Source organism: Leifsonia sp. A12D58 (genome assembly GCF_047530025.1).
Lineage (GTDB): Bacteria > Actinomycetota > Actinomycetes > Actinomycetales > Microbacteriaceae > Cryobacterium.
Genome location: NZ_JBLJAT010000002.1, coordinates 115,344 through 173,014 on the forward strand (window position 1 = coordinate 115,344; position 57,671 = coordinate 173,014).

The 57,671-nt window shown below is 63.2% G+C and carries 52 protein-coding genes and 2 tRNA genes (2 of these 54 cut by a window edge); 12 read left to right on the plus strand and 42 right to left on the minus strand.

The window, feature by feature from the left end; translation table 11 throughout:
• On the plus strand, positions 1–384 hold the 3' portion of the coding sequence (locus ACMT3I_RS06395; RefSeq protein ID WP_414803633.1) for a hypothetical protein. Its footprint begins 9 nt before the window's first position; 384 of the gene's 393 nt are visible here — the last part of the coding sequence; its start codon lies beyond the left edge, outside the window; the stop codon is at positions 382–384.
• A 129-nt stretch (positions 385–513) separates the two neighbouring features.
• Complete coding sequence (locus tag ACMT3I_RS06400) at positions 514–1,281, plus strand: metal-dependent hydrolase (protein ID WP_414803634.1); 768 nt, start codon at positions 514–516, stop codon at positions 1,279–1,281.
• Positions 1,282–1,289: 8 nt separating this feature from the next.
• Here the strand turns inward: ACMT3I_RS06400 and ACMT3I_RS06405 are convergent, their stop codons facing one another.
• The 11 genes from ACMT3I_RS06405 to ACMT3I_RS06455 all read right to left on the minus strand — a co-directional run bounded on the left by ACMT3I_RS06405 (position 1,290) and on the right by ACMT3I_RS06455 (position 11,542).
• Complete coding sequence (locus tag ACMT3I_RS06405) at positions 1,290–2,081, minus strand: anti-sigma factor (RefSeq protein ID WP_414803635.1); 792 nt, start codon at positions 2,079–2,081, stop codon at positions 1,290–1,292.
• Positions 2,065–2,613 (minus strand): RNA polymerase sigma factor, encoded by a 549-nt coding sequence (locus tag ACMT3I_RS06410; protein ID WP_414803636.1) that lies wholly within the window; start codon positions 2,611–2,613, stop codon positions 2,065–2,067. The genes ACMT3I_RS06405 and ACMT3I_RS06410 overlap by 17 nt, the downstream gene beginning before the upstream one ends.
• A 109-nt stretch (positions 2,614–2,722) precedes the next feature.
• Positions 2,723–3,268, minus strand: coding sequence for a class F sortase (locus ACMT3I_RS06415; protein WP_414803637.1), 546 nt, complete (start codon positions 3,266–3,268; stop codon positions 2,723–2,725).
• 122 nt (positions 3,269–3,390) lie between these two features.
• A complete protein-coding gene (locus ACMT3I_RS06420) occupies positions 3,391–4,218 on the minus strand; it encodes a DUF4397 domain-containing protein (protein ID WP_414803638.1) in 828 nt (275 codons plus the stop codon).
• Between the two features lie 218 nt (positions 4,219–4,436).
• A complete protein-coding gene (locus tag ACMT3I_RS06425; protein ID WP_414803639.1) occupies positions 4,437–4,961 on the minus strand; it encodes a hypothetical protein in 525 nt (174 codons plus the stop codon).
• A 102-nt stretch (positions 4,962–5,063) separates the two neighbouring features.
• Positions 5,064–5,825: a hypothetical protein gene (locus tag ACMT3I_RS06430; protein ID WP_414803640.1), complete on the minus strand. Its 762-nt coding sequence runs from the start codon at positions 5,823–5,825 to the stop codon at positions 5,064–5,066.
• Positions 5,822–6,328, minus strand: coding sequence for a sigma-70 family RNA polymerase sigma factor (locus ACMT3I_RS06435; RefSeq protein ID WP_414803641.1), 507 nt, complete (start codon positions 6,326–6,328; stop codon positions 5,822–5,824). The genes ACMT3I_RS06430 and ACMT3I_RS06435 overlap by 4 nt, the downstream gene beginning before the upstream one ends.
• Positions 6,329–6,600: 272 nt before the next feature.
• The gene (locus ACMT3I_RS06440) at positions 6,601–6,936 is read right to left on the minus strand and encodes an SHOCT domain-containing protein (protein ID WP_414803642.1); all 336 of its coding nucleotides are present in this window, start codon (positions 6,934–6,936) and stop codon (positions 6,601–6,603) included.
• Positions 6,937–6,955: 19 nt separating this feature from the next.
• Positions 6,956–7,381, minus strand: a complete 426-nt coding sequence (locus ACMT3I_RS06445) for a DUF6325 family protein (protein ID WP_414803643.1) — start codon at positions 7,379–7,381, stop codon at positions 6,956–6,958.
• Positions 7,382–7,526: 145 nt separating this feature from the next.
• The gene (locus ACMT3I_RS06450) at positions 7,527–9,143 is read right to left on the minus strand and encodes a SulP family inorganic anion transporter (protein WP_414803644.1); all 1,617 of its coding nucleotides are present in this window, start codon (positions 9,141–9,143) and stop codon (positions 7,527–7,529) included.
• A 35-nt stretch (positions 9,144–9,178) separates the two neighbouring features.
• On the minus strand, positions 9,179–11,542 hold the full coding sequence (locus ACMT3I_RS06455; RefSeq protein WP_414803645.1) for an arylsulfatase: 2,364 nt from the start codon (positions 11,540–11,542) through the stop codon (positions 9,179–9,181).
• A gap of 125 nt (positions 11,543–11,667) precedes the next feature.
• Between ACMT3I_RS06455 and ACMT3I_RS06460 the strand changes: the two genes are divergently transcribed.
• Together ACMT3I_RS06460 and ACMT3I_RS06465 are read left to right on the plus strand one after the other, a co-directional pair.
• Entirely contained in the window at positions 11,668–13,323 is a 1,656-nt protein-coding gene (locus ACMT3I_RS06460; RefSeq protein WP_414803646.1) for a SulP family inorganic anion transporter, read from the plus strand.
• A 2-nt stretch (positions 13,324–13,325) separates the two neighbouring features.
• Positions 13,326–13,997, plus strand: coding sequence for a GAP family protein (locus tag ACMT3I_RS06465; protein ID WP_414803647.1), 672 nt, complete (start codon positions 13,326–13,328; stop codon positions 13,995–13,997).
• A 10-nt stretch (positions 13,998–14,007) separates the two neighbouring features.
• On the opposite strand, the gene ACMT3I_RS06470 is transcribed toward ACMT3I_RS06465, so the two are convergent.
• Positions 14,008–14,664 (minus strand): TetR/AcrR family transcriptional regulator, encoded by a 657-nt coding sequence (locus tag ACMT3I_RS06470; RefSeq protein ID WP_414803648.1) that lies wholly within the window; start codon positions 14,662–14,664, stop codon positions 14,008–14,010.
• A 349-nt stretch (positions 14,665–15,013) separates the two neighbouring features.
• Between ACMT3I_RS06470 and ACMT3I_RS06475 the strand changes: the two genes are divergently transcribed.
• The 3 genes from ACMT3I_RS06475 (at position 15,014) to ACMT3I_RS06485 (ending at position 17,826) form a co-directional block, all read left to right on the plus strand.
• Entirely contained in the window at positions 15,014–16,234 is a 1,221-nt protein-coding gene (locus ACMT3I_RS06475; RefSeq protein ID WP_414803649.1) for an acyl-CoA dehydrogenase family protein, read from the plus strand.
• Between the two features lie 70 nt (positions 16,235–16,304).
• Positions 16,305–17,495, plus strand: coding sequence for an acetyl-CoA C-acetyltransferase (locus tag ACMT3I_RS06480; protein WP_414803650.1), 1,191 nt, complete (start codon positions 16,305–16,307; stop codon positions 17,493–17,495).
• Between the two features lie 145 nt (positions 17,496–17,640).
• Complete coding sequence (locus ACMT3I_RS06485; protein WP_414803651.1) at positions 17,641–17,826, plus strand: hypothetical protein; 186 nt, start codon at positions 17,641–17,643, stop codon at positions 17,824–17,826.
• Between the two features lie 188 nt (positions 17,827–18,014).
• Here the strand turns inward: ACMT3I_RS06485 and ACMT3I_RS06490 are convergent, their stop codons facing one another.
• The gene (locus tag ACMT3I_RS06490) at positions 18,015–18,863 is read right to left on the minus strand and encodes a helix-turn-helix transcriptional regulator (protein WP_414803652.1); all 849 of its coding nucleotides are present in this window, start codon (positions 18,861–18,863) and stop codon (positions 18,015–18,017) included.
• A gap of 220 nt (positions 18,864–19,083) precedes the next feature.
• Here ACMT3I_RS06490 and ACMT3I_RS06495 point away from each other — a divergent pair, with 220 nt between their 5' ends.
• Positions 19,084–19,944, plus strand: a complete 861-nt coding sequence (locus ACMT3I_RS06495; protein WP_414803653.1) for an SDR family oxidoreductase — start codon at positions 19,084–19,086, stop codon at positions 19,942–19,944.
• Positions 19,945–20,230: 286 nt separating this feature from the next.
• Here the strand turns inward: ACMT3I_RS06495 and ACMT3I_RS06500 are convergent, their stop codons facing one another.
• From ACMT3I_RS06500 to ACMT3I_RS06520, 5 genes are all read right to left on the minus strand, one after another.
• Positions 20,231–22,717: an excinuclease ABC subunit UvrA gene (locus ACMT3I_RS06500; RefSeq protein ID WP_414803654.1), complete on the minus strand. Its 2,487-nt coding sequence runs from the start codon at positions 22,715–22,717 to the stop codon at positions 20,231–20,233.
• 556 nt (positions 22,718–23,273) lie between these two features.
• On the minus strand, positions 23,274–24,620 hold the full coding sequence (locus tag ACMT3I_RS06505) for a chloride channel protein (RefSeq protein WP_414803655.1): 1,347 nt from the start codon (positions 24,618–24,620) through the stop codon (positions 23,274–23,276).
• A 456-nt stretch (positions 24,621–25,076) separates the two neighbouring features.
• Positions 25,077–25,150 (minus strand) — tRNA-Ile (locus ACMT3I_RS06510).
• A 9-nt stretch (positions 25,151–25,159) separates the two neighbouring features.
• Positions 25,160–26,416, minus strand: a complete 1,257-nt coding sequence (locus ACMT3I_RS06515) for a glycosyltransferase (RefSeq protein WP_414803656.1) — start codon at positions 26,414–26,416, stop codon at positions 25,160–25,162.
• Positions 26,417–26,584: 168 nt separating this feature from the next.
• A complete protein-coding gene (locus ACMT3I_RS06520) occupies positions 26,585–27,499 on the minus strand; it encodes a DMT family transporter (RefSeq protein ID WP_414803657.1) in 915 nt (304 codons plus the stop codon).
• A 40-nt stretch (positions 27,500–27,539) separates the two neighbouring features.
• Between ACMT3I_RS06520 and def the strand changes: the two genes are divergently transcribed.
• Positions 27,540–28,106: a peptide deformylase gene (def, locus tag ACMT3I_RS06525; protein ID WP_414803658.1), complete on the plus strand. Its 567-nt coding sequence runs from the start codon at positions 27,540–27,542 to the stop codon at positions 28,104–28,106.
• Between the two features lie 146 nt (positions 28,107–28,252).
• Here the strand turns inward: def and ACMT3I_RS06530 are convergent, their stop codons facing one another.
• From ACMT3I_RS06530 to dusB, 13 genes are all read right to left on the minus strand, one after another.
• The gene (locus ACMT3I_RS06530) at positions 28,253–28,558 is read right to left on the minus strand and encodes an AzlD domain-containing protein (RefSeq protein ID WP_414803659.1); all 306 of its coding nucleotides are present in this window, start codon (positions 28,556–28,558) and stop codon (positions 28,253–28,255) included.
• The gene (locus tag ACMT3I_RS06535) at positions 28,555–29,304 is read right to left on the minus strand and encodes an AzlC family ABC transporter permease (RefSeq protein ID WP_414803660.1); all 750 of its coding nucleotides are present in this window, start codon (positions 29,302–29,304) and stop codon (positions 28,555–28,557) included. Before ACMT3I_RS06535 ends, ACMT3I_RS06530 begins: the two co-directional genes overlap by 4 nt.
• Positions 29,301–30,179 carry a sensor histidine kinase gene (locus ACMT3I_RS06540; protein WP_414803661.1) on the minus strand — a complete coding sequence of 293 codons (879 nt, stop codon included), beginning with the start codon at positions 30,177–30,179 and terminating at the stop codon, positions 29,301–29,303. Before ACMT3I_RS06540 ends, ACMT3I_RS06535 begins: the two co-directional genes overlap by 4 nt.
• 890 nt (positions 30,180–31,069) lie before the next feature.
• Positions 31,070–31,142 (minus strand) — tRNA-Asn (locus tag ACMT3I_RS06545).
• A gap of 77 nt (positions 31,143–31,219) precedes the next feature.
• A complete protein-coding gene (locus tag ACMT3I_RS06550) occupies positions 31,220–32,215 on the minus strand; it encodes a D-isomer specific 2-hydroxyacid dehydrogenase family protein (protein WP_414803662.1) in 996 nt (331 codons plus the stop codon).
• Positions 32,208–33,116 carry an ATP-binding cassette domain-containing protein gene (locus ACMT3I_RS06555; RefSeq protein WP_414803663.1) on the minus strand — a complete coding sequence of 303 codons (909 nt, stop codon included), beginning with the start codon at positions 33,114–33,116 and terminating at the stop codon, positions 32,208–32,210. The genes ACMT3I_RS06550 and ACMT3I_RS06555 overlap by 8 nt, the downstream gene beginning before the upstream one ends.
• A gap of 5 nt (positions 33,117–33,121) precedes the next feature.
• Positions 33,122–34,810, minus strand: a complete 1,689-nt coding sequence (locus ACMT3I_RS06560; RefSeq protein WP_414803664.1) for an ABC transporter ATP-binding protein — start codon at positions 34,808–34,810, stop codon at positions 33,122–33,124.
• Complete coding sequence (locus tag ACMT3I_RS06565) at positions 34,807–35,946, minus strand: ABC transporter permease (protein ID WP_414803665.1); 1,140 nt, start codon at positions 35,944–35,946, stop codon at positions 34,807–34,809. Before ACMT3I_RS06565 ends, ACMT3I_RS06560 begins: the two co-directional genes overlap by 4 nt.
• Before the next feature lie 2 nt (positions 35,947–35,948).
• A complete protein-coding gene (locus ACMT3I_RS06570) occupies positions 35,949–37,037 on the minus strand; it encodes an ABC transporter permease (protein WP_414803666.1) in 1,089 nt (362 codons plus the stop codon).
• 134 nt (positions 37,038–37,171) lie between these two features.
• Positions 37,172–38,797 (minus strand): ABC transporter substrate-binding protein, encoded by a 1,626-nt coding sequence (locus ACMT3I_RS06575; protein ID WP_414803667.1) that lies wholly within the window; start codon positions 38,795–38,797, stop codon positions 37,172–37,174.
• Between the two features lie 145 nt (positions 38,798–38,942).
• Positions 38,943–40,808 carry a DNA primase gene (gene dnaG, locus ACMT3I_RS06580; protein ID WP_414803668.1) on the minus strand — a complete coding sequence of 622 codons (1,866 nt, stop codon included), beginning with the start codon at positions 40,806–40,808 and terminating at the stop codon, positions 38,943–38,945.
• Positions 40,809–40,826: 18 nt separating this feature from the next.
• Positions 40,827–42,077 carry a deoxyguanosinetriphosphate triphosphohydrolase gene (locus ACMT3I_RS06585; protein WP_414803669.1) on the minus strand — a complete coding sequence of 417 codons (1,251 nt, stop codon included), beginning with the start codon at positions 42,075–42,077 and terminating at the stop codon, positions 40,827–40,829.
• Positions 42,070–43,242 carry a tRNA dihydrouridine synthase DusB gene (gene dusB / locus ACMT3I_RS06590; RefSeq protein ID WP_414803670.1) on the minus strand — a complete coding sequence of 391 codons (1,173 nt, stop codon included), beginning with the start codon at positions 43,240–43,242 and terminating at the stop codon, positions 42,070–42,072. Before dusB ends, ACMT3I_RS06585 begins: the two co-directional genes overlap by 8 nt.
• Before the next feature lie 34 nt (positions 43,243–43,276).
• Here dusB and ACMT3I_RS06595 point away from each other — a divergent pair, with 34 nt between their 5' ends.
• Positions 43,277–43,771, plus strand: coding sequence for an aminoacyl-tRNA deacylase (locus tag ACMT3I_RS06595; protein ID WP_414803671.1), 495 nt, complete (start codon positions 43,277–43,279; stop codon positions 43,769–43,771).
• A 157-nt stretch (positions 43,772–43,928) separates the two neighbouring features.
• Here ACMT3I_RS06595 and ACMT3I_RS06600 read toward each other — a convergent pair whose 3' ends face one another.
• The 5 genes from ACMT3I_RS06600 to recO all read right to left on the minus strand — a co-directional run bounded on the left by ACMT3I_RS06600 (position 43,929) and on the right by recO (position 46,903).
• Positions 43,929–44,051, minus strand: coding sequence for a hypothetical protein (locus ACMT3I_RS06600; protein ID WP_414803672.1), 123 nt, complete (start codon positions 44,049–44,051; stop codon positions 43,929–43,931).
• A gap of 3 nt (positions 44,052–44,054) precedes the next feature.
• On the minus strand, positions 44,055–44,738 hold the full coding sequence (locus ACMT3I_RS06605) for a DsbA family oxidoreductase (protein WP_414803673.1): 684 nt from the start codon (positions 44,736–44,738) through the stop codon (positions 44,055–44,057).
• 122 nt (positions 44,739–44,860) lie between these two features.
• Entirely contained in the window at positions 44,861–45,250 is a 390-nt protein-coding gene (locus ACMT3I_RS06610; protein ID WP_414803674.1) for a RidA family protein, read from the minus strand.
• A gap of 72 nt (positions 45,251–45,322) precedes the next feature.
• Complete coding sequence (locus ACMT3I_RS06615; protein ID WP_414803675.1) at positions 45,323–46,138, minus strand: isoprenyl transferase; 816 nt, start codon at positions 46,136–46,138, stop codon at positions 45,323–45,325.
• A gap of 42 nt (positions 46,139–46,180) precedes the next feature.
• Positions 46,181–46,903, minus strand: coding sequence for a DNA repair protein RecO (gene recO / locus ACMT3I_RS06620; RefSeq protein WP_414803676.1), 723 nt, complete (start codon positions 46,901–46,903; stop codon positions 46,181–46,183).
• Between the two features lie 76 nt (positions 46,904–46,979).
• Between recO and ACMT3I_RS06625 the strand changes: the two genes are divergently transcribed.
• Together ACMT3I_RS06625 and ACMT3I_RS06630 are read left to right on the plus strand one after the other, a co-directional pair.
• On the plus strand, positions 46,980–47,729 hold the full coding sequence (locus ACMT3I_RS06625) for an SDR family oxidoreductase (RefSeq protein WP_414803677.1): 750 nt from the start codon (positions 46,980–46,982) through the stop codon (positions 47,727–47,729).
• A 43-nt stretch (positions 47,730–47,772) separates the two neighbouring features.
• Positions 47,773–48,462, plus strand: a complete 690-nt coding sequence (locus tag ACMT3I_RS06630) for a trimeric intracellular cation channel family protein (RefSeq protein ID WP_414803678.1) — start codon at positions 47,773–47,775, stop codon at positions 48,460–48,462.
• Positions 48,463–49,370: 908 nt separating this feature from the next.
• Here ACMT3I_RS06630 and leuA read toward each other — a convergent pair.
• The 6 genes from leuA to ACMT3I_RS06660 form a co-directional block, all read right to left on the minus strand.
• Positions 49,371–51,137 carry a 2-isopropylmalate synthase gene (gene leuA, locus ACMT3I_RS06635; protein WP_414803679.1) on the minus strand — a complete coding sequence of 589 codons (1,767 nt, stop codon included), beginning with the start codon at positions 51,135–51,137 and terminating at the stop codon, positions 49,371–49,373.
• Positions 51,138–51,316: 179 nt separating this feature from the next.
• Positions 51,317–53,929, minus strand: coding sequence for a phosphatidylglycerol lysyltransferase domain-containing protein (locus ACMT3I_RS06640; protein WP_414803680.1), 2,613 nt, complete (start codon positions 53,927–53,929; stop codon positions 51,317–51,319).
• 5 nt (positions 53,930–53,934) lie between these two features.
• Positions 53,935–55,224 carry an alpha/beta hydrolase gene (locus ACMT3I_RS06645; RefSeq protein ID WP_414803681.1) on the minus strand — a complete coding sequence of 430 codons (1,290 nt, stop codon included), beginning with the start codon at positions 55,222–55,224 and terminating at the stop codon, positions 53,935–53,937.
• Between the two features lie 123 nt (positions 55,225–55,347).
• A complete protein-coding gene (locus ACMT3I_RS06650) occupies positions 55,348–55,500 on the minus strand; it encodes a hypothetical protein (RefSeq protein WP_414803682.1) in 153 nt (50 codons plus the stop codon).
• Positions 55,501–55,649: 149 nt separating this feature from the next.
• Complete coding sequence (locus ACMT3I_RS06655) at positions 55,650–56,297, minus strand: response regulator (protein ID WP_414804026.1); 648 nt, start codon at positions 56,295–56,297, stop codon at positions 55,650–55,652.
• Between the two features lie 131 nt (positions 56,298–56,428).
• Positions 56,429–57,671, minus strand: partial view of a sensor histidine kinase gene (locus ACMT3I_RS06660; RefSeq protein ID WP_414803683.1) — the 3' portion only. 569 nt of this gene lie beyond the right edge of the window; the window shows 1,243 of its 1,812 coding nt (coding positions 570–1,812); the start codon falls outside the window, past its right edge; it ends in the stop codon at positions 56,429–56,431.

Here is a 57,671-nt window from a genome sequence, read left to right on the forward strand (position 1 = left end):
GCGCGACTAGTGATGGAGCCGGCGGATGAGTATTCAGCCGATCAATTGGCGATTCTGGCGCAGCTCCAGTTCTCAGACCCTGAGTACGTGATCATCTTCGTCGTGCCTGAGTCGTACGGTGAACGCCCCAACTGGCGAGGCCTCGAACGCCTCGTGATGACCGTCGCCGGCCGTGGCGGCGACCGCTGCGCCCGGCTACCGTTCTCTGAGTGGATCGCCATCCGCAAATGTCACCTCGGCACCGTCGCCGGAATTTTTCTCGACATGAACCTCGTCGAGCGAATCAGGGTCAAGCGGTTACCGACGGACGCCGCCGTCACCGCTGCACTCAGAACCCTGGAGTCAACACTCAGCCGCAACGGCTCGGCGAGTTCGACCGTCTGAAGCACCATCCGCCCACTGCGCCTGCCTTGAGTCGTGCCGGTCGGGCGCTGTAACGGTCAGAGACCGGCCCTCATCTCTGCGAAGCTTGAACTTTCGTCTTCTCCCATTGCAGAAAGTACAAGCACCACCATGATGGGCACGCACCACGCGATTTCAGGGGCGGCGGCCTGGGTCGCAATTACCTCAACCGCCGCATCTCTTCCAACTCTCTCCCTCTATCCGCTGGGTTCGGTGGGCATCGCTCTGGGAGCGGTGGTGTGCGCGGGGGCCGCGCTCCTTCCCGACGCCGATCATCACAGCGCCACCATTGCGCAGTCGTTGCCTGGCGTTGGACGACTTGCAACGTCAGTCGTCTCCCGTGTCACCGGTGGACATCGCAACGGCACCCACTCGGCGCTCGCCGCATTCGCCGTACTCTACGGCGCGATCTGGCTCTCTCGCATCGGTTGGTCGACGGCGGTGTACGGCAGTTCGGCGAGCGTCGCCTCAGCGTTCGTTGTCGCGGCGCTGCTGGCCTTTTCGCTCAAAGTGCTGAACGCTGTCAAGCGGTGGAGCACGGCATGGACTCTTGGGGCTGTCGTCTCAATCGTGGTGAGCTGGCTCGCGCCTACCCAGTGGGAGTGGCTGCCGCTGTGCATAGCCGTGGGGTGGATCACGCATTTGGCCGGCGACTTCCTGACCACGGGCGGGCTGCCGCTGCTCTGGCCGTTGAAGCCGAAAGCGCCTCGGATACTGGGTAACGTTCCCGTGCTCAATTCGCTGTGGTCACGCGGTGGCAATTTCGCACTGCCGATCCTCGGAAACACCGGCTCTTGGCGGGAGTGGTTCGTGATGGTGCCGCTGGCGCTCTACGCTGCTGCCGGAGTGGTCGTAGCGATCTACAGCCTGCTCCACTAGGGCGACCGCTACACCGCGGACAACTGGCCGCGCACGATCGAGTCGCCGGAGTGGGCCGGATTTCCGTCATCCGGTTCCTCCGACACGTCGACAACCGAGTACCGGCTCAGATCGATATTTGACGGGATCGAGAACGTCCCGCTGGCACCGGAGAGCAGGCCGATGCTCACCAAGCCGGATGTCTCCGGATCGATCAGCCACACCTCGCGAAGCCCACCGCCAGGAGCGGAGAGTTCCACGACGACGTCGCGTGCGCCTGATGCGTCCTCTTCCACGCGTGCCGATCCGCTGGCCGACCAATTCGGGAACGGTTCGAGCACGGCCGCTGCGAGCACGGTCTGCGTGCTGGACGGCGCGAGCAGCGACGATCCGACGGCTCCGGCCACCACGCCGACCACGAGAGCGGCGGCGACCATCGACCAGCGCGTAACCGTCATTCGTATGCGGCGAATCGGCGTCACCGTCGCGCGAGGCTCCTCGGCCGAATCCACGACCGGAGCCACCGTCAGCGCTGGCTTCTCGGGCGCGGCAGGAACACGAGCGACCGAGGTTTCTTCGCCAGGAACCTCGGCGACAGCGTCCGACAGTCCGAGTTCGGCGTGGATGCGATTCCACACGCTGGCGGGCGGCGGCAGCACCTCGACGTCGCGGGAGGCCCGGCCCACACCGACAAGTCGACTGAGGGAGGACAGTTCGGCATCACAGCGCGCACAGTGCTCCATGTGCTGCCTCTGTTCCTCGTCGGGAACAGCCTCGCCCATTGCGAAAAGTGCCATGCTCTCGTCATCGAGATGCGTCATCATCCACCTCCAATCGTGTTCGTAATCTGCCGAGACTTCGCCTGATATGACTCTTCACCGTTCCGAGTGGAATTCCCGTGCTGTCGGCAATCTCTGAGTGGGTCATGTCTCCGTAGAAGGCAAGGGCCATGACCCGCCTGGGTACCGGTTCGAGTCGTTCGAGCTCGTCCGCCATCATCAGGCGCTCGGCGATGTCGACCAGTTCTGATCGTTCATCCGCTCCGGACGATGCCGCCCAGCTCTCCTCGATCCGTCGCACTTTCGTTCGGGCCTCGAGCGCATCGGCGATGCGGCGGCGCGCGATGCCGATCAACCAAGCACCGAGCTGGCCCTTCGATGGATCGAAGGTCGAGCGCCCGCGCCACGCTGAGATGAACACCTGTTGAGTGACGTCTTCTGCATCGGCGTCTATGCCGAGGGCTCGACGGGCGAGAGAATGCACGATTCCAGACCAACGCGCGTACGCATCGGCGAGCGCACGCTCATCTCCGGCGCTGAAGCGCTCGGCGATGTCGACGTCATCGTGATCCATCAGCTCTGTGTGCGACCTTTCGATCCTGGGTCGCGACGAATGAAGAGACTGTCGACGAGTCATCGACGGGTCGGGTGGTGCGACATTGTCGTCCAGCATACTCATAGCGTCAGGGCTGCAGCAGCGCTGTCACGACAACGTTGTCGAGATACGTGCGTCGATCGTAATCGAATTGCCCACCACAGGTGACGATGGTGAGTCGCGCCGGCCCCGTGCGATCGAAGACCGTCTCCCAGGGAACATCGGGCTTACTGACCATGCCCTCTTCCTGCACCACGTAGTGGTACTCGTGTCCGTCTGCTGCGGTCACGATAATCTCGGTGCCTGCTGTCGCTTCAGGTAGTCGCGAGAGCGGACCGATGTCATAGTCGAGCGCATCCACGTGGGCGGCGATCACTGTTGCACCCGCAGCCCCTCCCGGCCACGACCCGTAGCGATACCAGGCGGCGTCTGCGGGGTTCTTCGGAAGCGACATCGCACCGGTCTCCGTGGCCCCCTCTGGCTGCACCGTCATGTCGACCTCGATCGCCGGGATCTGGATTCGAACCGGAGGCACGGCCAGGGGCACCTGTTGGTCCAGGCCGGTGCCAGTGATCGGAACCTCCACGGATGCCGTGGGCCGCGGTGCGGGGGTCGGACTCGCTTCGAACGTCATCGGCGCTGATGTGGAATCGGGCTTTGGTGTGACCGCCCCGCACCCCGCCATTCCACACAGGCAGGCGACTGCCGCGGTGAGGAGGAGTGCTCTCCTCACCGCGACAGTCCGTTCGATGCCGGTCAGCGTCGCGCCTTCGCGCGAGTCGTTGCCCCCACGGCGATGACGGCGGCAGCCAGCAGGGCCAGAACAGACGCCCCCAGCGTCAGCCCTGCTGAGTCGAACGGCTTGTTGGTGGCCACCAGGCCTGCAGAGCCGGCAGGGATGCTGTCCGGGTTGGAGTTCATCCCGTCGATCGTCTGCACAGCGAGCGCGAGGTTCTTGTCAGCCAGGCTTCCCCATGCGTAGACAATCGTGTTCACGCCCTCTGCCACGTTGACATCGGCCGGGCCGATCAGCGGCTCGGTGGTACCCGCGGCCGCCACGGAAGCCGACACGACACCGGCAGGAAGGTCGAGAACCTTCTCATTGGGGTTGGTCAGTCCCGTGATGACGGGAGTGCCGCCTGCCAGCACGTCCACGGCGGGCGCCGCAGCAACGTGGCGAACGGTGAGGCGGCCTTCACCGGCAGCGATCGTCGACGTGTCGTTGGTGAAGAGCGTGGCCGTCGGTGTGCCGTCGGCCGTGAGGTCCGCGACAGCGGTGTAGTTCTTGCCGGCCTCGAGGGTGAGGTCGATCGGGCCGATGACGGGCTTGGAGGCGTCAGCCGCATCGGACGCGGTGATGGCGACAGTGTACGTGCCCGCTGCGAGCGAAAGCGGACCAGCCATCGAGCCTGGAGTGAAGTCGTCGAGCGTCAAGGCGTTGTTCACGTAGACGTCGACAGTGACACCCGGAACTGCGTGAAAAACCGAGAGCTGAGCGTCTCCGTCAGCGGCGAAACTCGGAGCGGCCGCTCCGAGAACAATGAATGCGCCGACTGCAATGCCGGCGGTGAGGGTCTTGCGCATAGTTACCTCCATGTCAGGCCCGAAGGCGCAGAAGTGCTGTCTATTGCTACTTCTGCCGAAAGAGGTCGATTGGATGCACTCTGACGAAAAAGATTCTGGATCGATCGAGATTCCTGGTGCCGGTATGCAGAATCCGGCGGAGAACGTCTGTTCTCCGCCGGATCCACGACACCTCGCGGATGTCACTCCGCCTGCGGTGGCAACGGGAGTGCCGCGAATCAGTAGCCGCTGGACCCAGTAGCCGCCATGGTGATCTTCGTTCCGTCTGGGGCGACGACCCACCAGATTCCCTGCACACCCTGACCCTTCACATCGCCGGCCGCCGTGTCGTTCACGAAGTAGTACAGCGGCAGTCCATCAAGGGTGACCTGGTTCTTACCATCGCTCGTCGTGATGGTGCCGACCTTTCCTGTCACACCGGTGACTGTCGGCGTGGTCGATGAGGTGGTGACGGGTGGCCAGGTAATCAGGCAGTCACCGGTGCACGCGCTCGTCCCCGACCCTGCGGTGTCCTTGTCGAACACGTAGGCGGTCAGGCCGGACCCGTCGACGACGATAGTGCCGAGAGACGATGAAGCAGTTGCGAGCGCTGTGGCGCCGGCGGGAGCAACTGTCGAGGGAGCCGTCGAGCTTGATGATGGGCTTCCCGCACCGTATCCACCAGAACCGCTTCCCATACAGCCGGCCAGTCCGAAGAGCGCGCTGGCAGCGATGGCGATCGACACAATGAGTTTCTTACGCACGATTGGTACCTCACTTCATTTCTCATTCCGTTATGGAGAGCACGAGACCCCAGCGCATCCGGTTCAACCGCCAGGCAAGCCGACAGGCAAGCAATTCGGCGATCAGCCGAGGGTGTGAGCCAGCAATACCGAGTGGTTCTCCAGCGACCGCAGCTCAACGCTCCGGATGCCGGAGATCGGGGTCTCGATCGAACCGGTGGTCGTCACCGTGCTTCCCGGAGCGGCGCTCCAGCTGGAGACCTGTGTGGTGGTGCCGGCCGCATCTGTCACGTAGAGGGCGTACCGACCGGTGGTCGCATATGCTCCTCGCGCTTCGCCCGCCGTGCCGTACGTGCAGGTCATGTCGATCAGGGTGCCCCAGGAAGCCGCCGCCAGGCTCACCGTTGCGCTGAGCGGGCTCGGCGTCACCGGGCTCAGCGCGATGGCGACACGCGGTGTTGCTGCCGGCTGCACTGTCGATGTTGTCGACTGGGTGGGTACAGCGGTCGGTGGGCCAGCATCGAGTGTGATCGGGAGCACGATGCCCATGGTCGCCGCTGCAGCCAATGCTCCGACGACGATTGTCGTCATTCGGCGCCTCCGCCGACGCAATCGGTACACCCGCTGCGTCAATCCGCCCAACACCGTTGACGGAATCCCGGCCGCGGTCTCTGCGTCGACGGCCAACGCGTCAAACGCGTCTGGGGCGGGCAGGGCAGACATCAGGCCGGGCATTGCAGCCAGCTCTAGGACCGATGCCGTGCATACCGCGCACTCGGCACGATGAGTCTCGAACTCGCGCCGTTCAGCTGGGGAGAGTGCGCCCAGCACATATGCCGCGTCCCACTCCGCGTAGCGCTCGTGGTCGGGTCCAGGTGTCGTCATCGGGTCACCCCCTTTTCTTGCATGGCAAGGCGCAGGGCGCGCAATCCGTAATGCATCCGCGACTTCACTGTGCCAGCCGGAATATCGAGTTCGTGAGCGATCTCTGCGACTGAGCGCCCGCCGTAGTAGGCGTGCACGAGTACCGCGCGGTGTTCGATCGACAGCGAGGCCAGCGCATCCGCTACCAGCCAGGCATCGAGGATTCGATCGGTCTCGTCGGTGACGCCTGGCTCGGGCAGGCTGTCAGTACCGAATTCGTGCCGATTCTGCGCGCTCCGCTTGCCATCGACGACCAAGTGCCTGGCCACAGTGAACAGCCAGGCGCGAGCTGATGCCTCGCTTTGATCGAGCACACTGGGCTTTCGCCACGCGCGAAGCAGTGTCTCCTGCACGATGTCCTCTGCCCAGGCTCGGTCTCCGGTCAGGTGAACGACATAGCGCCACAATGCGCCGGCGTGCTCGTCATAGAGCGTGCGGAGCAGGGCGGCTTCGTCATCAGGCATACCGGCCTCCTGCTCATGCTCATGCTCTTGTCAGAGGCCAACGCGCGCGGCAGACCCGCTCGAGCGACCCATTCAACAGTAAGCACGAGGCGGAGGGCTGGTTAGTTCAACGGCAGTGGACGGTTATGGAGCACTCTGGCCCCGCAACGCAGAATCCGGCGGAGAACCAATCGTTCTCCGCCGGACCCGAGGCACACCGCGTGGATGTCACTCCACGCGATGACTCAGGCACTCACCCGGCACCGACTCGGAGCACCGGTTTGCTCTCGAAATCAACCCAGAAGTTTTTGCTTTGCCGCCGCAAATTCCTGGTCGTTGAGCACACCCTGCTGGTGGAGCGCTGCGAGCCGTTCCAGCTCTGCGACAACGTTGCCACCGTCGTCGGACGGGGCAGCGGTTTGCTGCGTGGGGGCCTGCTGTTGCGCTGCCTGGGCCTGTTGCTGCGCTTGCTGCTGCTCGTACTGCGCGGCCTCTGCGCTTTCGTTGGCTTTGTTCTGCTGGTGGCGACTCACTCCGCCGGCGACCGCGGTTGCTGTCCCGGCGACAACGGCTGTGCGGGCGGCCATTCCGACGAGGCCTGGGCGGCCTGCCCTTCTAAACATTGGCATGATGTGATCCTTTTCCTTCTCAGCTCTCAGCGAGGGTCATTGCTTCGTTGACGATTGGTGCAGGAATGCGCTTGGCATCGACGATGTATCCGCCCGCCTCTGCCAGTCGTGACGCGAGGCTCTTCGCCCAGGTCAGTTCGACGACAAGCAGAAGTGCCGAGGTGCCTGGCGGTAGTGCATCGCCGAACTCGCGCATGTCGTCTGCGCCGGCCATGCCGCTCGCGCCAAGATCGATCTGGCCGATTCCGAACGAATCCGGTGCATCTTCTACTTCGATGTAGGCGAGCTCTCCTTCATCGGACCGCGAGATGTACACCAGGTCGAGCAGACGCACGGTGCCCGCTTCAACCAGGTCGGCGATCGCCCCCATCACTCCCGGGTTCGGTTCGTCGCCATCGAAGCCGGCGAGGATCATCTCGACAGGCCCGTATTCAAAATCAGTCATCGCAGCCATCCATCCACGTTGTGAACTCGCCTGATCAGGCGATTTTTTCGCACAGTACACCCGGTGGAAGACAACGGGGATGGTGATTGACACGACGACGTCGCACATCGATTTTGTTGCGTTCGGTCGCTATAAGCCGGACTGGTTATCTGAGCGCCTCTGCAACCGACGCAAAGACCCGTCCGTCTGCTCGCAGTGTGCTGAACCATTCCGTCTTTGACGCCATCGCCGTCGCCGCGTCGGGCAGCGCAGCGACGACGAGTGTGATGCCGCGCTCTGCCAGCTCGCGGTCAAGGTCTTCGAGCGCATCGATCACCATCAGTGATGTTGCCATCATGTGCGAGAGGTCGAGCACGACCCTGCTGACACCATCTTCGGCGTCGACGAGAGCCAGCACGGCCTGCTCGTTCTCCAGCACGTTGGCCGTGTACACCGATCCCTCGATCACGATTGCGAGCGTGGACCCGCGCCGCTCCCCCACGACTACTCGCACCCGGTTCAACTCGTGCAGGACAAGCGCAAATGTGGTGGCGACGCCCACGGCAACCGCGGCAAGCAGGCCGACTGTCAATCCCATGACAGCCGTGACGGTGGCAATCCAGAATTCGGGTCGGCTGATTCGGGCATACCGCACGAGTGCTCCGATGTCGATGAGGCCGACGACAGCGATGAACACCATTGCAGCGAGCGTGGCCTGGGGCAGCAAGCTGAGGACCCTGCCGAGGAACAGCGCGACAAGAACCGCCAGGGCCACCGTCACGAGCGTGGCGAGCTGTGACTTTGCCCCCGCAGCCCTGTTCACGGCGCTCTGGGAGAATCCGCCGGCGGCGGGGAGTGTCTGGAAGAATGCGCCGGCCAGGCTGGCTGCCCCGCTGGCCAGCAGCTCCTGGTTGCTATCGATCTGGGTGTCACCGGCCTCGCGGATCCCCCGGGCAACCGCCGCCGTCTCCAGGAAGGCCATGATCGAAATGGCGAGCGCTCCGGGGATCAGGCCGGTGATCCGCTCGAGCGACGGCAATGCAGGCAGCGGGAGCCCCGTCGGCACGGGGTCGATCAGCGCCACCCCGGCCGTCGTGATCCCGGCGAACGCAACCAGGAGAATGCCGACAATCACGACAATGAGCTGGGCAGGCAGCCTGGGCGCCATTCGTTTCGCGAAGACCAGCACGAGCACAGAGCCGACGGAGAGTGCTGTCGTGGCCAGGTTGATACCGGGCAGCGCCTCGATCAGGGCGATGACAGAGCGAATGAAACCGTGCCCGCTGAAATTGCTGTCGACACCCAGCATCTTCGGCAGTTGTCCAATGGCGACAGTTGCCCCCACACCGATCTGGATGCCGACTATCGTCGCCCTGCTGATGTTCTCCACCAGGGAGCCAAGTTTCAAGATGCGTGCCAGTACCAGGATGAGGCCCACGAGCAACGTGAGTGTCGTCACTGCCCTCGCCGGGTCATCCGAGCTGGCGGCTATGCCTCCGGTCACCAGTGTTGTCGCTGTGAGCGTGGCGATTGTCGAGGTTGTCGACACGCTCATCGCGCGGGAGCCGCCAAGCATCGCGTACACCAGCATCGGAACCATGCAGGTGTACAGACCAACCTGCACAGGGAGATTCGCGATTGTGGCATACGCCATGCCCTGCGGGATGATCACGGCCCCGGCCGAGATGCCCGCGAGGATGTCAGGCCGGATCCAGCTGCGCTGGTAGCCCGCGAGTGTGGGAAAGAACCAGGCCAGCCGCCGTGGCGTTGTCCTCGTCACCATGCCGGTCCCTGACCTGGTTCTCTCCGGCGACTGCACTATTGCCGCAACATCGCTGCCGCCAGGCGGTGCTCGTCATCGATGAGATGGCTCTGGTCATCGTCTCCGAGGTCGATCCGCGCCCACGCGATGCTCCCGGTGAAGGCATTGCCCGTCGGCTGGTAGTCAGATGACACCGGAGAAGCCAGGTCGATACCCAGGTCAACCGTCTCATCGAACGAGAACTGGAATGGCATTGTGCGGTCGATCCGGCCCTCTCCCAGCTTCTCGCCGTCAACGGACAGCGTGATAGTCCCGCCCTTCCCGAGGCCGTTGCCGTCATACGCGAAGTGGGCCTGCACCTCATGGGAACCTGCGGGAACCACGCTGTCTGCACCGATGAGGAACTCCTGGATACCGAGCACGTTGTACGCGAACTTGAGCGTGCTGTCTGTGGCATAGAAGCTCCAGCCGCCAAACGCCCCGCCCTGCGCCAGGATCACGCCGTTGACCCCATCGTCTGGAACCTCGACAAGAGCGGTGATCGTGTACGACTTGTTCTTGACGTTGATCACCGAATTCTCACCCAGTCGGCGCATCCCCGGATAGAAGATCTGGGTGGGGCGGTTGATCAGTGCCGGTCGGCCAGCCAGCTCATCGTTCAGTCGTTCAGCAGAGCGGATGTCCATCGGCAACACATTGAAGCGGGCCGCCTGGATCAGGAACAGTCGCTGGAGATGGGCGAGCCGCTCCGGCTCCTGGCTTGCCAGGTCGTGGGACTGGGTCCAGTCGGCCTCAACGTTGTAGAGTTCCCAGACATCGTCGTCAAGACCGTGGCTCGACGCCAGCCACGGATCCTTGTGCTTGGCGACAGCAGTCCAGCCCTTGTGGTAGATCGCCCGATTGCCCAACATCTCGAAGTATTGCGTCTCGTGCGCCTCTGCCGCGTCTGTGTCGTTGAACGAGTAATTCATCGCGGTGCCTTCATAGGGGCGCTGGGTGACGCCGTTCACCGTGCTGGGCTCAGGGATGCCTGCTGCCTGCAGCACAGTGGGGGCCACATCGATCACATGGCTGAACTGGCTGCGGATCTCTCCCCTGGCTGTGATGCCCTTCGGCCAGCTCACAATTGTGCCGTTGCGGGTACCGCCCCAGTGGCTGGCGACCTGCTTGGTCCACTGGTAAGGGGTGTCCATCGCATGCGCCCAGCCGATGGCGTAGTGGTTGTAGGACTTGGGAGTGCCGATGTCATCGATGTGCTCGATCCGGAACTCTTCGGTCTCCAGGGGCTCCATGTGGTTCAGCACGAATCCCTCGTTGGTCGTGCCCTCCATGGTGCCTTCTGCGCTCGCGCCGTTGTCGCCGATGATCACGTAGACCAGAGTGTCGTCAAGAATCCCCAAATCCTCGATGGCGTCGAGGAGGCGCCCCACGTGGTGGTCCGCGTAGGCGAGGAACCCCGCGTAGACCTCCATTTGACGGGCAAGGACGGGCTTTATGGCGTCACTCATCTCGCTCCACGCGGGGATTCCGGCGCTGCGCTCGGTGAGGACGGCATCCGCTGGAATGACGCCCAGTTGCTTCTGACGAGCGAACGTCTCGTCGCGCACCGCATCCCAGCCCTGGTCGAACTGGCCCTTGTACTTCGCTGCCCACTCCTGGGGAACATGGTGGGGAGCGTGCGTGGCACCAGGGGCGAAATAGGTGAAGAAGGGCTTGTCCGGCGCAAGCGACTTCTGTTGCCTGGTCCAGTTGATCGCCTTGTCGGTCATATCGGCCATGAAGTGGTAGCCCTCTTCCGGAGTTCCCCACGGCTCCTGCGGAGACGTGTTCTCGTAAATCGCCGGGTACCACTGGTTGGTCTCACCGCCGAGGAAACCATAGAAATACTCGAATCCGCCGCCAGGGTGCGGCCAATGATCGAACGGTCCGACAGCGCTGGTCTCCCAGACCGGCACCTCGTGGCATTTGCCGAACTGGGCAGTGTTGTAGCCGTTGAGCTTCAGCGTCTCAGCAAGCGGAGCACAGCTGTTGGGACGCAGGGAGTTGTATCCAGGCGCACTGGTGGCGATCTCGGTGATCCCGCCCATGCCCACCGTGTGATGATTGCGGCCAGAGAGCAGCGCCGCCCTCGTCGGTGAACAGAGAGCCGTGGTGTGGAACCTGGTGTACTTGAGTCCCTGGGCGGCGACCCTCTCGAAGTTCGGCGTCTGCACGGGGCCGCCAAATGCACTCGATGAACCGAACCCGGCGTCGTCGATCAAGACAATCAGCACGTTCGGCGCGCCCGCCGGCGGGTTAAGTCGACGAATAGGTGGATACGCCGTGTCGGGGTCTGAGGCGTCGTACGTCACGGTTCCTGTGTATGCCAGATCGGGAATCGGCAATGCCGTGCGCTGGATATCATCGTCTGCCTGTGTCATGTCTGCGAGCCTCCCTGGGCGGTCTTTTTACAGTCGTGCACGTATCATGCGCGCGCCCTGCCCACACCGACAAGGGCTTTCCCCTCGGCGCGTTAATCGCTATGGTCTGGGAAAAAGGGGAAATCGTGCAGCGACCTCTCATCGGACTCACCCGGCACAATCTCCTGCGGGAGACAGCCGCCGGTGTCACTCTGCTCGCCATCGCCATCCCGTTGAACATCGGCTACTCACAGATTGCCGGCCTGCCGCCGACAGCCGGGCTCTATGCGTTGATCCTGCCGACAGTCGTCTATGCGCTCACCGTTTCGTCCCGCCAGCTCGTCGCTTCACCGGATGCCGCTGCCGCAGCACTGGTGGCTTCGTCGATCGGCGGACTCGCAGTGGCCGGCAGCCACGATTATCTGACGCTGGCCTGTGCACAGGCGATCATCAGCGGGGTGCTCTTCGTGGCCTGCGCCTATTTCAAACTGGGCTTCCTGGCGAACTTTCTGTCACGGCCAATCCTGATCGGCTTCGTCGGCGGTCTCGCGCTCGACATCCTGGTCAGCCAGGTCGCCAAGATGTTGGGCGTGAAGATCGACTCGGGCGGAGAGTTCATCGACAAGGTCGGCGGACTCTTTGGAGGCCTCGACACTCTGAACCTGTGGTCGGTCCTGATTTCGGCTGTGGCCATCGTCATCCTTCTCGTCGGCAGGCGAGTGGCCAGGGCAGTACCGTGGGCACTCGTGGTGCTCGTAGTCGCCACGATCGTTGTTGTCACTGCTGGCCTCGAGAGTGCAGGGGTAGCCGTGCTCGGACCCGTCGATGCAGGACCTCCCACCCTCACCTGGCCAATCCTCGACTGGTCGATGTGGCTCGCACTCATTCCGTCCGCCATTGCGCTCACCCTGGTCACCACTGCTGAGGGGCTGCTGGTCTCACGCAGCTACGGAGACAAGAACAGTTACAGCACAAGCCCGAACCGCGACCTGTTCGCCTTCGGCCTCGGCAACATCGCCTCTGGAGCGACAGGCGGATTCGCCGTTGGATCGTCTACGTCCCGCACAGCGGCGATGGACCAGGCGGGCTCGCGCACCCAGTTGCCGAGCATCATCACGGCCGTCGGCACCCTGCTGCTTCTTCTCTTCGGTACAGCGCTCCTTGAAGACATCCCCTCTCCTGCCATCGGGGCGATCGTCGCGGTCGCCGTGATTCCGTTGCTTGGCATCGCCGAATTCCGCCAGCTGTGGCGCCTCGACAGGTTCGAGTTCCTCATCGGCGTCGTCTGCTTCCTCACCACGCTGTTCATCGGCTCAATACCCGGCATCGTGGTGGCTTTCGTCCTGGCACTGATCAACCTCGCCAAGCGCGCGGCCAATCCGGCGATCGACGTTCTAACGTCCAACGACAATCCCGGCGATTCACTACTGGTCGAGGCCCCACGCGGCACACTGACGGCACCGGGGATCATCGTGATCCGCCTGGCCGCACCCTTGTTCTTCGCGAACGGGCCGGTCTTCGCCTCTGCGGTGAAGAAAGCGGTGACTGCGGTTCACGATGACTCGGTCCGGCATATCGTCATTGACATGGAGGCCATCACGGATGTCGATGTCACCGGCGCAGAGAGCTTCACCACCCTCAAGGAGTGGCTCAGTGCCCGAAACATCGGGGTGAGCTTTAGCCGGATGCGCCCCAATTTGAAGGAACGCCTGCTCGCACTGGGAGTCCTGGGCGATGAACACGTGTTCGAGACGAACCGCGCAGCGGTTGCCTCGCTCGGCACGACAACGAGAGAGGAATAGTCATGGGATCCACTATCGGAGATGTGCTGAGCCTGGCCCTCGGCATCCTGATCAGCCCGATCCCGATCATCGCGGCAATCCTGATGCTGCTCTCACCGCGGGCGCGGGCTACGAGCATCGGTTTCATGGTGGGCTGGATCCTGGGCATTGCGTTCGCCGTGACACTCTTCACGCTGATCTCGTCGCTGCTCCCCGAACCAGGGGCGGACGATTCGAAACCAGTGGCTGGCACGATCAAGATCATCCTGGGTATCCTGCTCCTGCTGCTCGCACTCAGGCAGTGGCGCGGGCGGCCACGCGGGGATGACGAACCGAAACTCCCCGGGTGGATGAAGGCGATCGATTCCATGACCGCGGCAAAAGGCGTGGGTCTCGGTTTTCTGCTGGCCGCTGTCAATCCGAAGAACCTGCTGCTGAGCATCGGTGCCGGCCTCATCATCGGGGCAAGTGGGCTCCCTGCCGGGCAGGTCACCGTCGTGATCATCGTCTTCACCGTGATCGCTGGGGCATCTGTGCTGGTTCCCGTTATCGCCTACCTCGTCGCTTCCGCCAGAATGGCGGGCCCGCTCGACGCAATGCGCACCTGGATGACGCGGGAGAACGCGGTCATCATGAGCGTGCTGTTGCTCCTGCTCGGCGTGGTTCTGATCGGCAAGGGCATCGGCAACTTCTAGGCCTCGCGTACTAAGCCTCTGCGGACTCCAGGTCGCGGGCGATGCTTCTGAGCGCCTGGGCCGGTGTCTCCCCCGACTGCACGAGTGCCACTATCACCTGGCGGGCCGGAGTAGGAAGCTCTGTCGTCGCATCCTGCTTCAGCAATGGCCGGAACAGCTCGACGAGCTGCTTCAGCTCCGTGGCCAGCGCGCTCGCGGCATCCGTCGACGGATCGCGAAGCCAGCCACGCAACTCAAAGTTGTGCGTCGACACCACGCTCGAGGCGAAGGCGAGGGTTGCCCACTCCGGCGCAGCGGGCAGGGCGGCTCGAAGGAAATCGGCGATGCTGCGCTCGTAGCGGTACGACGTGATCAGCTCGCGGTCACGGAGCACCGGGTTCTGCTGCAGCAGCTCGTGCCGCAGCCGAGAGGTCTCTGGGCGCCTGAGGTGGTAGTCGAGTACCTGGCGCGTGCCCTCCTGCACGGCGTTCAGCGGATCGCCGAGAAAGTCGGTGAGCTGCGTTTGCAGTCGCTCGATGAGAAAGTCGTGGTCAGCGAAGACGATGTCGTCCTTCGACCCGAACCGCCGAAAGAATGTGCTGCGACTGATCTGGGCGGCGTCGGCCAGCTCATCAACGGTCGTCGACTCGTAGCCATTGCGTGCCAGCAGTTTCAGAGCGATCTCCATGCTCTGTGGCGGCTCGGGGGGCGTCTCGCTCGATCTCATAAATTCCTCGCTCTGACTCCGGCGGGTGGGCACTCGCACTCCGCTTGAACCTCAGTATCGTCTGTTGACACTCCGGATCACAAATGAATAGTGTGGATGCACGAGCAATCGCGCGCGACGACGTCAATGATTCGACTCTCGCATCCCCATGCAAAGGAGCATCCGTTGCCCACGATCGACGTTACGTACGAACTTCTGGCCGACGTGCCCGTTCCGAGCTTTCCCACCTTTCACGCCGCTGCCACCCGGTCGGCGTAAGCACCAGACATCCCCCGATTCTCTCCGACCACCACAGAATAAGGAGCCTGACATGGCAGCCCAGCCCACCCTCGTCGGCACGACAGCCCCTGAGTACCACCTCGACGAGCCGCTCGATCCAGACTTCGCCGGCGTCTTCCGCGGCATTTCGGCCGAGGACCTGGCCTACCGCGACCGCGCACGGGCATTCGTGCGCGAAGACGTGCTCCCGGTGATCGACGGCTACTGGGATCGCGCGGAGTACCCACTGCATCTCGTACCGCGCCTGGGCGAGCTCGACCTGCTGCGCGACGGCCTCGACATCGACGGCTTTGAGCCGATGAGCCCGATGGCCGCCGGCCTGATCATGGCCGAGGTGAGCCGCGGTGACGGTTCGGTGAGTACCATCATCGGCGTGCAGGGCGCCCTCGCTCTGCGCTCGATCGCACTGCACGGCTCGCCTGAACAGAAGGCCGAGTGGCTGGAGCCGCTCGCCCGCGGACGCAAGATCGGCGCGTTCGCCCTGACAGAGCCGACCCACGGCTCCGACTCGGTGAGCCTGGAAACTCGTGCAATCACCACCGATAACGGCTTCGTGATCACCGGTGAGAAGAAATGGATCGGCAGTGGTTCCGTCGGCGACGTCGCCGTCGTCTGGGCCCGCGGTGACGACGGCCAGGTGCACGGCTTCCTGGTGCCGCAGGACACCCCGGGGTACCGGGCGAAGACCATCACCGGCAAGGCGTCGCTGCGAGCTATCTGGCAGGCGCACATCGTGCTCGAGGATGTCGAGGTGCCGGCATCCGCTCTGCTGCCCGGCTCCCACAGCTTCCGTGACACCTCGACAGTGCTGCAGGCGACCCGCCTCGGTGTGGCCTGGGGCGCCCTCGGACAGGCAACTGCCTGCTACGAGACCGCGGTGCACTACGCCACGCAGCGGGTGCAGTTCGGCCGCCCGCTGGCTGCCTCCCAGATCGTGCAGGAGCGCCTCAGCCGCATGCTGAGCGAGCTCACGCAGCTGCAGACGCTCGTTGTGCAGCTGACCCGGCTCGACGAGGCGCACGACCTCAGCGGTCCGCAGGCCTCACTCGGCAAGTACACGGCGACTCGCACTGCGCGTTCGATCGCCGCCAACGCGCGTGATCTGCTCGGTGGCAACGGCATCCTGCTGGAGAACCGGGTCGCCCGCCATTTCGCCGATATCGAGTCGCTGCACACCTACGAGGGAACTGAGACCGTTCAGGCGCTCATCCTCGGGCGTGAGATCACCGGACACTCGGCCTTCACCGGCTAAGTTTCGCCCTTTTCATCCCTCCCTGACCATCAGCCTTTACGCACAGCCCTCACGCACAGGAGTACGACGCATGACCAACGATGAGATAACCCCGGTACTGATCGGTGGCGCGCGCACGCCGTTCGCCAAGTTCAACGGCGCCTTCGCGTCGCTCGGTTCCACCGAACTCGGCAGCCACGCCATCCGCGCGGCACTCGAGCGCTCGGGCGTCGCGGCGCAGCAGGTGGATGCCGTCATCATGGGGCAGGTCATCCAGGCCGGCGCGGGTCAGGGGCCCGCCAGACAGGCCAGCATCGGCGCCGGTGTCGGCTGGGACGTGCCCACGGTGACAATCAACAAGCTGTGCCTGTCTGGGCTGACGGCCATCATCGATGCCGCCAGGCTGGTGCGCACAGGTGAGGCGCAGGTCGTGGTGGCCGGTGGTCAGGAGTCGATGAGCAACGCGCCGCACCTGTTGCTGAAGTCGCGTCAGTCGTTCAGCCTCGGCGACCGCACGCTGCACGACTCTCTCAACTACGACGGGCTGCAGGACCCGTTCGACCGCAAGCTGATGGGGCAGGCGACAGATGACGGCAACGCCATCCGCTCGATCTCGCGCGAGCGTCAGGACGAGTACGCAACTGCGTCACACCTGCGCGCTGCGAAGGCCAGAGAAGCCGGAGTTTTCGCCGATGAGATCGCTCCTGTCGCCGTGCCGCAGCGCCGCGGTGAGCCGGTGCTTGTCGCCGAGGACGATGGCATCCGCCCGACAACGACGGTTGAGGGTCTCGCCAGGCTCTCGCCGGTGTTCAATCCCGACGGCACGATCACTGCGGGCAACGCGTCGCAGCTCACCGATGGCGCTGCGGCCGTGGTGGTGGCGAGCAAGGCGTGGGCCAAGCGCAATGGCGTCGAATGGCTGGCAGAGATCGGCGCACCCGGACAGGTTGCCGGGCCCGACGGTTCGCTGCACTCGCAGCCAGCGAATGCCATCGCCGCTGCACTGCGCAAGCAGGGCATCACCGGCGACCAGCTCGACCTGATCGAGATCAACGAGGCATTCGCCTCTGTCGTGCTGCAGTCAGCCGATGATCTCGGCATCGATCTTGCCCGCGTCAATCAGTCGGGCGGTGCCATCGCTCTCGGCCATCCGGTCGGGGCATCCGGCGCACGCCTGGCACTGCACATCGCCCTCGCCCTGAAGAAGCGTGGTGGCGGTATCGGCGTCGCAGCGCTCTGCGGCGGCGGCGGTCAGGGCGAGGCGTTGATTCTCAGCGCGTAGATCGACCAGGTTCCACCCCTCTCACGCCACCGCAGCGCCGCGCGGTCCGCACTCGGTCGATTTGACAGCCGATATACCCCCATAGGTATAGTTGGGGATACCCCCGAGGGTATTCGCAATTCTTACCACGACAAGGGTGTGCCAGATGTGCCGAGCAACACGATGCCGCGTATGCGGAAAAACGACATGGGCGGGCTGCGGCCAGCACATACAGACGGTGAAGCAGAGCGTGCCTGCATCGAACTGGTGCAACGGCACCCACACACCGGCTCAGATTGAGGCCGCGTCGGCGAATCGCGGCGGGTTCTTCGCTCGCCTGTTCGGCCGCTAGGCGCGCCCGCAGCCCAGTCGTTACCTACACACCAACTGATTACAGAGGAATACACACTATGTGCGCACGCGTCACTTGCCAGAACTGCAACAAGCCAACATGGGCAGGCTGCGGCGAGCACGTCGAAGAGGCGCTGGCTGGCGTTCCCCAGGCCGACCGCTGCAGCTGCTAAAGCGGCCGGGTACTCTCTAGCGAGAACCAACCATCATCTTTTGGGTACCGATAGCTCCGAGTAGTGCCAGCTTGCTTGCTGATTCACTATCGGGCTCTGCGGTGCACATCATGATCCGCAGATCATGGCGCTGAGTGGTGAGGATGTCACAATCCACGTCAAGCGTGCCCACCTCGGAGTGAACGACCCGCTTGATCGTTGGCCCGTGTTCATTGATCTCGTGACGCGCCCAGATCTCCTGGAACTGAACGCTTGTCTCGTTCAGCCGTGCGACAAGTTGCAACAACTGGGGGTCGTCGGAGTAACGCCCCGCGCTTCGGCGCAGGTCGCCCACCAATGACGCGTCAAGTGCGTCTGCGCTGACGGGACCGTGCAGATGGCAGTCCGAATCGCCAGCGAAGTGCAGCCACAAAAGGTTGCGATCCGCTTCTCGCGATGAGTAGGGGTCGCCCATCAGCGCCGCCCACATCGGGTTCCAGAGCAGAAGATTCCACATCGCATCAAAGACGGCCACTGGCCGTTTGCTGTCGCGTTCCACAAGTCGGCGAATGCTTGCGGGCACCATCCTGCCGATGCGACCGCCGCCGGTGGCATGCCCGGCAAGACGGAACAGGTGCTCCTGTTCAGTGTCGCTGAGCTGCAATGCCCTGGCGATCGCGACACAGACCTGCACAGAGGGAGCTGACGAGCGTCCCTGCTCGAGTCGCACTATGTAGTCGACTGACACATTGGCCAACACGGCTAGTTCTTCGCGCCGCAGACCGGCGGTGCGCCGAGTGGAGCGTGCCGGCATATTTGCCATCTGCGGGGCAAGGCGCTCCCGCCATACCCTCAACAATTCTGCCAATTCTCCCGACGAACTCATGACTTCAAGTGTTGCAGCATCAACTTTGAAGTGGCTGGTACTCCCGCTCCCAGGATGGGTCATCCGCGGCCAGAGACGCTAGGACCGGACGTCTCTGGAGCAGGTTGGCATTGCACCGTACGGTGAAGATCATGACCATCAGGGTGTCGAAGAAGATCCATCGAACCGACGAACTGCTGGCCTTCTTGCCCCATTTCATTAATCTGTAAGGAACTCATTCATGATTGTCATCACCGGAGCCACAGGTCAACTTGGACACCAGATCATCAATCACTTGCTCTCCCGGATACCCGCCAGCGAGATCATCGCTGTTGACCTCGAATCTCCGAAGGCCGCAGCATTGGCCAGCCTGGGCATTGAAGTTCGCTTTGCCGACTACAACAACCCCGAGTCACTGCTGAATGCATTCGCAGGCGCCGACAGGGTGCTGCTGGTGTCCTCACCCTCGGGTCCAGATGCCATGCGCGTCGCCCAGCACCAATCAGCAGTCGACGCTGCGATCGCGGCCGGCGTAGAACTCCTCGCATACACATCTGTGACACACTCCCCCACCAACTTGATGGGAATGGCGCCCGTGCACCGGGCCACTGAAGAGGCCATCGTTGCGTCCGGGATTCCCGCGGTCATCCTGCGCAACGGCTGGTACGCCGAGAACCACACGGCCGGCATCAGCGCGGCCCTCACCTATGGCACCCTCGCCGGGAGCGCGGGCACGGGTCGGATGGCCTCGGCGAGCCGCGCTGACCTTGCCGAAGCCGCGGCAATCATCCTGACCCTCGACGACCAAGCCGGAAAGCTCTACGACCTCACCGGCGACACTACGTGGACGCTGGTTGACCTTGCAGCCGAGGTCACAGCACAGTCTGGCAAGACTGTCACGTACGCGGATCTTCCGGCTGAGGACTACCGCCAGATGCTGAATCAGACCGGACTGCCCGAGCACATCGTCGAGCTCATCGTCGATGCCGATGTCGCGATCGCGAATGGCACGTTGGACTACATCACCAGCGACCTGAGCACGCTGCTGGGTCGGCCCACTACCCCGATGGCTGCGAGTGTGGCGTTGGCGCTGAAGGACTAGGCGCTTGGATGTTGGTGGCCTGAGAGGGCCACCAGCTCTCTGTCAGCTCCGCGACCCGGAGCTTCTCAGTAGCCGGGAATTACGAGCACCAACTTGCAGCGCGGACAGCGGTGGCAGGACTCGATCCCCTCGGCAGTGTCGACACCGTCATCCTGCATCTCCACACCGCACGCGGGGCACGGCGGACCATCAAAGAAGTCACTGCCGTCATCCAGGTCGTCATCATTCACCCCTCCAGTCTGCGGCACGTTGTAGTCAGTAAGCGACCCGTCACCGACCGCCGTCTTCATTTTAGATATCGACCCGTGACGCTGTCAGCCGAGCCCGCGATCTCCTCCGGCGTGCCTGTGGCGACGACGCGTCCACCTGCTGACCCTCCGCCCGGTCCGAGATCGACGATGTAGTCAGACGCGCGGATCATGTCGAGGTCGTGCTCGATGGTCACGACGGTGGCGCCGTGGTCAATGAGCCGCTGCAGAACCCGCAAGAGAACCTGCACGTCGAGGGGATGCAGGCCGATCGAGGGTTCGTCGAGCACGAAGAGGGCGTCGTGTTGGTCGCGCCCGACATCGGCAGAGAGTTTGAGCCGCTGCGCTTCACCGCCGGAAAGCGCCGTCGTGGCTTCACCGAGGGTCAGGTATCCAAGGCCGAGGTCAGCGAGCACCTGAAGCCGGGAGTGAACCCGCTTCACGTCGGTGAGGGCAGGCAGTGCCTGGTCGACAGTGAGCGAGAGAAGATCCGGCAGGCTGAGCGGCTCCCCCGCGCCATCCGTCGAAGGGCGGCGGATTCCATATGCTGTCGGGTTGTACCGGCTGCCGTTGCAGGCAGGACAGACGATGGCGACGTCGGGGAGAAACTGCACGTCAAGGGAGATCTGGCCGGTGCCGTCGCAGTCGGGACAGCGCAGGGATCCCGTGTTGTAGGAGAAGTCCCCCGTCTTCAAGCCGCGCTCGGTTGCGTCGGGGGTTCGAGCATACGCGCGACGCAGGTCGTCGAGCACGCCACTGTAGGTGGCGACGGTGGAGCGGACGTTGACTCCGATGGGCGACGCATCCACGACGTCGACGACCCGGATGCCGCTGGGGTCGACGTCAGTGATGTGGCTGGGAAGCTTCGTGCCCGTGGCGCGGGCGATCAGTGCGGGCACGAGGCTCTCGAGAATCAAGGTTGTCTTCCCGGAGCCGGACACGCCGGTGACCGTCGTCAGGCGGCCCTTGGGAATGTCGAGATCGAGCGCGTGGACGGTGTGGACGGATGTCGTAGACATCTGGATACGGCCATGGGCAAAGAGCGTTGACGCGCTGGCCCGTTGGCGCACAACGTCATGACCGCTCGCGCTCAACAATGGCGCGATCCGCGAATGTGGGTTGGCGGCGATGTCGGCGAGCGTCCCTGAGGCGATGACGCGACCACCGGCCGCGCCTGAGCCGGGTCCAATTTCGATCAACCAGTCAGCTTCGCCGATGACGTGAGTGTCATGATCGACCACGACAACGGAGTTGCCGTCGCTCAGGAGACTCCGGATAACGGCAAGGAGCCCGTCAATGTTGGCTGGGTGCAGGCCGATCGACGGCTCATCAAGCACGTACAGCACACCCGTTGTGCGGTTGCGAACCGCACGCGAGAGCTGCACGCGTTGCCGTTCGCCGGTGGAGAGGGTGGCAGAGGCACGGTCCAGCGTCAGATAGCCGAGACCCAGCCCGAGAAGCATCTGCGCGGCCTCCACCATATTGGCGACGATGCTGTCGGCCATTGCTGTCATGTCCGGAGGCATTGAAGCGGGCAGGGTCTGCACCCACGCGGCAACGTCCTCAAGTGTCAGCGCCGTCGCGTCCGCAAGGTTGATTCCGTCGACCAGTGTGGAGCGCGCCCGGGCGTTTAACCTGCTCCCCTGACACACCGGACAGGTCTGCACGCTCAGAAACCGCTCGATCCTGCCGAGCCCGCTCTCGGTCTCGGCCTTGCGCAGGGCTTCAACCACCGCCTGATGGGCATTGCGATAGGTGGCATTGAGTTCGAACAGTTTGCCGTTCTTCGATGGAAACAGCACGATCCGTTTCTCAGCGGGCCCAGCGAACACGATCTGCCGCTCGTGCTCAGTGAGCTCGCTGAAGGGCACGTCCGTGCGCACTCCCATCTCGGCAACCACTTTCGGGTTGGCGGCCAGCCCGAACATTCCCCATGGTGCGACAGCGCCCTGGTCAATGCTGATCGTCTCGTCGGGCACCAGGGTGCTGTCGTCGACGTCGCGGACGATCCCCGTTCCCTGGCAACGCTCGCAAGCACCCTCACTGTTGAATGCAAACGACTCCGCACTCGGGGGCGGGAACACTACCCCGCAGGTCGGGCAGGTCAGGGGGCGGTCCAGCGCGACGTCGATCGTCGGCTGCAGCCGATGCCCGTTCGGACACTGGTGGCACCCGAGTCGGGAGTAAATGAGTCTCAGGCTGTTGAGGAGTTCTGTTGATGTGCCGAAGGTGGACCGCACCCCAGGGATGGCGGGACGCTGGCGAAGCGCGAGTGCGGCCGGAACGTGCTCCACACTGTCGACGACGGCACGGGCGGCCTGCGAGAGGCGCCGGCGCGTGTAGGTGGAAAGCGCCTCGATATACCGACGGGAGCCCTCGGCGTAGAGCACGCCGAGGGCGAGCGACGATTTGCCGGAGCCGGACACACCAGCGATCGAGACGAGGGTGTGAAGCGGCACATCGACGTCGACGTTCTTCAGGTTGTTCACTCGGGCGCCACGCACCCGGATCGCGTCAGGAAGCATCAGCGGTGGCCATCAGCGTGCAGGCACTCGAATTTAAGTGATTCGTCATGGCACGACTCCCTGCCGGCCGGCGCGATGCGACCGACTCACTCGACATCCGCTCATTATGCTCTGCAGCTCGGGCACAGAACAGGGTGAGGCGCATGCGATCTGCGGACCTGGCGACAAGAATGGAGGTGTGCAGCAGGACATTGCCCGTGTGACAACGACCGACGACGTGAGCAGCTACTTCACTTGACTCTTCTGCCGCCGGGGATCTCTGTCCTTTGCGAACGGGTCGATATAGTCCGTGCGCTGGTCGGCCGGCACCCCTGCACAGCGCTCCGCTTGCCGTCGCTGGTGCGCAACTTGATCGAATTGGTGTTGCGTGATTCCCGAGCGAGCGTCACACCATGAGGAACACGACATGATTAGCGCATGTTCGAAGCCGCGCGTATCCCTGCTGTCGACGTCCGAATCGGCGACCTGATCACCTTGTACGACGGCACCGGTCGATTCCACAGCTTCACATGATCGGCGTCGGATAAAGCCCAGCCCGATGATTCGACATCCGCCGCTAGGACCTGACAGATGGTCCCGGCTTGAGAACCGGGGTCGGGGCGAGCATTGCGGCCGGCGGCGTGAAGAGGGCGGAGACGACATAGGCGACCACGACCGCGACAATCACGAGCGGCATGAGCGTCAACCCATCCGAGGCAAGGATTAGCGTTGGGAGTAGGACGGAGGTGAGGGGCAGCTTGAGCATAACGACCGACATCGCCCCGATGCCCATCGCGACACCGGCAATCATTGGCAGGCCCGGCAGATGCGACAGGGCGGCTCCACCAACGGCTCCGATGAAGAGCGCAGGAAAAGTGGGGCCGCCACGAAAGCTGCTCAGCGCCAAACCGTACGCGACTCCCTTGCACACAATGAGGAGGAGCAACGCGCCGACGGTGTACTCGGACACGTTCGCAATGAACGGACCCAAGGCGTCCTGTCCCGAGAACAGGACTTCGGATGCACTCCTGCCGCTGATTACGGCATAGCCGACTGCCAGGCCCGCGATCGCCAGGCCGACGACGGGCATGAGGAGCAGCATCCGACGCTCGATGTGCGGTCGAAGGGCAACGCCCAGCCAACGGATTCCGGCGCCGACCGGTACGGCCGCGAGTCCAATCAGTATTGCCCAGGGGAACTGCGCACCCGTGGGAGCCTCCGCGGGTGGGATGTCGGAAATCGCTAGTGAAAAGGTTCCCAAGCCGGTCCAGGCGTCGAGGCCGATGAACACTAGTGAGCCGATCCCTGCCGCCAACAGACCGGGTACGAGCACGAGCCCCAGGGTCGCGCCGCCCAGCCCCGATGCCTCCATAAGCAGAAAGGCGCCCGTGAGCGGTGAGCCAAGGAGCGTACTGATGGCGGCGAAGCTGCCCGCGGCCGCCATCATCGTCTGCGATCGAGGCGGCGCGTCGCGCTTGACGAGCCTCACTGTCAGGGCGCCAAGTCCAGCACCGAGGGCAATCAATGGCGCCTCGGGGCCGAGCACGACGCCCAGGCTCAGGGTCGCAAACGCAGCGAGTACCACGCCGGGGATCTGCCGCCCGGTCGGTGGGCCCTCCATCGCGAAGCCGTCGGCCGGGGAGTGCCCACCCTTTCCCGGTAGGTAGCGGATCGTCAGCGCAACGAGTACTCCGGCGACCAGAAGGGGAACAAACGGCCACCAGATGGGTGCAGCGCCGGAGCCCAGCGCTTCAGGCAAGGTCGTAAAGATCCACGTCTGTATGACGCCAATGAGCGCGAGGAAGAAGTACGCCGCAGCGGAGATCGGAACACCAATGAGCGCGGCCAAGACAAGGAGCGCGAGATAGCTCTTGGATCGCAGCATCGCGATCGGATCAGGTGGCGGGCTCACGGTCGAGGACATGGAGTGACCATATCCGCAAGTTGCACGGCAGGGAATCACCTACCCTGCGTGATACTCCGCGAGGGCAGTCGCGCCCAATCCGCGATGAGATGCACCTCCGAAGACAGCCGATCATTCCAGGGAGCCCACTAATCGCGGGTAGTTTCCGCGCAATAGGTCTCATCTGATCCACTGTTGACGCCAATCCAGAATGGCCGCCGACAACACTCTTAACCAGCAAGGGCAGCGCTTGTTCTGCCTGGACACATGCACGGCGTAAAGATCGCCCAAGGGCGAATCGGAGCCAACCGATTTCGAGAACTAGGCTCCCACCCAAGTTGGAGCTGAGCACCGAAAGTGAACAACGCATGCTATCCGCGCGAAACCCTAGGCCGGAGTTTAATGCGTAGCAAGTTTTGATCCACTGAACTGAAAGCGACCTCGGGAAAGGAAAATCCTGATCAGATCAATTTACAGTAGGGCGGACGGGACTTGAACCCGTGACCGACGGATTATGAGTCCGCTGCTCTAACCAGCTGAGCTACCACCCCGAGTTCTGCTTACTCCGGAGAGTGGGCAGAAGCTTCGTCGGCGACCATATCGGGCACCGGCTCACCACGATACAGGTTTTCGAAAGTGCTCAACGTCCGATTGATGTCGTGCGCCTCGATCATCTTCAGCGACTCATTCTTCATCGCGTTCAGATCATCCGGTGCAGCCGTCAGCACGGTGGTCAGCTTCGCCGCGAGATCCTTCGCGCTGCTCGGCTCGAACAGGTACCCGTTCTTGCCATCGTGCACGAGGTGCGGCAGCGCCATGGCGTCGGCGGCGACAATGGGCAGACCGGATGCCATGGCCTCCATCGTCGCGATGCTCTGCAGCTCGGCAATCGACGGCATGGCAAACACTGTTGCTCGTGAGTATGCGGTTCGTAGCTCGTCATCGGTGACGTAGCCCGTGAACGTGACACGATTCTTGATGCCCAGACTGATCGCCAGGTGCTCCAAGTTGCGCTTCTGGTCTCCACCGCCGACGATCTCGACCTGGGCGTCCAGGCTGGGATCCAGCAGCGCGACGGCTTGCAACAGCACGTCGATCTGCTTCTCACCGGTGACACGGCCCACGAAGAGGATGCGGTTCTCGGTACGCGGCTCAAAGTTGGGCGAGTAGTTATCTGCGTCGATGCCGCACGAGATCGCGCGCACGCCGGTCAGTCCGGTGTACTTCTCCAGGAACTCTGCGGCACGCTGAGTCGGCGTCGTGACAGCTTCTGCGCGTCCGAAGGTGCGCCTGGCCGCTTTCCACGCCATGGCGATGCCGCGATCCTGCAGACCCTTGGGGATCCCTGTGAACTCGAGCATGTTCTCGGGCATGAAGTGATTCGTACCGATCATGCGGATGCCGCGCTTCTCGGCCTCGATCGTGACCCCACGACCCACGTTGATGTGAGATTGGAAGTGCACGACATCCGGCTTGAAATCGTCGAGCACGCGGCGGCTGACCGGGCGGATGATCCACGGCAGTGCGTATCGCAGCCAGTCGTGCGGGTACCAGCGCCAGCTGTGCAAGCGGTGCACCATCATCTGCTGGCCCTCGTGCGTCTCGACCCAGGAGCCATGCTTGCGCGACGCGGCTGGAGCCATCACGTGCACGATGTGCCCACGGTTCACGAGACCGGCTGCAAGCCGTTCAGCGAAGCGCGCGGCCCCGTTGACGTCTGGGGCAAAGGTATCGGCTGCGATCAGCACACGGATCGGCTTCTTCGCCTGTGCGGCGTTGCCTGTGTGGGCGTCGCGCGAGTGAGTCGAGTCTGACAAGTGGCTAGGTCCCTACGTTGGTGTGCCGGGAATGATCGTCCGACAGGAAGTCTGGGAAGCGAAAACGCGCTGACGCGCAAGTCACTTCGAACCCTATTCTAAACCGGGCAGCTGCGAGTGCCCGTGTTTCCCGGCGCGTCTTGATTCGCGTCATAGCCCGTCAGCTCGCTATTCAGCCGACTGTGGGTGGTACTTCGAGAGCCGGAACACGCCCCAGATCGCTATCGCTCCGGCGATGACAAAGATGAATCCTGCCCACGGCGGCGCCTGTGAAGCCTCACCGAGGACAACGATTCCGATGCCGACGGCGATCAGCGGATCGACGACGGTCAGACCGGCGATCACGAGGTCAGGCGGGCCAGACGCGTAGGCATTCTGCACGAAGTAGCCACCGAGGGCTGCGGCAAGCAGAAGCCCGAGAAGACAAATGAATGTGAGCCCCTCGAAGTTCTCGTGCTGCACCCGGTTGAGGATGACCTTGGCCAGCGTCGCGACGAATCCGTAGAGCACACCGGCGCCGATGATGTAGAAAATCGCCTTGAACCGCTTGCGCAGCGTCACGAACGCGATCCCCGCGAGTATCAGAACGACAGCCAGGATGATGAGGATCGTCACCAGGTTCTGATCAGTGACCGGCTTGTCGACGGCGGTGAATGCGGCGACTGTGACGAAGAGGCCGACGCCACCGACGCACATCGCGATGGCGATGATTGATGGACGATTGAGGCGAACATGGCTGATCCTGGCGTTGAGGATGGCCGTGATCACCAGGGCGACAGCACCGAGCGGCTGCACCACAATCAACGGGGCGAAATACAGGCTAGTCAGCTGGAACACGATGGCCAGGCCGAGCATGATCGTGCCGAACACCCATGACGGCCGTGAGAGCAGCAACATCAGCTGTTTGACGTTGAGTCCGCCGGTCACCTGTTCGGTGTTCGCTTCGACCTTTCCCACACCGCGGTGCTGGAATTGTGCACCGAGCGAGAGGAACACCGCACCGATCAGGGCAATGGGAATTCCGATGGCCTGCCGAGGGTCGATTGCGATGTCTACTGCCAGTTCAGTCAGGTCAGGAGTCACGGTTCGACCATATCGAGAAGCCGCCCGATATTCTTGTCAAATGGCCGTACGCTCAATACTTATTTCTGGTGACCCTGTCCTGCACACCCCCGCCGCTCCCGTCGTCGATTTCGACGATGACCTGCGCGCTCTGGTTGCCGATATGTTCGAGACGATGGATGCCGCCCCCGGCGTCGGTCTCGCCGGCCCGCAGGTGGGAGTCGGCCTGCGCTTGTTCACGTTCAGCTACACGGACGATGATGACGTCACGTGGCGCGGGGTGGCCATCAACCCAGAGCTGTGGATCACCCCCATCCCTGCCGGCTTTGCCGACGAAGACGAGGATGTCGAGGGGTGCCTGTCGTTCCCCGGCGAGCGTTTCCCACTGATGCGGGCACAGTCAGCAATTCTGCGCGCTGTCGACCTCGACCAGCAGCCTTTCGAGATCCGGGCAGACGGCTGGCTCGCTCGCATCTTCCAGCACGAGTTCGACCACCTTGACGGCACGCTGTATGTCGATCGCCTGGAGTACCCGGATGCCAAGCTGGCAGCGAAGATCAGCCGCAAGCGCAGCTGGGGCGTGCCCGGCCTGTCCTGGCTGCCCGGAGTCGACAACCTCGAAGACTGAATCCATGTCGCGGAGAGCATCCGCTGCATAAGAACCGCCCTGCACCCGATGGTGCCGGGCGGTTTCTTATTCTGAGGGCTCTGTTGCTCACGGCTTCGTTGCTCAGGGCTTTGTTGCCTTTTTTCGTTCGTTGCCTTTTTCGTTGCTCAGGCGAAGGCGCGGATGGCGGCAGCGACGACGGCCGCCACGATGACCACGATGATGAACGGCACGCGGAGGGCGAAGAGCGCGATGGCCACGATGACGGCGGGCACACGCGCATCCACCACGATGGACTGCCCCTGACCGAGTGTCTGCACGGCGATGAGTGCCGCAAGCAACGCCACGGTGAGCAGGTCGGCGATGCGCGACGCCGCGGGATTCTCCAGCACGTGGGCCGGCACCAGGAAACCGAGCATTTTGAGCACGACGCAGGCGATCGACGCCAGGATGATGATCTGCCAGAGCGTCAACCTGCACCTCCAGGCGAATCAATCGCAACCGATCGGGCACCGAGCAGGTTGAACGCGCCGATGACGATGGCGACCAGAGCCGCCACAAGCACCGGCAGCCCTGGCATCAGTACCGGGGTCAGGAGCGTCGCCACGACACCAGCTGCAACCGCGACAGCACCCGTCTGCATGTTCTTCAGCCGCGGCCAGAGCAGGCCGACAAAGGCGGCAGCAGCGGCGGCATCCAGCCCGTAGGCGCGGGTGTCCCCCATTGCATCCCCCAGCAGGGCGCCGATGAGCGTCGTGATGTTCCACCCGATGAAGATCGCGAGCCCTGTCACCCAGAAGCCGAGCTTCTTGCTGCGCGGAGTCGGCTGGGCGAGGGCGACGGCCGTCGATTCATCGATGGTGAGCCAGGCGCCGGCGATCCGCTTGAGCCAGCCACGCCCGACGATCGGGGCAGTGCGGATGGCGTAGATGCTGTTGCGTGTGCCGAGAAGCGCCGCGCTGGCGATGGCCGCGGGGCCCGCAGCCGCTCCCCCGGCGGCTACGACGCCGACCAGGGCGAACTGGGAGCCACCAGAGAACATGATCAGACTAAGGAAGCACGTCTGCCAGATGTCGAGACCTGAGGCCACAGAGAGGGCGCCGAACGAGACACCGTACGCGGCGGTGGCCAGTCCGACGGCCAGTCCGGAGCGCACTGCACTCCGATTGACTGCCGCTTCGGTGACGTCATCGTCACCGGCGGGAGACGCTTCGTTCACGAGCGGGCCAGATCCACTCCGTGAACGCCATTGTGGAAACGCAGTGACGGGAACACGGCAGACACCGAGAAGCCGACGCCAGGAACGGTTCCGGCGTTGAAGACGCCACCGAACAGCTGGGTGCGTTCCCGCATCTGGGTGAGCCCCGCACCGGACAGCGTCTCGTTGAGCGCCTTCAGGTCGTCTTCGATCGAGTAGGAGGTCGGGGCTGCTGCGGCATCTGGTTCACGCGCGGCCCTGCGCGCGGCTGCACGGATGCCGTCGTCGTCGATCAAGAGCTGCAGGCCGTCGTGGCTCCAGCTGAACGAGACGCGCGCCTCTGTGCCGATACCACCGTGCTTGAGCGTGTTGGCCAGAGAGCTCTGCAGGATGCGGAAGATCGCGAGCTCCGCACCGGGCTTGAGCGGAAAGCGTTCGCCGGTCTCGGTGAAGCTGATGACGAGTCCGGCGTCGTGCATCACCCTGAACAGGTCGCGGGCAGATTTCAGGCCGGGCTTCATCGCAGCGACTGACTCGCCCTCACGCGCAATGGTGAGCACGCGACGCATGTCGGCAAGTGCATATCTTCCGTCTTCGACGAGTGCTGTCATCACGCGCACCGCGCTCGACGGGTCGTTCTCGGCCGTGTAGCGCGAGCCCTCTGCGCGGGTGATCAGTTTGGAGACCGCCAGCACGGCGACATCCTGCAGTTCGCGGATGATGCCGAGTCGGCCCTGCTGCTCGGCGAGCGACAGTTCGAGGTCAATACGGGCACGCTCTGCGTTGCTGCGATCGAGGCGCGTGCGCCGTGACGCGCGCAGAGCCGTGAGCCAGAGAATCGCGAGAATGACGACGAGAACGCCGAGCCCTGCGCTGAGGATCAACCAGAAGTCCATCCCATGCCTTTCGTTGTACGTACCTGCGCGACACCTATCTGCACAGTACGAGAGAAACAAGAAGGTCACCAGAGGTGAAATCGAGGGCGACCTGGCGCACCGGAGGGCATGTGAACCGCCACGCTGCGAGCAGAAACCGCGGAATACCAGTATCGGCGCCTCCGCAACTATACGGGGATCCGTGCTGTGGCCCTGTCTGGTACTGTCACGCTCCGCGCCCGTTTGCTGGCTGCTGCTGGCTGCTGGCTGCTGGCTGCTGGCTGCTGGCTGCTGGCTGCTGGCTACTGGCTACTGGCTACTGGCTACTGGCTACTGGCTACTGGCTACTGGCTACTGGCTACTGGCTACTGGCTACTGGCTACTGGCTACTGGCTACTGGCTACTGGCTACTGGCTACTGGCTACTGGTTGCTGGTTGCTGGTTGCTGGTTGCTGGTTGCTGGTTGCATAACTCCTGCTGAATTCCGCGCGGCAATGCAACTCCCGCATGATTCCGGGGTGGAAATCGCAGCGGACCGCAAATTGCAGGAGTTATGCGCAGGAAGCGTCCCGCACTCCCTGCTACAGATTCCACAACCGCTGGCACCCGTGCCGAGCCTGAATCCATATCTATGTGCGTTACCGCTGCATAACTCCTGCAGAATTCTGCACGAACCAACAACACCCGCATGATTACGGGGTGGCAACCTCGGCCGACCGCAAATTGCAGGAGTTATGCACGACTCTGGCCGCAGCGAGGCCATGGCACAGGGCACAGGGCTCAGGGCTCAGGGCTCTCAGGGCTCAGGGCCCGCCCTGGTTAAACACAGAAAGCCCAGCCTCCGAAGAGACTGGGCTTTCTGTACGAGAAGCAAAAAGGCCACCAGGGGTGGAGCCCTTGGTGGCCTTTAGCTCCCCGAGTTGGACTCGAACCAACAACCTGCCGGTTAACAGCCGGCTGCTCTGCCAATTGAGCTATCGAGGATTACTGCTTGAGCAGCGTTGCTACTTTATTTCACAGGTTGCGCTTTCACCAAATCCACAGCGACCGAAACCGGCTGGTCAATACCCGAGATGGGGGTCAACTACCCCAATAAATCGCGCATCTGAGAGGAATGCAGCTACATTCCAACGAATTCTTTCTGCGAGCAATGGCGCAGTCATCTCGGGCGTGTCGGCCATGTGCGGCGTAATCAGGCATCGGGGCTCATGCCAGAGCGGATGCCCGTCAGGCAGCGGCTCGGGATCCGTCACGTCAAGCGCGGCTCCGGCGATGCGCCCCGCAGCCAACGCGTCGACCAGAGCAGCCGTGTCGACCAGGGGTCCGCGGGCGATATTGACCAGGTTGGCGTTCGACTGCATCAGGGCGAGTTCGGGCGCACCGATCAGGTGCCGAGTGCCCGCGGTGAGAGCCGCAGCCACGATCACGACATCCGCTGTCGGCAACACCTCATGCAGCCGATCGGTCTGCACAGTGCGTGCCGCGCCATGCACCGCATCGGCGCTTCGGCGCACCACAGTCACGTCAGCCCTGAATGGCTCAAGCAACGAAATGAGTTCGTGGGCGATTCCGCCTGCTCCGATGATGACAACGTTGAGACCGTAGAGCGATCGCCCCTCGGGCTTTGTCTCCCAGTGCGTCGCCCTGGCACGCTTGGGCAACACGCGAAGCAGAGCAAGTGTTAGCGCCAGGGCGTGTTCTGCAACGGGCTGGGCGTACGCACCCTTGGCACTCGTGAACGTGAGCCCTGGCCTGGCCTGAGCCTCGAGAACGTCGCTGAACGCGTCGACACCTGCCCAGGGAAGTTGCACCCAATCGATCTGCGGATTGGCGGCGAGCGTATCCCCCAGCTCGCTCGAATGCGCGTAGGAGAGCCAGACCAAACCCCTGGTTGCCTCTGACAACGGGACGACCTCTCCCCCACCGGCTTCGACTGCAGTGGTGAACACGGGTGTCGGATTCGGGAGAACAGAGATGGGACCCGGTGTGGGCGGCACTGCAACGGGTTCGATTGATGCGATTCCCGCTGGCAACACCGCCTGATGCTGATTAGTCATTGGATTCCTCCAGTCGAGTCTGCGCGCTGTGCCGGTGGTGAGCGGCGTGCGGTTGTGCGCGGTCTTGCTCGCGCTCCACATTGTGCGCCTGCGTGGTGAGAGCTTCGGCCATGCTGGCAACATACGGATGCCACGGATCGCGGAACACCTCCTCGATCGTCCCGAGGCCGACAAGCACGCCCTGGTGCATGATGGCGATCCGATTCGCCACCCGGCGCAACACCGCCAGGTCATGACTGATCACGAGCGCCGAGAATGCGCGCTCGTGCTGTAGCTCGACGATCAGGTCGATCACTGCATCCCGCACACTGACGTCCACGCCGGCTGTCGGCTCGTCAGCGATGAGCAGCGTCGGGCCGAACACCAGCGCCTTGGCCAGTGCCACACGCTGCCGCTGCCCGCTGCTCAACTCATAGGGGAATTGAGAGAGCACCGCGAGCGGCAGCCTCACCGCGTCGATCATGGTGGCGACCCGGGTGTTGAGTGCGGCCTTGTTGTAGTGCTTGTCCCGTTCGAGAATCGGTTCTGCGACGATTTCCGCGACGGTGAGGTTGCTTGGCAGCGTCACCGCGGCATCCTGCGCGAGGTAGCCGACGCCGAAGGTGAGCTCTGCGAACTTGCGCCTGCTGATCCGGCGCAACGGGATGCCGAGCACTGTCGCCGTTCCGCCGGTGATCTGCGGCTGGAGTCCAGACGCTGAGACGGTATCTCCGGCGAGAACCCTCGCCAGCGTCGTCTTGCCTGATCCGCTCTCCCCCAGCAGCCCGACGACTTCGCCCGGCGCCATCCGCAGTGACAAACCGCGCACTGCGACGTACGCCGGGCTCGCGCCGTGCGGCGGATACTCAATCGTCAGGTCACTCGTTGTGATCGGAAAATCAGGTACCGCTTGGCGTTTCATAATCACTATCCTGCCGCACGCAGCCGGCGTAGCTCCTCTCGACGCAACGCCTGTTCGGCGGGATCAGGCACGGGAAGCGAAGCGAGCAGCCGCTGGGTGTACGGATGCTGGGGCGCACCGAGCACCTCAGCGCCCGTTCCCTGCTCGACAAGTTTGCCCTTGTACAGCACGGCGATCCGGTCGACGAGGATGTCGACGACAGCCAGGTCGTGGCTGATGAACAGGGCAGCGAAACCGAATTCACGCTGCAATTCGGCGAAGAGTTCGAGTACCCGCGCCTGCACAGACACATCGAGAGCGGATGTCGGCTCGTCAGCGATCAGCAGCTTCGGCTCAAGGGCCAACGCTCTGGCCAGACTGGCGCGCTGGCGCTGGCCACCACTGAGTTCGTGTGGGAATCGGTCGCCGAATGCGCGAGGCAGCTGGACTGCCTCAAGGAGGTCGTTCACCCTGGCCCGCGCAGCACTGGTGCTCGACGCGCGGCCGTGGACGATCAACGGTTCAGCCACGCAATCTGCAATGGTGAGCAACGGATTGAAGCTCGACGCCGGGTCCTGGAAGACGAACCCGATGTCGCTGCGCACCGGCTTGAACTTGCGTTCCTTGAAGCCGTTCATCTCGTGACCGAGAACCTGCAGCGAACCACCCGTCACCCGGGTCAGCCCGGCTATCGCACGCCCAATCGTTGTCTTGCCCGATCCGCTCTCGCCGACGAGGCCGACGACTTCACCGGCACGGATGCTGAAGCTCACCCCGTCAACCGCGACAAAGCCCGGTCGACCGAAACGGCCGGGGTACTGGATGCGCAAGTCGTCTGCCACCACGACAGCGGGCTTGGAGTCCCACTCAGGCTCTCTGGCCGCGACCCTGGCCGCAGCCTTCTCGATGCCCTGACCGACGTGCGGCACGGCGGCGAGAAGCCGCTTCGTATACGGATGCTTGGGGCTGGAGAACAGCGTCTGCGCATCGGCTTCTTCAACGACCTTGCCCTGGTACATCACCGCGACGCGGTCTGCCAGGTCGGCAACGACGCCCATGTTGTGGGTGATCAGCACGATCGCGGTACCGAACTCATCACGGCAGCGACGCAGCAGGTCGAGGATCTCAGCTTGCACCGTCACGTCGAGTGCTGTCGTTGGCTCATCGGCAACGATCAGGCCGGGGTCGAGAACCAGCGCCATCGCGATGACGACACGCTGTTTCTGCCCGCCAGAGAATTGGTGCGGGTAATAGTTGACGCGGGTTTCCGGATCTGGAATGCCGACGCGGCCGAGGATCTCAATGGCCTTGGCCTTCGCCTCTGCTTTCGTGTACTCGCCATGGGCCCGGATGCCTTCGGCGATCTGCCAACCGACGGTGTACACCGGGTTGAGCGCCGTGGATGGCTCCTGGAACACCATCGAGACGTCAGTGCCTCGCACCTGTCGCAGCTGTGCCTTGCTGAGCGCGATGATGTCGTTCTCGCTCCGGCCGTCTTTGCTTGACAGGACGACAGCGCCGTTCGTCGTCGCAGTTTCAGGCAGCAAGCCCAGGATTGTCTTGGCAGTGACTGTTTTACCGCTGCCGCTCTCGCCGACGATGGCCAGAACTTCGCCGGGGGCGACGCTCAGGGATACTCCGTCGACTGCTTTGACCGCGCCGGCATCCGTTGAGAACGACACCCCGAGGTTCGTGATCTTCACGACATGTTTCACGGCTTGGTCTCCAATCCGTCTAGGTCTATTGTCGGTTCACTTTCAAGTCCGTCAAGGCCTCCGGGGCCCGCGGTCAAAGTACCGCCAGGAACAACTGACGTTTCGGCGACGAGACCAGCTGACTTTGCGACCTTGCGACGACCGCGCAGACGCGGATCGGCCAAGTCGTTGAGGCTCTCACCCACCAGGGTGATGCCGAGCACGACAAGCACGATGGCGATGCCGGGGTACACAGAGGTCCACCAGATCCCACTTGTCACATCGGAGATCGCCTTGTTGAGGTCGTATCCCCACTCCGCGGCCTTCGTCGGTTCGATGCCGAATCCGAGGAAGCCGAGTCCGGCCAGTGTCAGGACAGCTTCGGACGCGTTGAGTGTGAAGATCAGCGGAAGAGTCCTGGTGGCGTTCCGCAACACGTGCTTGAACATGATCCGGCTATTGCTCGCGCCCAGGACTCGCGCCGATTCGACGAAGGCCTCCGACTTGATGCGCACGGTTTCTGCCCGAATCACGCGGAAATACTGCGGGATATAAACGACGGTGATCGAGATGGCCGCAGCCAGCACTCCACCGATGAGGTTTGACTTGCCGCCGGAGATCACGATCGACATCACAATGGCGAGCAGGAGCGTCGGGAACGCGTACACGGCATCGCAGATGACGACAAGCATCCGGTCGAGCCAGCCACCGAAGTAGCCGGAGACGAGACCGAGCAACACACCGGCGAAGATCGACAGCACAACGGCGACGACGATCACGAAGAGCGCGGTCTGGGATCCCCAGATCACGCGCGACAGCACGTCGTAGCCGCCGACAGTCGTGCCGAACGGATGCGCGGCGCTCGGCGGCTGCTGGGCACCGAACGGGCCGTCAGCATCACGAAGCTGGCTGAAGCCATACGGGGCGAGGATCGGCGCGAAGATCGCCATCAGGATGAATACCCCGGTGATGACGAGGCCGGCGATGAGCATGCCGCGCTGCAGGCCGACACTCTGGTGCAGCTGGTGCACGACGGGGAGCCGTGACCAGATACTGCGCTTCGGCGGCGGAGTGGCCGCGGGGGTCACGATCGTCTCGGCAACGGGAAGCTCAGGCGTCGCTGGTGTAGCCGAAGGCGGCGGAGTCAGTGTCGACATGATCAGTACCTCACCCTCGGGTCGATGAGCGCGGCAATGATGTCCACGATGAAGTTGGTGAGCGCGACGATCACGGCAAGCAGAGCAACGATTCCCTGCACGGCAACGAAGTCCCTGGCCTTCAGGAATTCGGACAGCATGAAGCCGAGTCCCTTCCATTCGAAGGTGGTCTCTGTCAGCACTGCGCCACCGAGCAGAAGAGCGATCTGCATGCCGATGACTGTGATGATCGGGATGAGCGCCGGACGGTATGCGTGCTTGCGCACCAGCCTGAACTCGCTGACGCCACGCGACCTCGCGGCGTCGACGTAGTCGGTGCCGAGGGTTCCAATGACGTTGGTCCGTACGAGGCGAAGGAACACTCCGGCGGTCAGCAGACCGAGCGCGAGCGCCGGGAGCACCGCATGCGCCAGTACGTCGGCGACGGCGGCCGGATCACCGGTCATGATGGCATCAAGCGTATAGAAGCCCGTCTTGTTCGGCAGGAACTCCATTTGAATCTCGGTACCCGTTGATGCTCGCCCCGAGACGGGAAGCACCTTGAGCCAGACGGCGAAGACCAGCTTGAACAGCAGACCGGAGAAGAAGACCGGAGTGGCGTAGCAGAGGATGGCGAAGACGCGGAGCGAGGCATCCTGGCCCTTGTCGCGCCAGTATGCGGCAACCATACCGAGCGGGATGCCGACGATGAAGGCCACCAGCAGCGAATAGAACACCAGCTCGGCTGTTGCCGCACCATAGGTGGTGAGCACCTCGACGACAGGGCGGTTCGTGCTGATCGTCGTACCGAAGTTGCCGGTGAAGATCTGACCGAGGTATTCGAAATACTGCACCATGATCGGTCGGTCATATCCGGCGGCATGGATGCGCTCGGCGAGTTGGTCTCCGGTGAGTTTGCCACCGAGGGCCGCGGTGATCGGGTCACCGGTGGCCCGCATCAACCAGAACACCATGGAAACCAAGATGAAGATGGTGGGGAAGATCAGCAGGAATCGGATCAGGATGTACCTGCCGAGCCCTCCCCCGGACTTTCGCGTGCGTGCGGCTGGCCGGATGGAGCTGGCCGGCGGCGACGGTGCCACTGTGGTCATTGCTACCTAACATGTGCAAACGGGTCAGGCCCGCGGGCGGGTCTGACTCTGACAAACGGTTCGGGGGCATCCAACGACGTGCAGAAGCTGGATGCCCCCGATGATCACACTAGAGAGTCTCTAGCGTTTGGTCACTAGCCCTTGGCCAGTGCTCCGTAGCGGAACTTGAACGACGCATCGAGCGTCTTGTCTGTACCGGTGATGTCGGTGCCGGTGACGGCAACCTGGGCGCCCTGCAGCAGAGGCAGGGTCGACAGCTGGGCTGCAACCTTGTCCTGGACCTCTTCGATCAGTGCGGTGCGCTCTCCGGCGTCTGGCGTGACAGCCTGCTCGAGGATCAGGTCGTTGACCTCAGGGTCATCGAAGTGGTTGCCCAGGAAGTTCTCCGTGAGGAAGAACGGCGTCAGGTAGTTGTCGGCATCCGAGTAGTCCGGGAACCAGCCAAGCTGGTAGATCGGGTACACGTCAGACGAGCGGTCCTTGGAGTACTGGACCCACTCGGTGGTCTGCAGGTTGACGGTGAAGAGACCCGTCGACTCAAGCTGGTCCTTGATCAGTGCGTACTCGTCGCCCGAGGAGGGACCGTAGTGGTCGTTGCTGTACTGGATGTTCAGCGTGACGGGCTCGGTGATTCCGGCAGCTTCGAGCGTTGCCTTAGCCTTGTCGACATCCGGGCCGCCCTTGCCGTCGCCGTAGAGTCCCTTGAGCGACTCGTTGGCACCGGTCAGGCCAGCAGGTACGTAGGAGTACAGCGGGGTGTACGTGTCCTTATAGACCTGGGTGGCAATCTCAGCACGGTCGACGGAGTCAGCCATCGCCTGGCGTACGGCGAGAGCCTTGGCCGCGTCGGCCTCAGCCGTCGTTGCACCGAACGGCTGCGTGTTGAAGTTGAAGACGATGTAGCGGATCTCTCCACCAGGACCGTCGACGACCTTGACCTTGTCGTTGCCGCGCAGGTCTTCGATGTCGGTTGCAGACAGGCTGCGGAACGCGACGTCGATTGCGCCTTCCTGAACCTCAAGCTTGAGGTTGGAGGAGTCTGCGTAGTACTTCACGTTGACGACGTCGGTGGCCGGTGCGCCGAGAACGCCCTGGTAGCCCTCGTACGCCTTGTAGCCGACGAGTTCGTTGAACTTGTAGCTGGTGATGACGTACTGGCCTGCAAACGCGTTGCCCTTGACGATGTCGTCATCGGAGGTCAGCGAGTCAGCCGAGAAGACCTCTTCATCGACGATCGGGCCAGCCGGGCTCGACAGGATCTGCGGGAAGATCTGGTCGTTGGCCTGCTTCAGGTTGAAGACGACGGTGGTGTCGTCGGTTGCCTCGACGCTGTCGAGGTTGTAGAGCAGTGACGACGGGCCGTTGTCGTCGGCGATCGCGAGCTGGCGATCGAAGCTGAACTTGACGTCAGACGACGTGAGGTCGTTTCCGTTGGCCCACTTGAGGTCGGGCTTCAGGGTGACGGTGTACTGGGTAGGCGAGGTGAACTCGGCCTTCGTTGCGATGTCCGGCTCGACGTCCGGGCTACCGTACGGGGTGTTCATCAGGAATGGGAATACCTGGTTCGCGACCTGGAACGAGCCGTTGTCATAGGCGCCGGCCGGGTCGAGAGCGGTGACCTTGTCGGTCGTACCGATGGTGAGGGATCCCCCACCCGAGCTGTTGGAACCGGCAGAGCAGCCGGCAAGCACGAGAGCAGCTGCAGCGAATGCTGCGGTTGCGGCGATGGCGCGCTTACCGTTGGTGGATGCGGACGTCATATCCGTATACCTCTTCCTGTTGGTGTCTAATGCATCGACGCGCGCAAACGTGCATCGATGCAGTGCTGTATGACAGATTTAGCACACAAACAGGGTTTATTCGCAGGATTGTTGAGCTTCTTTACATAGCTGCAACCTTGCGGAATTATTCGGAGCGCAGATTACGGCGTTCAGCCTCGACGCGCACAAGCTCGCGCTGAATCGTCGAGTAAATCTCCCGATCAGTGGGGTCTGCACGCTGCAAACGCCCCAGGAGATCTGCCTTCAAGCGCAGCAGTTCGCGATCGATCAGCGCCGTGGTGATGTCTGTCACGTACGGCCCGATCTCGCGCTCGGTGCGCTCGGGGAGCGGCGCAACGGCCAACTGCTGCACGAGGTTCGCGAGCGGAGCCGGAACCTCGGCGACCACGCGGTCGAGCCAGTCTGGGCTGGTGGCGTGATCAAGGCTGGCAGCGATGCCATCACGCACAACGGCGAGCGACGGATGCGTGAACGTCGTCTGGGTCGCCCGAGCGATGAGGGGAACGCCGACCAGGGCCGGACGCTGCAGCATCGCCATCAGGGCGTCACGTTCGAGCCTGGTCGCGGGATCGGTCGGCAGCTCTACCAGCGAGAACGGCTGTTCGCGGGGTGCCTCAGGCTCAGCGTCGTAGCGCCTCGGCTTGTCTGCCGTCTCGCCGGAGCGTGCGCGGGCTGCCGCGGCAGTGACGGCTTTGGTCACCTCGGCCATGTCAAGACCGAGCATCCGGGCGAGCTCACGTGAGTAGCCGGGACGCAGTGCAGGGTCGCGGATCTCGCTCACTACAGGGGCCGCAGCACGCAGCGCGGAAATACGCCCCTCGACGGTTTCGAGGTTGTACTGGCTGAGCTGCTGCTTGATCGCGAACTCGAACATGGGCTTCTTGGAGTCGATGAGGCGGCGAACCGCATCGTCGCCCTTGTTCAGGCGCAGGTCGCAGGGATCGAAGCCGTCAGGCGCAACGGCAACGAAGGTCTGGGCGGCGAACCGCTGCTCCTCTGTGAAGGCGCGCATTGCGGCCTTTTGACCGGCGGCATCCGGGTCGAACGTGAAGACAACCTCGCCGACGCCGGTGTCGTCGCCGAGCACTCGGCGCAGCACCTTGATGTGGTCGACACCGAATGAGGTGCCACAGGTGGCGACAGCCGTGGTGACACCCGCCAGGTGGCAGGCCATCACGTCGGTGTATCCCTCGACGACGACGACCTGGTGGGTGCGAGAGATGTCGCGCTTGGCCAGGTCGAGCCCGTAGAGCACCTGGGCTTTGTGGTAGACCGGCGTCTCTGGAGTGTTCAGGTACTTCGGGCCCTTGTCGTCGTCGAGCAGCTTGCGTGCGCCGAAGCCGATCGTCTGCCCGGTGATGTCGCGAATGGGCCATACCAGGCGGCCCCTGAACCTGTCGTAGACGCTGGACGAGCCTTCGCGGCTCGAGACCAGGCCGGCGGTGGTGAGTTCTTCGGTGCTGAATCCGCGGTGACGCAGGTGATTGGTGAGCTCATCCCAGCTCTTCGGCGCGAAGCCGATGCCGAAACGTTCGGCCGCCAGTGCGTCGAAGCCGCGTTCGCCGAGGAAGCGACGGCCAACATCCGCTCCGGGGCTGCCGAGCTGTTCGACGAAGAAGTCGGCTGCGGCCTGGTTGGCGGCGAGCAAGCGGGCGCGGTTGCCATGGTCGGGGGCAGCGCCACCGTCTTCGTAGTGAAGTTCAAGGCCGACCCGTCCAGCCAACCGCTCAACGGCCTCGCTGAAGCTGACGTGGTCCATCTTCTGCAGGAACGAGTAGACGTCGCCGGACTCACCGCAGCCGAAGCAGTGGTAAAAACCGACCTGCGGGCGTACGTGGAAGCTGGGGCTGCGTTCGTCGTGGAAGGGGCAGAGGCCCTTCATCGAGCCGACTCCTGCCGACTTCAGACTGACATAGTCGCCGACGATGTCTGCGATGTTTGTGCGGGCCTTGACCTCTTCGATGTCACTCTGTCGAATTAGTCCAGCCATAGCGCAATTCTAGTGCAGCTACCCCTGCGAAAGCCGCTCATGCCAGGCCAGCGCCGACTGGTCGGTGAGGCTCGCCACCTGGTCGACGACAACGCGCTTGCGGGCCGCGTCATCACCTGCAGCGTGCCAGTCATCCCGAAAACCCGGATCAAGCTGTGTGGAGCCCGTTGCGAGCAGCGCGTCGGCCAGCTCCACGAGCACCTCGCGCTGTTTCGTGTAAATCGGCTGCCGGGTGGTCTTCGACATCACGAACGTGGCGACGATGCCCTTGAGCACGGCGATCTCGGCCTGGATCTCTCTGGGCACAACGATGGAGCCAGCGAAGCGGATGAGGTTCTCGCTCGGGTATGCCGCACGCGTGGCATCCACTGCCGCGCCGCAGAAACGGCCGATCAGTTGGCTGGTGAGGTTCTTCAGGCGGCCCTGGTCCTGACGACTGGCGGTCCAGTCTTCAAGCCAGGCATCGAGGGAATCGAGCCGGTCGAACGCCGCGATGAGTTCGTCGTGGCTGAGTTCGCCGCCGATCCACTCGTACATCGAGGCGACGAGTTCGTCGTGGTTCACGCGGGTGCCGAGCTCGGCGACGTCGATGTAGCCATTGACGACGGCATCCTCGAAGTCGTGCACTGAGTATGCGACGTCGTCTGAGAGGTCCATCACTTGAGCCTCAATGCAGAGCTGGCGGGCGGGAGCGCCCTCGCGCATCCAGTTGAATGCGGCGGCGTCATCGGGATAGAAGCCGAACTTGGCCCTGCCGCTTGGATCGGCAACAGACGAGATGGTCGGCCACGGGTACTTGCAGCTGGCGTCGAGACTGGCCCTGGTGAGGTTGAGGCCGTAGCTGTGTCCGTCTGGGCCGAAGACCTTCGGCTCGAGGCGCGTCAGCAGGCGCAGCGTTTGGGCGTTACCCTCAAAGCCGCCGATGTCGGCGGACCAGGTGTTCAGCGCCTTCTCGCCGTTGTGCCCAAACGGCGGGTGGCCGATGTCGTGGGCGAGGCACGCTGTGTCAACAATGTCGGGGTCGAGGCCCAGGCGAAGCGCCAGCTCGCGGCCGACCTGGGCGACTTCGAGGGAGTGCGTGAGCCGGTTGCGGGCGAAGTCGAGACCTGCAGCGGGGCTGAGCACCTGAGTCTTTGCGGCAAGACGGCGCAATGCACTGGAGTGCAGCAACCTGGCGCGGTCTCGTGCAAAGTCGCTGCGGCGGGAACTGTGCGCCTCCGGGAATGCCCGTTCTTCATCGTGCGCGCTGTACCCCGTGCTGTTAGCCACCGCTGGTGTCCCCTTCGCCTTCGGTCAAATTCTCGCGCTGAACGCCGTCGAGCTCTCGCGAGTTCAGCCAATTCTCCGGTAGTGCCGGCTTCTTCGGGGTTCCGGCGCGACCGCGTGGGCCCTCTGCTCCGATGCCGGGGTACGGCTGGTCCGCATCAAGCTGTCCGAGCAAATCGTCGAGCTGCGCCAGCGACTGCACGGTTGCCATGCTGGCACGCAGGTCGCCACCCACCGGGTAGCCCTTGAAATACCAGGCGACATGCTTACGGATGTCGCGGCATCCGCGCTCTTCGCTGTCGAAGAATTCGGTGAGCAACTCGGCGTGACGACGGAACGTCTGGGCGACGACACCAAGGTTCGGCTGGATCAGGCCCTCACCCTGATGCGACTCAGGGTCGAAGGCTGCGGCAAGGTCACCGAACAGCCAGGGGCGACCCAGGCAACCGCGTCCGACGACAACGCCGTCGCAGCCGGTCTCGCTCATCATTCGGAGAGCGTCATCAGCAGACCAGATGTCGCCGTTGCCGAGCACGGGCACCGAGGTGATCGCGCTCTTCAGCGCCGCGATGGCCGACCAGTCGGCCTGGCCGGAGTAGAACTCGGCGGCCGTGCGACCGTGCAGCGCGATGGCGGCGACGCCGGCACCCTCTGCAGCCTTGCCTGCCTCGATGTAGGTGAGGTGATCTGAGTCGATGCCCTTGCGCATCTTGACGGTGAGAGGGAGGGGGCCAGCGGCCTTGACCGCGGCTTCCACGATCTGTCGAAACAGGGTGCTCTTCCACGGCAGAGCCGAGCCGCCGCCCTTGCGGGTGACCTTGGGTACGGGGCAGCCGAAGTTGAGGTCGATGTGGTCGGCGCGATCCTCGGCGACAAGCAGGGTCACGGCATCCGCCACGGTCTTCGGATCGACGCCGTAGAGCTGGATTGAGCGAGTCTTCTCGCTCTCGTGGTGGGTGATCAGGCGCATGGACTCCGGAGTGCGCTCGACGAGCGCGCGCGAGGTGATCATTTCGCTCACGTAGAGTCCGGCACCGAACTCGCGGCAGAGCCGACGGTAGGCCGTGTTGGTGATGCCGGCCATCGGCGCGAGCACGACAGGAACGTCGAGCTTCAGGGGGCCGATCGTCAAAGGTGCTGGCTGGCTTATCGTGGATACAGGAGTCATTATCTTCAATTCTCCCAGAAAGACGGGGCGTTTTATGAATGCTGCCAACGAGAGTGCTGAGATCGTCGGTCACGAGCGGGTTGTGAGGGATGCCGCAGCGCGCGGACTCGACGTTCGTATCGTCGAGAGACCGCCTGCAGGCAGTCTTGGTGAGGCCGCCCAGCTGATGGGAATCGAACCAGGCGACATCGTGAAAACCCTGGTGGTCAAGCGCCATGACGGCGACTATCTGTTCGCGCTGATTCCCGGCGGCCGCAAAATCTCCTGGGCGAAGCTGCGATCGCTGGTCGGCGTGAACAAGCTCTCACTCCCCCACGAATCGCTGGCGCTGGAAGCCACCGGCTATGCCCGTGGCACTATTACGCCGCTCGGCAGCACGACTGACTGGCCGGTCTTCGCCGATTCAAGCCTGGTGGGCCGCGAGGTAGCGATGGGTGCCGGGGAGCACGGATACAGCGCTTTCGTGCAGGCTGACGACCTGATCAGGGCGTTCGACGCTACAGTGGCCGACGTCAGCGATCCTGAGTAGATAGCCGGAAAGGCCTGGGTATATCCCGGGTTCCCTGCCGACAACGCGCAAGCCACTACGCAGTCGAGCCCGTCACGACCGGATTCCGGTTGTGACAGGCTCGATGTGTGAGACCCGGTCCATGCGATTGGCATCGCGCGGACTGGGATAGCGCTGACTAGACGCCGCAGGCGCCTCCGCCACAGCATCCGCCAGCATCTGCTTGGCCGACGAGTTCGATGGTCGGACGGTCGCCGGCTTCGATAACGATGTCTTCTGCGGTGGTATCAGTGTTGCTCATGGATTACTCCTCAGTTGATGCGTTGGGGGTCAGTACGGCTGACTCTGACTTCTCTGATCGTACTTGTTCGAGCACCTGCGCGAAGGTTGCAGCATCCTGTGCGCCAGACACTCCGTACTTACCGTCGATGACGAAAAACGGAACGCCCTGGATGCCGTATTCCTGAGCCAGTGCGACGTCAGCCTTGACGTCGGCCAGGAACTCGTTCTCGGTCAACGCGCGCACCACATCTGCACGGTCAAAACCGATCTCTGCGGCCAGGTCGGCGAGGTCCTCGATGCGTCCGACATGGGCGCCGTCAACGAAGTATGCCTTGAGAAGGCGCTCCTTCATGTCGAGCTGGCGATCCTTCGACTTGGCATAGTGGATGAGCTCGTGCGCCTTGACCGTGTTGGTCTGGTGCACCGAGTCATAGTCGTAGTCGAGACCGACACTCTTGGCGATGTCAGTCACGTTCTGGAGCATCTGCTCGACCTGGGCAATCGGCATGCCCTTGCGCTGGCTGAGGTACTCGGTGGGGCTGCCGTCGAAATCGACGGGGGTATCGGGTGAGAGTTCGTAGCTGTGGTACTCAACCTCGACATCGCCGCCGAACTGGGCTGCGCCCGCTTCGAACTTGCGCTTGCCGATATAGCACCAGGGGCACTGAACGTCTGACCAAATGTCTACTTTGATAGTTTCACTCACGGTTGGCCCAACCACACACCCCACCCCGGTATTCCCAAGGGCCGGGGGCTGAATCCCCGTGCTCCCGTGCTCCCGTGCACCCGTGCTCCCGTGCTCCCGTGCTCCCGTGCTCCCGTGCACAACTAGTGCGGGATTATCGCCACCGCCTCAATCTCGACAAGTGCACCAGGTCTGGCCGGCGCAATAGCGAGCACTGACACGGCTGTGCGATTGTTGCCCCACACCGGACCGGCGGCAGCAAATCCGGCGGCCGGGTCGAGTCCGGGGGCCAGATAGATCGTCAACTTGGCGACGTGCTCAGGGCTAGATCCGGCTTCGGCGAGCACCGCAAGAACGTTGCGCATTGCCTGCTCAGTCTGCGCTTCGAACCCGTCGAGAAGTGCGCCCGTGCTGTCAGTTCCGTTCTGCCCACCGACATAGAGCGTCGGCCCTGCGGGAATGATGATTCCTTGCGCGAAGGCCGGGCTGCGATACAGCTGCGGTGGATCGATGGGCGTGATGTGAGTGGCCATGGTGGTGTCCTTTCTCAGATTGCACCGAGTATCCCACCGGCCCCTGACACTCGACCATGCCCGCCCGGAGAGCTACACGCCCAGCGCGTCGGTCGGCTTGTCGACGGCTCCGCCGTAGCGCCGATTGCGGGAGGCATACAGTTCAACTGCTTGCCAAAGATCTACGCGCGAGAAGTCTGGCCACAGCGTGTCGAGGAAGACCATTTCGGCATACGCACTCTGCCAGAGCATGAAGTTGCTGGTGCGCTGCTCCCCTGAACTACGGACAAACAGGTCGACGTCGGGTAGGTCTGGAATGTACAGCCTGCGCTGTATCGCTTTCTCAGACACGGCTGACGGTTTCATCCGACCAGCCGCGACGTCCTCTGCGATCTGGCGTACGGCATCCGTTATCTCGCTGCGTCCGCCGTAATTGACACACATGGTGAGCGTGAGGGTGTTGTTGTGCTTCGTCAATTCCTCGGCGTACTGCAGCTCGTTGATGACCGATGCCCAGAGTTTCGGGCGACGTCCGGCCCAACGCACGCGCACGCCCCACTCGTTCAACTGGTCGCGCCTGCGGTGCAGGATCTCGCGGTTGAAGCCCATCAGAAAGCGCACCTCGTCGGGTGACCGCTTCCAGTTCTCGGTCGAGAACGCGTAGACACTGAGGTGCTTGACACCCATCTGGATAGCGCCGGCGACGACATCCAGCAGCGCCATTTCGCCCGCCTTGTGCCCTTCGATGCGAGTGAGACCGCGGGCATTAGCCCAGCGACCGTTGCCATCCATCACCACTGCGACATGGTCAGGCACAACCTTGGCAGGGAGCGCAGGTGGGTAGAGCCCCGTCCAGTCGAGTGGCATGTATGCCGCAGCATCCTTGTGGGTGAAGGGTTTCGGGCTCATCAATTCTCTTTCATCAACTGCGTGTCTGGAGCCGACACGCGATCAGTGGCTGACGTGCTGCAGGGAGCGGAGTGATCGTTCCAGGTGCCATTGCGTGTAAGCGGCGACGACACCGGTTGCTTGCCCCTTGGTTCGATCTGTCGCGGCTTCGGCAGTGCCCCAGTCTCCGGTGAGCAGTGCACCGAGCAGGCCGATTGTGGCCGAATCGAGGCGAGGAGAACCGGGAGGGGCGCAGTCGTCGCAAACGATACCGCCGAGCTGCACGACAACTGTTGAATGATCTCCCTCTGCACCGCAGCGCGAGCAGTCCTGGAAGCTTGGCGCCCAGCCAGCCATCGACAGCGCCCGCAGAAGGTAGGAATCCAGGGTGAGGTCTGCGCCGTGTTCGCGCTTGGACAGCGACCGCAATGCCCCGACGAGCAGGAGGTATTGCTGTAGGGAGCCTTCAGATTCGGTCAACCGGTCGGCGGTTTCAACCATCGCACTGGCGGCGGTGTAGCTGCCGTAGTCTGCGGTGATCTGTGCTCCATAGGAACCGAGAGACTCTGCCTGGGTGATGATGTCGAGACTGCGGCCCTCATAGAGCTGCACGTCGGCCACCATGAACGGCTCGAGTCTGGCCCCGAACTTTGACGTGGTTCTGCGGACACCCTTCGCGACAGCGCGGACCTTGCCGTGCTCACGGGTGAGCATCGTCACGATACGGTCGGCTTCGCCCAACTTGTGGGTACGCAGCACAACGGCTTCATCACGATAAACAGGCACTCCTCTATTATCGACCGTTGCCGCACAATGGACTCATGATGACAGGCCAGTCGAGGCACTTTCACGGGCAGCGCGCATGACGACGGTGCTGGTCACCGGAGGAACGGGCGCACTCGGGGTGCCCACCGTCACTCAATTGCGAGCAGCTGGCTCCGGCTACGACGTCAGGGTGCTCAGTCGTCGGCGCGATCAGGGGCTGACGACAGGCGACCTGCTGACCGGCGCAGGGATCGCGTCGGCGGTGGCGGATGTCGACACAATCGTGCATCTGTCGACCGGAAAGAGAAACGTTGAGGCGGCCTCCAACCTGCTGACCGCTGCCCGCGCATCCGGCGTCAGTCACGTCGTCCTCATTTCGATCGTGGGCATCGACCAGGTGCCACTGCCGTACTACCGAGAAAAGGTAGCGATCGAGGAGCTCGTCAGGCAGTCAGCGATGCCGTTCACCATCCTGCGCTCGACACAGTTCCATACGTTGATAGAGCGGATCTTCACCGGCCAGCGCGCATCCCCCGCGATTCTGGCGCCGTCGTTCAGCGCCCAGCCGATCGACCCTGCCGAGGTCGCTTCGCGGCTCGTCGAGTTGGTCGGCGGTGTCCCTGCTGGCCGTGTCGCCGATATCGGGGGCCCGGAAGCCCGCTCGGTACGGGAATTCGCCGCGGTCTGGGCCCGATCGACGAGGTCGCGCAGACCAGTCTGGCCACTCCGGCTGCCCGGCAAGATCTACGCCGGATTCGCCGCTGGCGGCATCCTCGTTCCCGGCGAGCCATACGGCCGCAGAACCTTTCAGGAGTTTCTCTCGAACAGAGCCGCAGACACTGTGTGAAGCGAGCACCTAATGCCGCGTTGCGGCGTGGTACTAGTAGTAAGTGACCAACTCGCTCTTCACCATCCCGCTCTGGATCGACCTCACGGCCGTGGCAATCGGTGCCATCCAGGGCGCGATGTTTGCCGGTCGTTTCAAGGATCGACGCTTCGACCTGTTGGGCATCGCACTGATCGGAATCGTCGTCGGACTCGGCGGCGGTATTCTTCGTGACATCCTGCTCGGCATCAGTCCGGCCGCGCTGCAGTCCAACTGGTATCTGCCGGTCGCGACATTGTTCGCTCTGCTCGGAATGTTGTTGCAGCGCGTGTTCAACCGGCTCGGCCCGCTCATCATCGTGCTCGACGCTGTGACGATCGGCCTGTTCGGCGTGATCGGAACGACCAAGGCACTGGCGTTCGGCCTGCCGGAGATCCCGGCGATGTTCGTCGGCGTGGTCTCTGCCGTCGGCGGTTCGATCATCCGTGACGTGATGCTGAACATCCCGATCGCCGTCATGCACGTCGGCTCGCTCTATGCCGTTGCCGCCGGGGTCGGCTGTGGGCTGTTGGTCATCCTCAATGCTCTCGGTGTGCCGATCACCATTGCGGCGATCATCTGCACCCTCACCACGACGATCATCCGCATCTTGGCCGCCAAATTCGGCTGGAGCCTGCCGCAACAACGGGCTCTTGGCAGCTGGCCGCGCTGGCGGCGCCCGGTCATCGTGCTGCGTCGTCGCAAGCACGACTAGCTCCGGCTGCCGCCGGCGGAGGTCTCGGGCTGCCGCCGGCGGAGGGCGACCCCTGCAGGTCGCGTTACTGAGCCGAATCGAAGTGTGCCTAACCGAGCGCTCCCCGTTGTGTGGCCCCATCACCCGCGCTTTGAGTGCATAACTCCTGCAGAATGTCGGCACCGGTTGCCGACATCCCCGTGATTCCGGGCCTGCTGAAGTCTGGCCTTCTCTTTCTGCAGGAGTTATGCAGGAGCCGTGCAGAGAAACGGCCACCCGAAGCACCGCGCAGGATGAAGTCGGGCACGCGCATGCGTGAGGCGGCAGTGGCCCGGGTTCGTCACGCTTCGGCCACGGTGGCGACCCCAGCGAACGCACAACTCCTGCAAATTGCGGTCGTTCTTCACAGCTGCCCTGCAATTCCGGGGCTGCAGCCACCGAGCCCCTCGTTGTGCAGGAGTTATGCACTTTGACAGCGGCTCACATGCATGTGCGGACCAACCAGGCGTGGAAGGGCTCGAGTCCACTGACTACTGGCGGCCTCTTCTGTCCCCAGGGCTCCTTGCCACTTTCTCGTCATTGCGTCTGCATAACTCCTGCAGAATTGCAGGCACCAGCGCCGACCGCCCCGTGATTTCGGGGCTGCAACCGCCGAGCATCTCATTTTGCAGGAGTTATGCACGCACAGAGGAAGCGCGTCGACGCGGCGGACTCATCTGTGGAACTCAGACGCAGTTCAAACCCACCGCCCGAAAACGCGATTCAGCCCACCCACCTTCTGAAACGCGATGGAGGCCACGAGTTCCTAAAACGCGTGTGAACCCACCTTCTGAAACGCGATTGTGCCCACCACCGGTGAAACACGAACGAGCCCGCCACCCCACGAATGGAGGATGGCGGGCTCGATTGCCTACTGACGTGACGACGGACTACACCGTAGCGAGCTCGCGATCTTCTGACTCGACGCGGATGCCACGGTTGACGGCAGAGACGACAGCCTTCAGCGATGCGGTCGAGATGTCAGCATCAATGCCGACACCCCAGTAGCGCTTGCCGTTGACGTCGAGTTCGACGTAGGCGGCGGCCTGAGCGTCTCCACCGGCCGACATGGCGTGCTCGACGTAGTCGTAGAGGGTGATGTCGATACCGCGCTCAGCCATCACGCTGAGGAAAGCTGCGATCGGACCGTTTCCGGATGCCTCAGCGCCAGACACTGTGTCGCCATCGCGCAGGCTGACCTCGAGGTTGACCGACCCGGCCAGGTCGCTCGATGTGCGGGTGGAGAAGAGTTCGAAGCGACCCCACTTGGCCTCGGCGTTATCGTGCTTAGCCGGCAGGTACTCGTCGTTGAAGATCTCCCAGATCTGCTCGCTGGTGACCTCGCCACCCTCGGCATCCGTCTTGGCCTGCACGACGCCGGAGAACTCGATCTGCAGCTTGCGCGGCAAGTCGAGGGCGTGGTCAGTCTTCAGCAGGTAGGCGACGCCGCCCTTGCCCGACTGCGAGTTGACGCGGATGACGGCTTCGTAGCTGCGACCGAGATCCTTCGGGTCGATCGGCAGGTACGGCACAGCCCAGACGAGGTCGTCGACGCTCTTTCCTGCAGCTTCAGCTTCGACGGCCATGGCCTCGAAGCCCTTCTTGATCGCGTCCTGGTGTGACCCACTGAATGCAGTGAAGACCAGGTCGCCTGCCCACGGGCTGCGCTCAGGGACAGGCAGCTGGTTGCAGTGCTCAGCGGTGCGCTTGACCTCGTCAATGTTGCTGAAGTCGATCTGCGGGTCGATGCCCTGCGTGAACAGGTTGATGCCAAGGGCGACCAGGTCGACGTTTCCGGTGCGCTCACCGTTGCCGAACAGGCAGCCTTCGATGCGGTCAGCGCCGGCCAGGTAGCCGAGTTCTGCGGCTGCGATTGCGGTGCCGCGGTCGTTGTGCGGGTGCAGCGAAATGATGATGTTTTCGCGCTGGGCCAGGTTGCGGCTCATCCACTCGATGGAGTCTGCGTAGATGTTCGGCGTCGACATCTCGACTGTCGACGGCAGGTTGATAATGACCTTGCGCTCCGGCGTCGGCTCGAAGATCGCGACGACCTGATTGCAGATGTCGAGAGCGAATTCCAGCTCGGTACCGGTGTAGCTCTCCGGCGAGTACTCGTAGTAGATCGCAGTGTCTGGCAGCGTCGACTCCAGCGAACGACAGATACGGGCGCCGTTCAGGGCAAGGTCGATGATGCCCTGTTTGTCTTCGCGGAACACGACCTCGCGCTGCAGCACGCTCGTGGAGTTGTACAGGTGAACAATGGCCTGCTTGGCACCGGCCAGCGACTCGTACGTACGACGGATGAGGTGCTCGCGCGCCTGCGTCAGCACCTGGATAGTGACGTCATCGGGGATGGCGTTCTCTTCGATCAGGCTGCGAACGAAGTCGAAGTCGGTCTGGCTGGCCGACGGGAAGCCGACCTCAATCTCCTTGTAGCCCATGCGGACCAGCAGGTCGAACATGATCCGCTTACGCTCTGGACTCATCGGGTCGATCAGCGCCTGGTTGCCATCGCGGAGGTCGACAGCGCACCAGCGCGGAGCCTCGGTGATGTGATTGTCTGGCCACGTGCGATCCGGCAGATTGACACGGAACTGCTCGTGGTACGGACGGTACTTGTGCACCGGCATCGACGATGCTGACTGGTTGTTTTTCATGGTCTGTTATCTCCTCGCGAATGGTGATGAGCCAACGACAAACTCCGCGACGAGGGAGGCCTCAGATTAGGACTCGTCGCGGCAGCTAAGGAGGAGCGCACCGAACAACACGTTTTCAGGCTAGCACCGTTTTTCGCTGACCGGTTCACTCAGTCGGGCGGATGCCGGACTTCGGTATCTCAGCGAAGCACGCGGACACCCGCGACGACATCGCGCACCGAGGCGGACGGCAGGTAGGCCCGCGCCAAAGCGAGACCGATCCCCGGCAACGCGACCGGATCGGGGTACGCCATGTACAGCGGCAGGAATTCCGGTTGGAATTTGCGTTTGAAGGCCAACAATGACCGGAAACCATATACCGGCTCGAGGGCAGTGCCGAGGAACTCGAGGATGCGCGTGGTGAAACCGCTTTCGTCGTCGTCCTCGCCCGAAACGCTCTGCGCGAGCGGAGCAGCAGACAAACTGAGAAACTCAATCTCGGGCTGTTGCTTGAGCATGCTGGCGGTCTCGGCGATCAAAAACTCCATCACGCCGTTCACCCCGTCTGGCCTGCGCCGCATGAAGTCGAGCGTCCAACCGATCACCACGCCATCGCGATAGGTCGGCAGCCAGCTTGTCACTGCATGCACGCGCTCATTCTCGTCGATGGCCAGCATCAGCCGCACCGCCGGGTCGCGCAGCTCGTCGAGGCCTCCCAGGGTGAAACCGAGCTCTGGCAAGTCCTTCTCCTGCACCCACAGCTCCGAGATCTCGCTGATCTGCACTGATTGCCGCAGTGACAGATCCTTGAAGCTCGTCCAGACTGCTCTGACACCCTCGCGATCGGCCCGATTGATCGATGAGCGGATGTCTTGCCACTTCTTGCCCGTCGTCTCCCACGTGCGCGGCCGAAGGACTGTCTCCTCAGCCACACTCATGGTCTGCCAGCCCATTGCGGCGAACACCGGCAGCCACCGGGAATGCACGCTGTAGAACACAGGAAGCCAACCGTTGTCATCACACATCTCGGCAAAATCGGCGACCGCCTGCCTGCCATAGGCGCTGACCGCGTTACCAGCGACAGTGCTCGTGGCATCCGGTTCACCGATCGGGTCTGAGGTGGTGATGGCGATTCCGTTGACCACCCGATACGCGATGGCGATGCTGCCTTCCTGGTTGAACCAGATCGAGTTGCCATCCCAGGTCGACATGAATGAGAGCGACTCGCCGCCGCGACTGGCGAGCAGCGCACGCAGCCTGGCTTTGTCGCCCGCGCGCGCTTTGTCCTGGTTGCCGGTCAGGCACAGGATGGCGCCGACGATCGTGATAATCCAGAAGACCGGACCGACCGACTGAGAGAGCACGGTGGTCAACGGATCGGTGGGTAGAAATGACACTCGTTCAAGTCGAAGGAAGCCGACAGGGATGAATCGTTCAGGGATGTCAGCGATCAGGTCGAGCAGGGTGACGTTCGGGCTGAAACGATCCCGCAGCATCCAACCGATACCGACGTAGAGTGCGGCCAGCGTCGCGAAGCTCACCACCGTTGTGATGACGAAGCGCCTCAACCTGCGCGGCGACGATTTCACCGGAAAGTGCCGCAGGTTCACCAGAATGATTCCGGCGGTAATGAGTGGCACCAGCACTGAAACGACAAGCACCAGGGCAATCTCCCAGTAGTGCGTCGAGCGCCAGTGCCAGACGAACGGCTGGCCGAAGATCGGTAGCAGCCCGTAGTACCAGCCACCGAGAATTGCCAGACCCACGTTCACGATGATGGCCAGCCAGGCAGCCAAGCGCCGGCCACGGGCGAGGCCGAACGATGCGATGAGCAGCAATGCCAGCGGCAACAGACTCACCAGAAGCGGGCCGACTCCGTCGATCCGCTCGAGAGTGAGCTCCTGCACGCACTGCCGGGTGACGTTGCCGACCAGGCAACGATCGGCAACCTCAGTGGCATCCGGCACGTTGTGCGTGAGCAGCAGACCCAGCGGGGCCAGGATGCCGAACCGGCCGCCGGAGAACAGCGTGACGAGTGGGCCGATAGCCAGCACACCGACGACCGCAGCGATCAGGGTGCGTGATTCGTGGTCGGAGCTGCGGTGCCAGCTCAGGTCGACAGGCGTCGGCCGGAAGGCGAGTCCGAGCCCTAGCCCTGCCCCCGCAGCGATCAGCCGGTACACGTCAGAGGGCTGTCCGGAATAGAGCACCAGCGTGAGCAGCACGGTGAGAGTGATCACACGGATGCGACGCTTCCACAGCGGGCCGGCGAAACAGCTCGCCGCCATGATGCTGCCTGCGATCGGCGTGAACGGATCGAAGGTAAACATCTCTCTGACGCCACGTGACCACATCTCGCCATCTGCCACGCCGATGCTCTGTGCCAAGATACCGACACTGGCGCCGATGATGCTCGTCATGACGAAGGTGATGGCGACCCGCCAGGTTCCCATCAGCCGTTCGGCGAAGCCGAGCACGACGAGCGCTGCCAGCACCGCGAACACGAGTTCAATGGCGCTGTCGACGATGAACACGCTGGTAACGGGAGACCACCAGCGACCGTGATCGACTACCGAGTCATAACCGGTACCGAGGAGTCCCCTGAGATCTCGGCGCTCGCCAACGATCGGCCCGAGAAAAAACCCGACGACGAGCAACAGCAGCGCATAGCCGCCGGCAAATGGCTGTCTGGCGCTGACGCCCGCGAGCCTGGAGCGTGTCGCGGAGGCGACCCGCCTGGGACGCTGATCAGGATCGGAATTGGACCCGTGCGCTGTCCCTGCCACCGGAGACGCCCCTGCAGCGTTGCTCATTGCACTCACTTCGCCTCCCCCACGCCGCCCCTGGCCGCGATAAGCGGCAGGGCCTTCGTCCAGGCGTATTGCACCGTGTGCCAATCATGAGCAGTGCCTGGCGACTCGAAGACATCGGTGGTGGCACCTGCTGCGCGTGCAGCGGCCGCCACCTCCCGCGTCCACGGCACGTATCTGGAATCGTCAGCGCCGACGGCGAAGAGGGCAAGCAGATTCGAATACGGTGCGTGAGCGGCCAGGATCACGGTCGGCGCCGCAGCGGCGTATGCAGCAGCGTCACCACCGAATCCCGCCGCGATGGTCTGCTCTGTGTCGCCGTTCTGCGGCACCAACTCCCCCGAGATGTCGAGAATGTTGCCGAACAGTTCTGGATGGGCTGCCCCGAGCTGGATCGAGCAGGTGCCGCCCTGCGAGAAGCCCGCGATGGTCCAGTCCACCGGGTCTGCCCCCACCGGAAGATTGGCCCTGATCCAGTTCGGAACATCGACCGTCAGGTAGGTGGCCGAATTGCCCAATGGGGAGTCAACACACATCGGGTTGTTGCCGGGCGTGCCCAGTTGGTCAGGAACCACGACGATCGGCGCCTGTCCAGAGTGCGCCGCAGCGAATGAATCGAGAATCGTCTCCAGGTGACCGGCGGTGAACACGTCGGCTGGGCTACCCGGTTGCCCGGACATCATCATCACAACGGGTAAGCGCACCGGGTTCGGCAGGCGCGCGACCGGAGGCAGGTAGACCAGCGCATCGCGGGCCTTGAACCCGGAGACCGTCGCAGGGATAGTGACGGTGCCGACGACGCCTTTCGTGACATCCGTCGTCTGGGTGATGCCAAAACCAGTGCCGGAGCCGGCCAGAACCGATTCGAGCGATTGGTACTCGGGCAGGCCCAGTGCAGTACGAAGCGTCGGAAACTGACCAAAATCCACGTTCACTCCTGCAGCCGCTGTGATGAGAACGAGAGGAATGGCGACAACGGCGAGGATACGCATCCGCCAATGGCCGATCACCAGCACGAAGACGGCCAAACCGATACCGGCGAATCCGGCTGCGGCCCAGAGTCGGGTTGCCACCGACAGGGAGACACCGAACAAGTCCCATACATCGCTGGCCAGCGAGCACAGAACGTATCCAAGCGCCCCGGACAGGACGGTGACCAGAGCGGCCATGAGCACCATCCTGCTGTGGCCGCGAGCCAAGCCCACGAAAAGCCAGAGGATGACGAAGCCCGCCATGCCGTACAGGACAGCCAGCACTGGGCCATCCACGATACTCACGCTCAGCAGCGAATCGACCACGCTCCACCTCCGCGTTTACTCTCACACCACAGCATCGGAGTGATCGTCCAAAACGGAAGTTCTGAGTGAGCCCTCAGCCCACTGACCGATTCCTCCCAGCGGACACTCGGCGTAGCCATACGCTCAGTCTGCGGCCAGCGCAACCATCGGAGACAGCGTGGTCGCCCGTCTCGCCGGCAGCACTGACGTAGCAAGCGAGAGCACCGTCGCGCCGATCGCGCAGCCGACAACCAACTGCCACGGAACCGTCGGCGGCAGCAACCCGATACCTGGCAACGACCCAAGGAGTGACTGGGCGCCAGCGCGCTGAACCCGATGAGCACGGAGAAGATGCCGACGACCAGAGCCACCATATTCATCCGCTGCGGGTATGGCGGCGGCAGACAGCTCTCCTGCGGGTTTCTCCTGCGGGTGTCTACCGCGGGCTACTCCGTGAGGCGGTGCTCGAACGCGAAGACGACGAGTTGCACGCGATCACGCAGGGTGAGCTTGGCCAGAATCCGGCTGATGTGGGTCTTCACTGTCGCCTCCGAGAGAAACTCCGCTGCTGCAATCTCGGAATTGCTCAGTCCGCGGGCGGCGAGCACGAAGATCTCGCGCTCCCGACTTGTCAGCGTGCCAAAGGATGCGGGCACCTCAGGGGCGCTCGACTCCCTGGCGTCGAAATGCTGGAACAGTTCTCTGGTCGCAGACGCTGCGATGACTGCGCTGCCGGAGTGCACAGTGCGAATCGCTGCCAGTAAAAACTCGGGATCGGCATCCTTCAGGACGAAGCCGCTCGCCCCTCCCCTGATCGCCTTCGTGGCGCTCTCATCGAGATCGAACGTCGTCAGAACGATGATGCGCGGAGGGGCTTCGCCGCGCGCTTCGGCGGCCGCAAGAATGCGCTGCGTGGCCTCGATGCCGTCCATTACCGGCATCCGAATGTCCATCAGGATGACATCCGGTCGGGTTGTGGCCGCCATCGTTACGCTTTCGAGGCCGTTTCCGGCTTCGCCGACGAACTCGAGGTCAGCCTGCGACGAAATGAGCATGCGAATGCCAGCTCTGAACAACGACTGGTCGTCGACCATCGCGACTCTGATGTGCGTCTGGTGTGCACCCTCGACGGATGCCGTGTCTGGCTTGCTGTGATCGTCGCCCGGGTTATCGACCGGCCCAGCCGTGTTCATCTGGTCTGCATTCATCTGAACGTTCTCCTGGGTCATGCTGTGACTTTCCAGCCAGCTGGTATTCGGGCGGTGACGGTGAACCGGCCATCCTGGGTATCGGTGTGCAAGGCGCCTCCGGCCAGCAGCGCGCGTTCTCGCATACCTGGCAGGCCGTGGCCGACACTCTCGGCCGCTCCCGGTTCGTCGCTCCCCCTGACCTTGATCTCGTTCGAGACTGTCACGACGACCCCGAGCGAGTCCCAGCTTAAACTGAGACGAACCTCGCGCTGCGGGTCACCATGACGAAGCGCGTTCGTCAACGCCTCCTGAATGATTCGATAGAGCGCCAGTTGGGCGCCGGAGCCGAGTGCGAGCGGTTCGCCCGTCACCGTCCAATTGATGCTCAGTCCCGCACTGCGCATCTGGGCAATCAGCCGATCAAGGTCAACGAGCATCGGCTGCGGCCCTGCGACTTCATCCTGACGCAACTGGGCGAGCAGGAGCCGCACGTCTCCGAGCGCCTCCCTGGCTGTCGTCGAGATAGTGGTGAGTGCCGTGTCAACTGCGCCGGGATCCGTCGCGCGCGCATACCTGGCGCCATCGGCTTGTGCGATCACGACGGCAAGTGAATGCGCAACGACGTCGTGCATATCGCGGGCTATCCGGTTACGTTCTTGCTCGACGATGACACTGCGTTGCGCGGCAAGGCCCTCCTGGACCGCTTGAACTTCGAGCCGCTTGTTTGCCCTGGCGCTCTGCCAGGTACGCGTCAGGAGTCCGAGCGTCCAGGAAAGTCCGAGTACGGCAGCGGATGCAACGAAGTAACCGACGAACTGCAAGGTGAATCCAGCGACATCAAGCGGTGCAGAAGGCGTATAGGCACCGTTCCGCATCAGCAGGTAGCCCGCCGCGCACACCGCGCCGATACCGACAGAGGCGAGGCCGACCCATTTGACGATCCTGCCCCCGTAGGCAGCAGTCGCGTAGAGCACGATAAGGATGGCGAAGTCGGCGCCCAGGATGTCGAGGTGGGTCGCCATCTGCGTGAGCGCGGCAAGCCAGGCCAATGCGAGCGAGAGCGCCGGGGACAGCCGACGAACCGCTAATGCGCCCGCGAGGGCAAGGACAACGAAAGAGCCGGGAACCGACGTCGTACCGTATGACATCACATCGAACGCGATGAAGCCGACGGCGATCATCACGTCGATTGCGAAATCAGTCTGTCGCAGCTCTCGCACAAATCGCGACGGTCGCATCACAACTCGGTCTGGAGCCTCGTTGTCTCGCAGCATGATC

What these genes read in the sequence shown, in the direction of transcription:
- ACMT3I_RS06415 (WP_414803637.1), bottom strand. Translation starts at nt 3,268, where the DNA reads ATGACGTTCGAAGCGAGTCCGACCCCCGCACCGCGGCCCACGGCATCC.
- ACMT3I_RS06495 (WP_414803653.1), top strand. Translation starts at nt 19,084, where the DNA reads ATGATTGTCATCACCGGAGCCACAGGTCAACTTGGACACCAGATCATC.
- ACMT3I_RS06490 (WP_414803652.1), bottom strand. Translation starts at nt 18,863, where the DNA reads ATGAGTTCGTCGGGAGAATTGGCAGAATTGTTGAGGGTATGGCGGGAG.
- leuA (WP_414803679.1), bottom strand. Translation starts at nt 51,137, where the DNA reads ATGAAAAACAACCAGTCAGCATCGTCGATGCCGGTGCACAAGTACCGT.
- ACMT3I_RS06485 (WP_414803651.1), top strand. Translation starts at nt 17,641, where the DNA reads ATGTGCCGAGCAACACGATGCCGCGTATGCGGAAAAACGACATGGGCG.
- dnaG (WP_414803668.1), bottom strand. Translation starts at nt 40,808, where the DNA reads ATGGCTGGACTAATTCGACAGAGTGACATCGAAGAGGTCAAGGCCCGC.
- ACMT3I_RS06610 (WP_414803674.1), bottom strand. Translation starts at nt 45,250, where the DNA reads ATGGCCACTCACATCACGCCCATCGATCCACCGCAGCTGTATCGCAGC.
- ACMT3I_RS06565 (WP_414803665.1), bottom strand. Translation starts at nt 35,946, where the DNA reads ATGTCGACACTGACTCCGCCGCCTTCGGCTACACCAGCGACGCCTGAG.
- ACMT3I_RS06500 (WP_414803654.1), bottom strand. Translation starts at nt 22,717, where the DNA reads ATGCTTCCTGACGCGATCCGGGTGCGTGGCGCCCGAGTGAACAACCTG.
- ACMT3I_RS06575 (WP_414803667.1), bottom strand. Translation starts at nt 38,797, where the DNA reads ATGACGTCCGCATCCACCAACGGTAAGCGCGCCATCGCCGCAACCGCA.
- ACMT3I_RS06475 (WP_414803649.1), top strand. Translation starts at nt 15,014, where the DNA reads ATGGCAGCCCAGCCCACCCTCGTCGGCACGACAGCCCCTGAGTACCAC.
- dusB (WP_414803670.1), bottom strand. Translation starts at nt 43,242, where the DNA reads ATGACTCCTGTATCCACGATAAGCCAGCCAGCACCTTTGACGATCGGC.
- ACMT3I_RS06400 (WP_414803634.1), top strand. Translation starts at nt 514, where the DNA reads ATGATGGGCACGCACCACGCGATTTCAGGGGCGGCGGCCTGGGTCGCA.
- ACMT3I_RS06655 (WP_414804026.1), bottom strand. Translation starts at nt 56,297, where the DNA reads ATGGTCGACGACCAGTCGTTGTTCAGAGCTGGCATTCGCATGCTCATT.
- ACMT3I_RS06410 (WP_414803636.1), bottom strand. Translation starts at nt 2,613, where the DNA reads ATGGATCACGATGACGTCGACATCGCCGAGCGCTTCAGCGCCGGAGAT.
- ACMT3I_RS06550 (WP_414803662.1), bottom strand. Translation starts at nt 32,215, where the DNA reads ATGACTAATCAGCATCAGGCGGTGTTGCCAGCGGGAATCGCATCAATC.
- ACMT3I_RS06480 (WP_414803650.1), top strand. Translation starts at nt 16,305, where the DNA reads ATGACCAACGATGAGATAACCCCGGTACTGATCGGTGGCGCGCGCACG.
- def (WP_414803658.1), top strand. Translation starts at nt 27,540, where the DNA reads ATGGCCGTACGCTCAATACTTATTTCTGGTGACCCTGTCCTGCACACC.
- ACMT3I_RS06465 (WP_414803647.1), top strand. Translation starts at nt 13,326, where the DNA reads ATGGGATCCACTATCGGAGATGTGCTGAGCCTGGCCCTCGGCATCCTG.
- ACMT3I_RS06640 (WP_414803680.1), bottom strand. Translation starts at nt 53,929, where the DNA reads ATGAGCAACGCTGCAGGGGCGTCTCCGGTGGCAGGGACAGCGCACGGG.
- ACMT3I_RS06570 (WP_414803666.1), bottom strand. Translation starts at nt 37,037, where the DNA reads ATGACCACAGTGGCACCGTCGCCGCCGGCCAGCTCCATCCGGCCAGCC.
- ACMT3I_RS06440 (WP_414803642.1), bottom strand. Translation starts at nt 6,936, where the DNA reads ATGCCAATGTTTAGAAGGGCAGGCCGCCCAGGCCTCGTCGGAATGGCC.
- ACMT3I_RS06600 (WP_414803672.1), bottom strand. Translation starts at nt 44,051, where the DNA reads ATGAGCAACACTGATACCACCGCAGAAGACATCGTTATCGAAGCCGGC.
- ACMT3I_RS06505 (WP_414803655.1), bottom strand. Translation starts at nt 24,620, where the DNA reads ATGTCCTCGACCGTGAGCCCGCCACCTGATCCGATCGCGATGCTGCGA.
- ACMT3I_RS06615 (WP_414803675.1), bottom strand. Translation starts at nt 46,138, where the DNA reads ATGAGCCCGAAACCCTTCACCCACAAGGATGCTGCGGCATACATGCCA.
- ACMT3I_RS06445 (WP_414803643.1), bottom strand. Translation starts at nt 7,381, where the DNA reads ATGACTGATTTTGAATACGGGCCTGTCGAGATGATCCTCGCCGGCTTC.
- ACMT3I_RS06470 (WP_414803648.1), bottom strand. Translation starts at nt 14,664, where the DNA reads ATGGAGATCGCTCTGAAACTGCTGGCACGCAATGGCTACGAGTCGACG.
- ACMT3I_RS06450 (WP_414803644.1), bottom strand. Translation starts at nt 9,143, where the DNA reads ATGGTGACGAGGACAACGCCACGGCGGCTGGCCTGGTTCTTTCCCACA.
- ACMT3I_RS06555 (WP_414803663.1), bottom strand. Translation starts at nt 33,116, where the DNA reads ATGAAACGCCAAGCGGTACCTGATTTTCCGATCACAACGAGTGACCTG.
- ACMT3I_RS06405 (WP_414803635.1), bottom strand. Translation starts at nt 2,081, where the DNA reads ATGACGCATCTCGATGACGAGAGCATGGCACTTTTCGCAATGGGCGAG.
- ACMT3I_RS06435 (WP_414803641.1), bottom strand. Translation starts at nt 6,328, where the DNA reads ATGCCTGATGACGAAGCCGCCCTGCTCCGCACGCTCTATGACGAGCAC.
- ACMT3I_RS06540 (WP_414803661.1), bottom strand. Translation starts at nt 30,179, where the DNA reads ATGGACTTCTGGTTGATCCTCAGCGCAGGGCTCGGCGTTCTCGTCGTC.
- ACMT3I_RS06625 (WP_414803677.1), top strand. Translation starts at nt 46,980, where the DNA reads ATGACGACGGTGCTGGTCACCGGAGGAACGGGCGCACTCGGGGTGCCC.
- ACMT3I_RS06430 (WP_414803640.1), bottom strand. Translation starts at nt 5,825, where the DNA reads ATGACGACACCTGGACCCGACCACGAGCGCTACGCGGAGTGGGACGCG.
- ACMT3I_RS06455 (WP_414803645.1), bottom strand. Translation starts at nt 11,542, where the DNA reads ATGACACAGGCAGACGATGATATCCAGCGCACGGCATTGCCGATTCCC.
- ACMT3I_RS06420 (WP_414803638.1), bottom strand. Translation starts at nt 4,218, where the DNA reads ATGCGCAAGACCCTCACCGCCGGCATTGCAGTCGGCGCATTCATTGTT.
- ACMT3I_RS06595 (WP_414803671.1), top strand. Translation starts at nt 43,277, where the DNA reads ATGAATGCTGCCAACGAGAGTGCTGAGATCGTCGGTCACGAGCGGGTT.